We start from the raw sequence: 57,177 nt of genomic DNA, 5'->3' as shown, positions 1-57,177 counted from the left end.
TGACCAAGCAACTGGCGAAGGCGCTCGGTGTCGAGCTGGTTCGATTCGATATGTCCGAGTATATGGAGCGCCACACGGTGTCCCGTCTGATCGGCGCGCCTCCGGGGTATGTTGGCTACGACCAGGGTGGTTTGTTAACAGAAGCCGTAAACAAGCATCCACACTGCGTTCTGCTGCTGGACGAAATTGAGAAGGCTCACCCGGAAGTCTTCAACCTGCTGTTGCAGGTGATGGATCACGGTACCCTGACCGATAACAACGGGCGCAAAGCGGACTTCCGTCATGTCATTTTGGTGATGACAACCAACGCCGGGGCTGAAAGCATGGCCCGTCGCTCGATGGGGTTCAGCGAGCAGGACCACAGCAGCGATGGTATGGAAATTATCGGCAAGACCTTTACGCCGGAGTTCCGCAACCGCCTGGATAGCATTATCCAGTTTGGCGACCTGCAAAAAGAGACCATTACTTTTGTGGTCGACAAGTTCCTCACCGAGTTGCAGGCGCAGCTGGATGAGAAACACGTGGTTCTGCATGTGGATAACGAGGTCAAGTCCTGGCTGGCAGGCAAGGGTTACGATGTAACCATGGGCGCACGCCCAATGTCCCGTCTGATTCAGGATAAGATAAAACGTCCGTTGGCAGAGCAGATTCTGTTCGGACGTTTGTCCGAGAAGGGCGGAGATGTGTTCATTCACCTCAAGGGCGATGAGCTGGTATTTGACTATGAGGACGAGCCTGCGGAAGCCGTTTGATTCGGCTACCCGAAAGGTTTTAAGGCCGTCCAAAAAAAACCGCTGCATTCGTGCAGCGGTTTTTTTTATGCTTTCTGGCAGTCGCTAGTGTCTTAGCGGGCGCGGTACACAATCCGGCCTTTGCTCAGATCGTAAGGCGTCAACTCAACCTTGACCTTGTCGCCGGTCAGGATGCGGATGTAATTTTTACGCATCTTGCCAGAAATGTGAGCGGTAACAACGTGGCCGTTGCTCAGCTCAACCCGGAACATGGTATTTGGAAGGGTATCAAGAATAACCCCTTCCATTTCAATAGCATCTGTCTTCGCCATTCAGTAAAAACCTCTATTTGGAATACTTTCCGTAATTTTAAATTGCGCAATTCTGCCTGATTTGTAGCCGTTTGGCAAAGTGAGTTGCGTGGCAGAGCAGGAAAAAGGGTGCCCGCGGCATCGATTTTCAGGCTACTTGCATCCCGAAACTGGCACCTAGGTGACATCTAGAGCTCGCCAATGGCCATTCTGTAGAGCCTCTATAGGCTTGAAGCGAGTTTTGTAATTCATTTTCCTGCACTGTTTTATCCAGTAGCCGAGGTACAGGTGAGGGAGGTTGCGCCGTCGGGTCTCCTCGATTTGCCATAGCACAGCATAGGTCCCAAGGCTTCGGTATTCAAAAGCCGGATCGAACACTGTGTATATGGCCGAGAGCCCGTCATCCAGCGCATCCACTGCCGCCAGGGCGACCAGCTCCCCGTCTATCCGCATCTCCAGAAACCAGGAATCCGTAGATCCCTCTACAAGAAAAGAGGTGAACTGTTCTCGAGAGGGAGGGTACATGTCGCCATCTTTGTGCCTCAACTCAACGTAGTTGGCGTAGAGCGTATAGTAGCTTTCGCTGAACGCTGCAGGTACGAGCTTGCACTCCAGGTCACTGTTCTTTTTAAGCACCCGCCTCTGACTGCGGTCCGGGCGGAAGTCGTTTACGTTTAGCCGAACCGGGATACAAGCGTTACAGAGTTCGCAATGAGGGCGGTAATAATGGGAGCCGCTGCGCCGGAAGCCTAGTGACGTCAGTTGGCTGTAGAGCTTTTTATCAACGTGCGCCTGCGGATCAACGAACATGGTGGTCGCTTCGCGATCGGGAAGGTAGCTGCAATCGTGGGCCGGTGTTGCAAAGAATACCAGGGTTCTGAGACTACTCATTCATGCCTCCGGCCTGCGCCATTGCCATTGGAATGTCCAGTCGGGCTGATCCGGTTTTCGGTCTGCGTATGTATCGATTATAGATAAAAACTCGCTTCTGGGTATGGTGTGTGCGCCCATAGTGAGAAGGTGGTTGCTTTCTACCTGGCAATCTATGACTTGATAGCCCCAATCTTGCAGTTGGTGAGCCAGGTGAACCATAAGCACTTTGGATGCATTCGTTTCCAGAGAGAACATGGACTCACCAAAGAAGCATTGCCCTATGGCGATCCCGTACATTCCTCCGGCCAGCTCACCCTTCCGGTTCCACACCTCGATGGAGTGGGCAATTCCCTGTCGGTGAAGGTCAGAATAGCTGGCGATCATATCGTCGGTTATCCATGTGCCTTCGCTGCGGGTGGAAGCGCACAAGCGAATGATGCGGCCAAAGGCCTGGTCCGCGGTGACGTGAAATCGCCCTTGATTCAGGGTTCTGCGAAGGCTACGAGATATGTGGATGTCTTTGGGGTAAAGCACGCAACGAGGGTCTGGAGACCACCAGAGTATCGGCTGCTCTTCGCTGTACCAGGGGAATATGCCGCTGCGATATGCGAGGATCAGGCGCTCTGAGGAGAGGTCACCGCCCAGGGCGAGTAGGCCATCCGGGTCATCGAGGGCTTCTTCGGCTGGGGGGAACCAGAGTTGGTCGGGGTCTAGCCAGGGTAGTGAGGTCATCCTGTTCTTCGGCTATCACTCAGTTCGCTTGCTTGAGAGTGTCAGCCGCAGGGCAGGCCGTTCTGAAACACGCTGTGGATACGTTCCCGTACGCTTGGCTTCGCCATCCATGGCTTCGCACAGTTTCAGAACGGCCAGCTCTCCGGCTTCGTCAGGCTCTTATTTCGCCTGCTTTCAGTCTGTCTTAATCCTGCTGATCCAGGAATTTCTCCGCATCCAGTGCGGCCATGCAACCGAAACCAGCTGAGGTCACAGCCTGGCGGTATATGTGGTCTGCCACGTCGCCTGCGGCAAATACGCCGGGGATGCTGGTTTGGGTGGCCATGCCCTGCAAGCCTGAGTTGATCTGGATGTAGCCGTTTTCCATGTTCAGTTGGCCTTCAAAGAGGCTGGTGTTCGGTTTGTGGCCAATCGCAATGAACACGCCAGCCAGGTCGAGTTCCTGGGTGGAGTTGTCTTTCATGCTTTTGATGCGCATACCAGTCACACCAGTGCTGTCGCCCAGAACTTCGTCGAGGGTGTGATCCCAGACGATTTTAACGTTGCCGTTTTCGGCTTTTTCAAAGAGCTTGTCCTGCAGGATTTTCTCGGCGCGCAGGCTGTCACGGCGATGAACCAGGGTGACTTCTGCGGCGATGTTTGAGAGGTACAGGGCTTCTTCTACGGCGGTGTTACCGCCACCGATAACAGCAACTTTCTGTTTTTTATAGAAGAAGCCGTCGCAGGTTGCACAGGCCGAGACGCCCTGGCCTTTGAATTTCTCTTCAGACTCCAGGCCCAGGTACATGGCAGATGCACCGGTGGCGATAATGAGGGAGTCGCAGGTATATTCGCCGCCGTCGCCCTTGAGGCGGAAAGGGCGGTTTTTAAGGTCGGCTTCGTTAATGGTGTCGTAAACGATGCTGGTTTCGAAGCGTTCGGCGTGTTTGAGCATGCGCTGCATCAGTTCCGGGCCTTGTACGCCATCATTATCGCCGGGCCAGTTGTCGACGTCGGTGGTGGTGGTGAGCTGGCCGCCAACTTCAATACCGGTGATCAGGGTCGGGTTCAGGTTCGCCCTCGCTGCATAGACGGCAGCGGTGTATCCGGCAGGGCCGGAGCCGAGGATGATCAGCCGGGAATGCTTGGTTTCGCTCATGAATGTCTCTCACTGATTTGGTACGTGTCAGGCTTTTTCAGGGCCAGTATTACGAGGAAGACGAAAAGGCTATCACGAAAGCAGCAGACTGCCATTTGTTTTGGCCAATTCCGCTGATAAAGCTTAGCTATTCATGCCAATACGGATACGGTGGTCAGTAGTTGGCGTATGCGCTCGGCGCTTTTGCCGGATTCACCTTGCTCAAGACGGTGTTCGGCAACCGATGGGAAGACGGCCTGAATATCATCGGGTAGAACGTGTTGGCGGCCTTCCATCAGGGCCCAGGCTTTTGAGGCCCGGAGCAACCCTAGCCCGGCTCTCGGTGACAAGCCATAAAGCAGCCCTGGCATCCGGCGGCTCTGTTCAAGCAAGCGCTGGATGTAGTCCAGCAGGGCCGGGCTTGCCGTCACGCGGTTTACTTCATCCTGCAGCTTTGCCAGGTCGGCTTCTGAAAGCAGTGTGCCGAGCCGATCGGTCATAACCCGGCGATCTTCACCTTCCAGAAGTTCTCGCTCGGCTCTGGGATCAGGGTAACCCAGCCGTATCCGCATCAGGAATCGATCGAGCTGAGATTCCGGTAGCGGATAGGTGCCGCCTTGTTCCGTTGGATTCTGGGTTGCGATAACGAAGAACGGGTGGGGTAGCGGGCGGGTTTCGCCTTCGATGGAAACCTGACGCTCTTCCATGGCTTCCAGCAAGGCGCTCTGTGTTCGTGGAGAGGCCCGGTTGATCTCATCTGCCAGCACAACCTGAGCAAAAATGGGCCCGGGGTGGAATACCAGGCTACCGGCTTCTTTGTCGTACATGGAATAGCCCAGCACATCGGCTGGAAGCAGGTCGTTGGTGAACTGGATACGCTGGTAGGTGAGCCCCATAACTTTGGCCAGAGCGTGGGACAGCGTTGTTTTTCCCATGCCGGGAATGTCCTCAATCAGCAAGTGCCCCCGTGCCAGCAGGCCGCAGAGGGCAAGGCGCACCTGGCGCTCCTTGCCAAGCAGAATCTGGTTCAATTCGGAAACAACAGTGTCTACCCGGTTCTTCATGCCGTTTTCAGTCCCTTACTCTTTTGAGAATGTCGCCATAGGCGTCGATACGTCGGTCTCTAAGGTACGGCCAGATGCGTCTAATCGATTCACTGCGGTTGCGATCGAGTGTAACGCTCAGGATGCACTCGGTGCTGTCGTCGGCCCGGGCCATAAACTCGCCCTGGGGGCCGCAAATAAAGCTGTTGCCCCAGAAGCGGATACCATCGGAGTGCCCGGTGGGGTCAGGTTCGGTACCAACCCGGTTGGGAGCGACTACCGGGAGATTATTGGCCACAGCATGGCCGCGCTGAACGGTCACCCAGGCCTCTAGTTGGCGGGCCTGTTCGTCCGGGTCGTCAGTGACGTCCCAGCCGATGGCTGTGGGGTAAATCAGTATCTCTGCACCTGCAAGAGCCATCAGGCGGGCTGCTTCCGGGTACCACTGGTCCCAGCACACGAGAACCCCCAGTTTGCCCACGGATGTCTCTATAGGTGAAAAGCCGTTCCGGCCATCGTTGAACTGTGCATCACCTGGTGTGAAATAGAATTTCTCATAGAAGCCAGGGTCGTCCGGAATATGCATTTTTCGGTACAGGCCGGCGATCGAGCCATTGTTCTCGATGACTACTGCGGTGTTGTGGTAAACGCCGTTCATGCGGCGCTCGAAAACAGAGCCAACGAGCACGACACCCAATTCCTTTGCGAGGGCCGAAAGCCGTTCAGTGGTAGGGCCGGGGATGGGCTCGGCCAAGTCGAATATGCTGGTGTCTTCTGTCTGGCAAAAGTACTGAGTTGCGTGAAGCTCCTGCAGGACAATCAGCTGAGCTCCACCTGCGGCCGCTTCGCGAACCAGCATTTCAGTTGTTGCCAGGCTGGCAGCCTTGTTTTCGCTACATGCCTGCTGAACGGCGGCGACCGCCAGGAGGCCCGAGCGCGAAGATTGGTCCGGGTTGTGTCTCATAAAGTAACGACTCCTTTCGGAATCTGCATGGTGACGCAATGCAAGCTGCCGTGTTGTTGCACCAGCGCCCGGCAATTTATCGGAATGATTTCCCGGTCAGGGAAAATCTTGCTGATGATGCTGATGGCTTTCTCATCCTGGGGCACTCCATAAACTGGCAGCAGAACAGCACCATTGATGATCAAAAAGTTGGCATAGGTCGCCGGCAGGCGTTCGTTATCGTCGCCGAATATCGGGTCGGGCCACGGCAGAGCGGTAAGCCTGTATGGCGTCCCGTCTCGCTGGCGGAATTCCCGAAGGTCTTCTTCCATGGCAGCCAACGCACTGTAGTGTTCATCGGCGACATCTGGGCAGGCCACGTAGCAGATATGATCCGGCGCGCAAAAGCGGGCCAGTGTGTCAATGTGGCTGTCGGTGTCATCCCCTGCCAGATAGCCATGGTTAAGCCACAGGATGCGTTCTGCGCCCAACATTTCGGACAGCGATTGCTCAATGGCTCCGCGATCCATGGAGGCGTTCCGCGACGGCGTCAAAAGGCATTCGCTAGTGGTGAGCAATGTGCCTTCTCCATCAGACTCAATGGAGCCGCCTTCCAGTATGAAATCCACTGTTTCCATGGGAGCGGTGCCGAACACTCCGAAATTGGCGAGATGGCGATTGAGTGCATCGTCCTTCTCCCAGGGGAATTTGCCTCCCCAGGCGTTAAAGCGAAAATCCAGCAAGGTGGGTGTGTTATCGGTGAGCACGGTTATGGGGCCATGGTCGCGGGCCCAGGTATCGTTTGCTGGTGCCGGCACGGCATACACTCGCCCCGGCAGCCCTTGTTGGCCTGCCCAGGCATTGAGATCGCGCTCAAGATCCTGCAGTCGAATCACATGTTCACAGCTGATGACCAGGTGCTCAAAGCGAAGAATAGAGCGGGAAACTTCAAGAAATACCGGTTCAACTTCATCAAGCATCCCTGCCCAGTCGGTACCGGGGTGGGGCCAGGTAAGCACAACGGCGCTTTGGGGCGCCCACTCAGCGGGCAGCACGCGTAGGGATGTCACTTTACAGTCACCTTAAAATTGCAAATGCCGCCATTCTATAGAAAGGGCGGCATATCGTCAGGGTGTTTGCCCAGAATAGCGGGCGAGAAAATCGCTATGCTTGATAGTATCAGCGCTTGGATGACAGTACCGAGTGAATAACGCGGTCATTTTCGAAATAGACCACAAACTTACCATAATGCCACTGACTGATCGGGGGGTGCCCAACAGGGCCTTCGACGCTAGCCGGTTCGCCCCATGAAGCTTTTACTGAGTCTTGAGTCATGCCCGTCCGGGGTACGCTTTGCTGGCTTCTATCTGCCTGGCTGCCAACGGGTACGCGAAGCTCTTCAGCAAACGCGCCGGAAACCGGTGCCAAAGTGAGTAGTATTGCCGTCGCCAGTGTGCCAGTCAGGGCTCGCTTTACTGTCATTTAGGGTTCTCCACTAATACTGGGGTCTCCGGTACATGCTCCGGGGACATGGATAAAACGTAATATCCGAGAAAATCGGTTAAAAGTCACATGTTTTCGGCAGTCTACTCTTTTTGCCGCTGGCGAATCTGCCACCGCATCACATGTCGGGCTATTTGTTGGCGATCGCTATCCTGAATTCGGATAAAACCGGTATGAACCCTTACTCTGCCTGTTTCATCAGCCTGTACATCCAGAACCTGGGCGATCGCGCGGGGTTGGGAAAGTTCGGGCGGCAAGGTCATGTGAACGGCCAACCTGTCACCAGTCTGCCATGCTTGCGGGCTGGCACAAAACGCAAGTCCGCCCTCGCTCAGGGTGACGTCCTGCCAGTCCCCAGGTTGCAAGGGATTTTGCTGAAAGGCCATAATGCGCGCAAGCGTATCGAGCTTGCCATTCAGTGACTTCACCAACCCTGTGAGTAAGCGATCCTGATCCGCAAGGCTGGCAAGCTGGGATTTGATGTCCTGATCCAGGCGCCTGAATTCTGCCTCCAGGATTTCGAGGTGATTGTCGTTAAAAACATTCTCCTCGAGCCCGGCTGACGGCAGGAGTTTATCGACTTTCAGGCCAATCCGGTCTTCGATTCGGTAGAATTCCCGACGCTCAGGCTCATAAGCGGTCGGTTCGGACAGTGTGTCTCGGGTGTGCATTCAGGACTCCGGGATCAAGAATGATGGCCATTAGTAAAAGTTTAGCAGTTTCCCGTCATGCTGAAAGGCTGCCGGGAATTCCAGACCACGATTGACCCGAAGGTAGCGACAGGCACCTCTTCATGTTCAGACCCTTATCGTTTTATATCGGCTTGCGCTATACCGCGGCCAAACGGCGTAATCACTTTATTTCGTTCATCTCGCTCACATCCATGATTGGATTGATGCTTGGTGTTGCCGTACTGATTATCGTGTTGTCCGTGATGAACGGATTCGATCGCGAACTTAAACAGAGGATTCTCGGCATGGTCCCCCATGCCATTATCCAGGGAAGTGGACCACTGGACGATTGGGAGACAGTGGATGCTCAGGTACAGCAGCATCCCAGGGTTCTTGCTGCAGCTCCGTTTATTCAGGGTCAGGGAATGGTTACCGGTGGCGGTGACGTACGCGGAGTGATGCTCAATGGCATTCTTCCGGAGGAAGAGCGTACGGTTTCGATCATTGAGAACCACATGATTGACGGGAAACTGGACGATCTGGTTTCGGGTGAGTTCGGGATTATCATCGGTCGCACTATGGCGGCCAGCCTGCGCCTGCAGTTAGGTGACAAAGTAACCGTGGTATTGCCAGAAGCCTCGGTAACACCGGCCGGGGTCTTGCCACGTCTCAAGCGCTTTACGGTTAAAGGTGTTTTCAGTGTTGGCGCCGAACTGGATGGCAATTACACGCTCATCCACATGGATGATGCAGCAAAACTGATGCGAACCGGCGGTAAAGCTGAAGGTGTGCGGCTACTTGTTGATGACCTCTTTGCTGCGCCCAAGGTTGCGGAAGAAGCGGCCAGAGAGCTTTCTGGCCGATACTATATTTCGGACTGGACACGCACCCATGGCAACCTGTTCCAGGCCATTCGCATGGAAAAAACCATGATCGGCCTGCTCTTGATGTTTATTGTGGCGGTGGCAGCTTTCAATATCGTGTCCACACTGGTCATGGTGGTAACCGACAAGACAGCGGATATTGCGATTTTGCGTACTATGGGGGCGACACCCGGTCGCATCATGAGAATTTTTATTGTGCAGGGGGCTGTGATCGGAGTATTCGGAACATTGATCGGCACCAGTCTTGGTGTTCTGGGTGCTCTTAACATCAGTGGGTTTATTTCCTGGCTGGAGGGTGCACTTGGGCACAAGTTCCTGAGTGCCGATGTGTATTTCATCAGTTATCTGCCTTCCCAGTTGCAATGGCAGGATGTGGCGGTTATTAGCGGCGCAGGCCTTGCCATGAGCTTGCTGGCAACCATTTATCCGGCTTGGAGAGCGTCGCGGATAGATCCTGCGGAGGCTCTGCGCTATGAATAAGGAAAACCGTGACATGAAGGATGTTCCGCTGGTAATCGATTGCCGTCAGGTAACGCGGACTTACACTCAGGGTCCGGAAAAACTGACCATCTTTTCTGACATCTCGCTAGAGGTCACACCGGGTGAAACCGTGGCAATCGTGGGGAGCAGCGGTGCAGGCAAAACAACGTTGCTGAATCTCCTTGGCGGATTGGACAAACCGTCGTCCGGAGAAATTTCCATCTGCGGCAAGCACATTCACCGTTTATCAGAGGCTGGGCGTGCGCGCTTTCGCAACCGTCATCTGGGCTTTGTCTACCAGTTTCATCACCTGTTGCCGGAATTTACAGCGCTTGAGAATGTCATGATGCCGTGTGCCCTTGGCGGCGTAGCCGTTAGCGATGCACGTTCGCGCGCCCAGACAATTTTACAAAGGGTAGGGCTTGCAGAGCGCTTGGAGCACAAGCCCGGTGAGCTTTCAGGTGGCGAGCGACAACGTGTAGCGATTGCCCGTGCTCTGGTTAACGAGCCTGATTGTGTGCTGATGGACGAGCCCACGGGCAATCTTGATGAGCATACAGGCGAAGGCGTGCGGGAGCTTATAGAGTCTCTGCGCGATCAGTTCGGGATTGCCTTTGTTATGGTTACTCACGATATGAAGATGGCCAAGAGCCTTGGTCGGGTACTGAGGCTGGAGCAGGGCAGGCTGGTTCAGGAGGCCTGATCGCGCGATGCGCGCCGTAGCTCCTTACGGGCTCGGCGACGCAGTTGCCAATCTGTGCGAATTTTTCGACGCCATATGAACTGTATTGCCAGGTACGCCAGGCATGCTGACATTGTCGCTATGATCAGTGAACCCAGGTAAAGCGGGATGCCGATGTCGAGCAAGCGCTCGCTGATCCACGACCATGAAAGCTGAAAATCAAAGCTCAAGACCGGCCGGTTTAGAATCCAGGCGCCTATTTTATAGTTGAAGTAAAACATGGGCGGCATGGTAATGGGGTTGCTGATCCAAACCAGCACCACAGATAAAGGCAGGTTGGCGTTAAACCAGATGGCAAAGAAGCCTGCTGCAAGCATCTGGAAGGGCATGGGAATAAAGCAAAAAAAGACACCGATCAGAAATGCCCTTGCGACACTGTGACGGTTTATGTGCCATAGGTTGGGTTCGTGAAGGATATCGCCAAGAAAATCAAGCGATTGCATCGCTTGCACCTTCTCAGGTGATGGCAGATATCGTTTCATGAACTTCTTCGGCATTGGGAAGCTCTACCTTTAAGTAGAATGAAACTCCGGCGCCAAGGATGCCGCCGACGGATAAAATCATCGGGAGGACAAGGATTGTCCGGTAGCTCTTTCAATGGCCCTGGCCGGTCTGGTTCGCAGGGCTCTGTCTTTCGTGCAGTACTGTGCGCCTTCGCATTTTCCTGCGGCGTCATCTTACTTTATAGATTGACGGTGTTGCCACCTCCAGTGTGGCTGCTCGTGTTCACACTTCCAACTTTATTATGGTTCTTGCCGAATCATCTGCGGCCATTTACGCTCGTGAGGGTCTTTTTGTTCGGCCTCGCTTTGGGTGTTGCCTGGTCGGGCTTGTGGGCGTATGAGCGCCTTCAAGAGCGGCTTCCCTCCGGTTTTGAAGGTCAAAAAACGGCCATTGCCGGTTACGTTTGTGATCTTCCCCAAACCGGAAGTTTTGACAGTATTCGTTTCAGCTTCTGTGTAACCCGATGGTACGGGCATTCACTGACCCCGGCGCCTAACAATACGCTGCCTAAAAAACTACGTCTCGCCTGGTACGGTCAGCCTGAAGGTGCTCTTCCGGATCACCGCTTGCGCCTGGAGGTTGTACTCAAGCAGCCCCATGGCACTCTGAATCCTGAGGGTTTTCGCTACGAAGACTGGCTATTTCGGAAGGGCTATCGTGCGACTGGCAGCGTGCGCAGTGCCCAGCCGGATCCCTCTGTAACCTGTTCACTCCAGTGCCAGTATCACCGTTTTCATATCAGGCTGGCGCAGTGGGTTGACGACCAGTTCGCAGAGGCTCAGTACCATCCATTGTTAGCGTCGCTGCTAATTGGCAATCGCGGGCACCTATCGTCCCGGCATTGGGAAGTGCTCAAGGCAACCGGAACCATACATCTTGTGGCAATCTCGGGCCTTCATTTGGGGTTGGTCGCACTGGGCACGGGCTTTGTGGTGCGCCGGCTCTTACTGGCAGTATCGACCTATTGCCTGAGCGAAGGCTTCGTGCGTTTCGGGGTGTTCCTGGCCGTTGTTCTGTGTTGTACGCTCTATGCGCTAGCTGCAGGTTTTACGGTGCCCACCCGAAGAGCGCTTGTCATGGTGACAGTCGGGGGCTGGTTGCTGCTGATGGCCAGGCAGGTGTCTGCCTGGCATTCCATTATTGTGGCGCTTGGGCTGGTTCTCTTGCTTGATCCCTTCGCTCCCCTGGACCAGGGTTTCTGGTTATCTTTCGGAGCGGTTTCTGTTCTTGTTTGCGTCTTTGCCGGCCGTTTGGGCGGTACCGGCTGGCTCGCTGGCCTTGTTCTCGCGCAAGGCGCTGTGTTCGCGGGGCTCTGGCCGATCCTTGAAGGCATGGGGCAGGGACAGCCGGTTGCTGGGTTGCTTGCCAATGTTCTTGCAATTCCCTGGGTCTCGCTGGTGGTGATGCCGACACTGATTGCTGGCGGACTTGCGGTAGCTCTTTTTCCCGGCTTGTCGGGCCTGATTATTCCGGCAATGGATGGGGTGCTTGGGGTGATCTGGAGCTTTCTCGCATGGGTTGCGGGCATTAGATGGCCCGATCTTGGGGGGACTCTACCGGAGATTGCCGGCCTGGCTTTGCTGGTCATGCTGGTAATTACCGTTCCAATCAGGTTGTTTCGCGCTGCAGGGGCTGTTTTCGTGCTGGCGTGGGTGGTTTTAGCCAGCGGGCCCTCGGATACCGGAAACCCTCGGGTCTCCAGCCCCGAAGTGCGGATATGGGATGTCGGTCAGGGGCTCTCGGCGATGCTTCGAATTGGGGATAAAGTAGTGCTATACGACACGGGTCCCGAAGTGGAAGGTGTTTTCTCGGCTGTAGAGTCGGTACTTCTGCCCAACCTCCGGGCGCTGGGTATAAGGCGAATTGACACGTTGGTTATAAGCCACGCTGATAACGATCATTCAGGCGGTATCGGGGTGCTTGTTGATGCATACGACATAGGCCGAATCCTGACTGGTGAGCCTGAGGCTGTTCGGGAAAAGTTGGAGCGGCACACTAAGGATCAGAAGCTTAAATCGGTACAGGTACAAAGCTGTGGCGGCGGAGAAAGCCTGACAAGCGAGCTGTCGCTTTACTTCTGGCAGGCAAACGACGGGTTGACCGGCAATGATGCGTCCTGTGTTCTGACTGCCCGGCATGAGACGTCCGGCATTGAATGGATTTTTCCGGGCGATATCAGCGCGGCAACAGAGTCTCTGTACCTGCAAGCTCGAGAGAGTACATTGGCTGCGAAGCGTCCGGCGGAACTCGTAATGATTGCGCCTCATCACGGCAGCAAAACCTCATCTTCCATTGCCTGGGTCAGTGCACTAAACCCGGACAAGGTGGTTTATACCGCCGGTTATCGCCACCGTTACGGGCACCCTCATCCGGACATAACAGCCCGTTACCGGGCGGCAGGTGCTGAGGCATTCAATACAGCCTGCTCGGGAGCGCTTACTATGACGATTACTGGCGATACCATTAAAATTGAGGAAACTCGAAACCAAAGCGCGTTCTGGATCAGCGGTCCGGGCCAGGCCAGAGATCAGTGTAAAATACTGTGACATTCCGGGTGTGGCCTCGGCAGGCAGCTATGCTAAAGTAGCGCGGCTTGTAAACAATCAGGGAGATCAAGCGTGTTCGAGCTGTTGAAAGCTGGTGGCATTCTGATGGTGCCAATCGTTGCCTGTTCCATTTTGGCGCTTGCGATTATTCTGGAGCGTTTCTGGACGCTGAGAGCATCCAGGGTTGCACCGCCTCAGACAATTAATGAGCTGTGGCGCTGGATCAAGAAAAAAGAGCTTAATGGCCGAAAGCTGAAGGCGCTGCAAAGCTCTTCGCCGATGGGTCGTGTTCTCGCTGGCGGCCTGATCAATGCCAAGCATGGCCGTGAGATCATGAAGGAAAGCATTGAGCATGAGGCCAGCCAGGTCATTCACGATCTGGAGCGCTTCCTGAACCCCTTGGGCACCGTTGCAACAATCACCCCTCTGCTTGGTCTTCTGGGTACCGTGATCGGCATGATCAAGGTATTTGCTGAAATCCAGCTTGCCGGTGTAGGGAATGCCGGAAACCTCGCCGGTGGCATCTCCGAGGCCTTGATTACTACGGCGGCCGGTTTGAGTGTCGCTATCCCGGCATTGATATGTCACCGATATTTTATCAGGCGGGTAGACGAGCTGGTTGTGGGCATGGAGCAGGAAGCTATCAAGCTTGTTGAAGTTGTTCATGGCGACCGCGAAATCGACGTGGAAGGGGCCTGAGCACCGTGAAGTTCACACGCCAGAGAAGCCAGGAAGTCGGAGTAGATCTGACGCCGCTGATCGATGTGGTTTTCCTGTTGCTGATTTTCTTTATGGTCTCTACGACGTTCACTCGCGAAAGTCATTTGCAGGTGGAATTGCCTGAAGCCAGTGGTGAGCCCGCTTCGCCCGCGGAGTTGGAGCAAATCGACGTGGTGATCAACGCAGAAGGTCAGTACGTGCTAAACAGCAAGACCTTAGTCAATAACCGCCGTGAGACCCTGGAGCGGGGCGTGAAAGAATTGGCTGAAGGTGACACCGGTCTGCCGTTTATTATCACTGCGGATGCCCGTACTCCCCATGAGTATGTTGTAAGAGCGATGGACGTCGCAGGTCGCCTGGGGTTTTCCAGGCTGAGCATTACCACCGAGCGTGAGGCAGACAACCAGTGAGTCGTGCTGAGTCGCTATCTGATCCCAAAAGCCTCAAGGTTGGTGACAGCTGGCCGACCTACAAACGACTGCTGACATATGTAAAGCCCTTCTGGCTGGCATTTTCTCTCGCTGTAGTTGGCAACGTAATCTATGCCGCGGCCTCCACTGGAATGGCAGCCGCCATGGAGTATGTCATCGCCGCCATCGAAAACCCCACGGATCAGAATCGTTTGCTACTGACGTTTCTGATTGTCGGGGTGTTTTCTTTCCGTGGTGTCGGAACATTTATGAGCCAGTATTTCATCAGTTACGTGGGACGGCAGGTTATCAATGCGCTTCGCAATGATGTATTCAATCGTCTGATGACACTCCCATCTCGTTATTTTGATGAGAACGCGGCCGGGAGGCTGGTATCAAAACTGACCTTTAACGTCGAGCAGGTGGCGGAAGCTGCAACCAACGCTATAACCATAACGCTGAGGGAAGGCCTGACAATCATAGGTCTGCTCGGATTCATGCTCTACACAAACTGGAAACTGACGCTGGTATTTCTTGCCGTTGGTCCGTTGATCGCAGCAGTTGTCAGCTATGCGAGCAAGCGCTTTCGCAAGATCAGTCAGCGCATTCAAGGCTCTATGGGCGATATCACCCATGTGGCGTCGGAGTCTATTGCTGGCTATCGGGTTGTTCGTACTTTTGGTGGAATTGAGTATGAAAAACAGCGTTTTCAGAAGGTTAACGAGAATAACTTAAAGCAAAGTCTCAAGATGGCTTCCACCCAGGCAATCAGTATTCCGGTGATTCAGACGCTGGTGGCAATTGCGATTGCAGCGCTGGTTTGGACCATGCTTGCACCAGAGATACGCGGCGAGATGACAACAGGTCAGTTGGTGGCGTTTATCACGGCTGCTACAACCATGGCCAAGCCAATTCGTCAGGTTACCTCGGTTCACGCCAAGATCCAGAAAGGCGTAGCGGCCGCCTACGATGTATTTGAAACGGTTGATGAGGTTCCGGAGCAGGATCCGGGTTCCTATGCGCCCGAACGCGTCGATGGGGATATCGAGTTTGATAGGGTTTCCTTCCGATACCGGGATCAGCTCGACGATGTGCTGAAAGATGTTTCTGTCGAAATTCCGGCAGGGAAGAGTGTGGCGCTCGTGGGGCGTTCAGGTAGCGGGAAGTCAACAATGGTGAGCCTGCTGCCAAGATTTTACGAGTACACCGATGGCGATATCAGGATAGACGGGCATTCGCTTAAAGACTTTTCTCTCAAGGCGCTGCGATCCCAGATTGCCTTGGTCACTCAGAACGTTGTGCTGTTTAACGATTCTATCGCTGCCAATATAGCTTACGGGGCCCTCAGGAATTGCTCCCGGGATGAAATCCGGGAAGCCGCTGCGAAAGCTCATGCATTGGAATTCATCGATCGCATGCCGGATGGCCTGGATACCATGATCGGAGATAACGGCGTCATGCTTTCAGGCGGACAGCGACAACGCCTGGCAATTGCCAGAGCATTGCTTAAAGACGCGCCTATCCTGATTCTGGACGAGGCGACATCAGCATTGGACAGCGAATCGGAGCGTCATATCCAGGAAGCGCTGGAAACTGTTATTCAGGGTAGGACTACGCTGGTGATCGCCCACAGGCTCTCGACCATTGAAAAGGCAGACCGGATTCTTGTTATGGAGAACGGTCGCATTATTGAATCTGGCGCTCACGACGAGCTTCTTGCTCGTAGCGGTGCCTATGCTCAGCTACATCAGATGCAATTCCGTGAGCAGTCATGACTTCTCTCATAGAGCGCCTTTGGTACGGTAAGGGTCGCCCACTCCTTATTCTGTCGCCGTTTTCCTGGATGTACCGGGCGGTCTCTGAAGCGCGGCGGCAAAAAGCCCGTGATACATTCTCAAAGAAGCTGCCTGTTCCTGTCGTTGTTGTGGGTAATATCACCGCAGGCGGTACGGGGAAATCGCCGTTAACGGCCTGGCTTGTCGATGAAATCCGGTCTGCCGGTTGGCGCCCGGTTATTCTCAGTCGTGGCTATGGCGGCAAAGCGACAGGCTATCCGCTTCTGGTCACCGAAGACACCCTGCCGTCGCTTGCAGGGGACGAGCCCGTGATGCTCGCCCAGGCAACCTCTGTGCCGGTTGTGGTTGATCCCGATCGCCGCCGGGGTGCTGCCTTTGCGCTGGATAATGCCCTGGGTGATGTCCTCATTAGTGATGATGGCCTTCAGCACTATCGGTTGCCGAGAGATATCGAGTTGGCTGTCTTTGATGGCGCCCGCGGTTTAGGAAACGGCGCCTTGATTCCGGTCGGGCCTCTGCGTGAACCCGTCAGCCGTCTGAATAGCGTGGATTTTGTTGTTGTGAATGGTACTGACACCGCCGATGAAAACGGTCTTGTCCCATCACACGCGTTCGGGGGCATTAAACATCCGCAAATGTATGCCATGAGGCTCAAGCCAACGCGCCTGGTAAACCTGAAAACAGGTGAGACCAGATCACCCAAAAGCCTTCAAGGTCAGAAAATTCGTGCAATCGCGGGCATCGGAAACCCCACGCGCTTTTTCGATACACTCAAAGCCCTGGGTGCAAAATCAATTGCCGTGCCTTTTCCTGATCATCATCGTTTCCGCCCTGAGGATCTCGGCACAGAGCCCGGTCACATGCTAGTGATGACTGCCAAAGACGGGGTCAAATGCCGTGGCTTCGCCCCGGATAATGCCTGGGTGCTTTATGTTGAGGCTGAATTGCCAGCGGCGTTCTCAGAAGCCGTCCTTGCGAAATTGCGGGCGTGCTGCGGGCCATCGACTTCTTAACTGTCAGTGAGACTGAACTATGGATAAAAAACTCTTGGCCTTGTTGGCCTGCCCGGTCTGTAAAGGTGATCTGAAGCTCAATGAGGCCAGAACTGAGCTGGTTTGCTATCAGGACGCCATGGCTTTTCCTATCCGCGAAGGCATTCCTGTCATGTTGGCCACCGAGGCCCGCACTCTTTCTACCGACGAACGCCTTCACAAAAACTGAAACAGCTCTCTGCAGGATCGAATCCCCATGTCTTTTACGGTTGTGATTCCGGCCCGATATGCCTCTACCCGTTTGCCCGGTAAGCCACTGCTTGATATCGCCGGCAAGCCGATGATCCAGCACGTATGTGAGCGAGCGGCCGAAAGCCGGGCAAGCCGCGTCGTTGTTGCGACCGATGATCCGCGCATCCAGGTCGCCTGCGAGGCGTTTGGTGCCGAAGTTGTGATGACGTCATCCAACCATGTCAGCGGTACCGATCGGCTGGAAGAAGTTGTGCGTAAACTCGGTCTCGATGCAGACCACCGCGTTGTTAATGTTCAGGGCGATGAGCCCTTGATCCCGCCACGTTTGATAGACCAGGTTGCCGATAACCTTGAGCGCTACCCGGAGGCTGCCATCTCAACACTCTGCGAGCGCCTTCATGACATCGACCAGGTTTTCAACCCGAATGTTGTAAAAGTGGTGTTTGACCTGGATGGCATGGCGCATTACTTCAGCCGGGCACCCATTCCCTGGGCACGTGATCACTGGAGCGATATGCGCGAAGGTAACCTTTCGGGCCTGAATGCTGGCGCTGCACTCAGGGATGGTGCCGGGTATTTCCGGCACATAGGTATTTACGGATACCGGGCCAGTGTACTCAGTCGTTTTGTCAGCTGGTCACCGGCACCTGCTGAACAAGTGGAGTCATTGGAGCAGCTTCGAGCACTTTATAATGGTGCCAGGATTCACGTGGAGGTAGCGGCCGGTACGCCACCGGCAGGCGTTGATACCGAAGCAGATTTGCAGCGGGTCAGAGCCTGGATGACCAAAGCTGATGAGAAGGGAGAAAACGGGGTATGAGTAAGCCTGCCAGTGTGCTTTTCGTGTGTCTCGGTAATATCTGTCGTTCTCCAACTGCAGAAGGCGTTTTTAGAAAACTGGTAGAGCAAGCCGGATTGCAGGACCGTATTTATATCGATTCCTGTGGTACCAGTAACTGGCACATAGGGAAGGGGCCAGATCAGCGGTCACAGGAAGCTGCATTAAAGCGTGGCTTTGACATAAGCGCGCTCAAGGCTCGTCAATTCACAGAAAAAGACCTGGATACCTTCGATTACGTGGTTGTGATGGATCGCCAAAATCTGGCTGATGTGAAAGACATCTGGCACCAGAATGGTGGTACGCAACCCAAGTTGTTTCTGGAATACGGCCGCTCCGGCCTGGCTGAGGTTCCAGACCCGTATTTCGGTGGCGAGGACGGGTTTGAAGAAGTGCTTGATCTGATTGAAGAGGCAGGTGAGGGCTTGCTCCGTAATATTCAGGAGCGTCTGGCGTGAACCAGCATGCGGAGTTGCAGGAAAATGTCGGGCTTACAAAGCTCAATACTCTGCGCGTATCCGCAACAGCACGATATTACATGGATGTTGTGAGCCTGGATGATTTACGGCGGGCACTGGCGTGGGCGGAAAAGAACGAGCTCGAAACCCTGGTGCTTGGTGGTGGAAGCAACCTTGTTTTTGGGGGTGACTTTAGTGGCCTCGTTATCCGTATGCAGATAGCTGCGCGTCGTTGGGAACAGGTTGACGACACCGGGGCAACCCTTGTTTTGGGTGCCGGTGAGAGCTGGCATGAAGCGGTGTTGTATGCCGCGGGTGCAGGGTACAGGGGTATTGAAAACCTCGCTTTGATACCGGGTACTGCTGGCGCAGCGCCGGTTCAGAATATAGGTGCTTATGGTGTCGAGCTATGTGACACGCTGGTTTCAGTGACGGCACTGGACCGCAAATCCGCTGAAGTTGTTTGCCTCGATAACGCGCAGTGCGGTTTTGCTTACCGTGACAGCCTGTTCAAGCGCTCGCCTGGTCGTTACATCATTACCGAGATCCGGCTTCGTCTGTCTCGCGAGAAACCTTTACAGCTTGGCTATAAAGACCTTCAAGAATATCTGGGGAACACGCTTTCTCAGGGGCTGGATGCGCTGACAGTTGCCGAGGCCGTGATGGCTGTCCGTCGTCGCAAGCTGCCGGATCCGGATATTATTCCGAACGTTGGCAGCTTTTTCAAAAACCCCGTGGTCTCTTGCGAGCAGTTCAGCCGGTTGCAGGCCGGTCACCCTGGTGTCGTCGGCTACCCCCAGAAAGAGACAGTCAAGCTGGCAGCAGCCTGGTTGATAGATCAGAGTGGATGGAAAGGTTACCGTAATGCCCGCGTTGGTGTTCACAACCGTCAGGCGTTGGTGTTAATCAACCATTCGGGTGGGTCGGGTCAGGATGTGCTTGAGCTGGCATCAGATATTCGCCAGTCGGTAAAGAAACGTTTTGGTGTAGATCTGGAAATGGAGCCGGGCATCGTAGGCGGCTGAATGTCCATACCTGAACACGCAGCCGCCCGCCAGGCGGAACCAGGGGTTATTTGACAGGCGATGCCTTGGTGAGGAGCGGGAGTGCGTCCTCGATTGCGATGTCCTGCTTGTCCGCGTCTCTGCGCCCTTTGTACTCGAGAGTGCCAGCGGTAAGCCCGCGATCGGAAATCACGAAACGGTGAGGGATGCCGATCAACTCCATGTCTGCGAACTTTACACCGGGGCGTTCCTTGCGGTCGTCCAGCAGCACGTCATAGCCTGCCTGCGTTAGCTGCTCGTAAAGTTTCTCACCGGCTTCGGCCACAGCAGGTGTTTTATGGGCGTTGAGCGTAACAATGGCCACCTGGAACGGAGCAATCGCATCGGGCCAGATAATGCCTTTGTCATCGTGGTTCTGTTCGATTGATGCGGCAACAATGCGGGAAACGCCAATACCGTAGCAGCCCATGTCCATAATCACGGTTTTTCCATTTTCATCAAGTACCGTGGCGTTCATAGCGGTGCTGTATTTGTTGCCCAGTTTGAAAATATGGCCAACTTCAATGCCTCTGCGTATCTCTAGTGTGCCTTTGCCATCGGGGCTGGCGTCGCCTTCTACAACGTTGCGGAGGTCTTCAACCCGGCCAAGTGGCATATCCCGCTCCCAGTTAACGCCAGTCAGGTGGTAGCCTTCCTTGTTGGCGCCGCAAACGAAATCCGCCACGTGAGCTGCACTGCGATCCACGATAACCGGCACTTGCAGGTTTATCGGGCCAATAGAGCCCGGTTTGCAACCAACGGCCGCTTCGATCTCTTGGTCGGTTGCCATGGTTAGAGGCTCTGCCACTCCTTCCAGGTTCTCCGCCTTGATTTCGTTCAGTGTGTGATCGCCGCGCAGTATCAAGGCGATAAGGCCCGCATCGCCTTCGCCGTCTGATTCGGCTTTAACCAATATCGTTTTTACCGTTCGGGCAGCGTCAATACTGAGAAATTGTGAGATAGCCTCAATGGTACGCTGATCCGGGGTTGCTACTTCCTGAAGCTCTTCTGTCGGTGCAGCACGTTCGCCGGATGGGGCAACCGCTTCGGCCTTTTCGATGTTGGCAGCGTAATCGCTCTCTGTGCTGAACACTATGTCGTCTTCACCCGACGAGGCGAGAACGTGAAACTCATGGGATGCGCTGCCACCAATGGCGCCTGAGTCTGCCTGAACCGGACGGTAGTCCAGGCCCAGGCGGTCGAAAATGGCGCAGTAGGTGCGGTGCATAACCTGGTAGGTTTCATCCAGGGATTCTGCGCTAACGTGGAAGGAGTATGCATCCTTCATGATGAACTCCCGGGCGCGCATAACCCCGAAACGGGGGCGGCGTTCGTCGCGGAACTTGGTTTGGATCTGATAGAAGTTAGCGGGCAGCTCCTTGTAGCTTTTCAGCTCATTGCGGATCAGATCGGTAATAACTTCCTCGTGGGTGGGTCCGAAGCAGAATTCACGGCCATGGCGGTCGTTCATTCGCAGCAGTTCGCCACCGTATTGCTCCCAACGACCGGACTCCTGCCACAGTTCCGCAGGCTGAACTGCAGGCATGAGCACTTCCTGCGCGCCGCTCTTGTCCATTTCTTCCCGTACAATCCGCTCAACCTTGCGCAGGGTTCTCAGGCCCATGGGCAGCCAGGTATAAAGGCCTGCCGCCAGTTTTCGGATCATGCCGGCGCGCAGCATCAACTGGTGGCTGATAACCTCAGCGTCAGAAGGTGTCTCTTTCTGGGTTGCAATCAGGTAACGGCTTGCTCGCATCGTGGTTTCCGTTCATTGGTGTTTCATAGAAGGGTGTTTCGCAAAGTGTTGGTTATTGTACGGAGCCGACGGCATAACGTACAGATGGCAAGTGTGGTTATCGGGCAAGCGTATTCGGCTTCAGGACAGATACCCAAGAGGCAGGGCGGTGCTGTCGATAACACGCTTTAGTACGAAGCTTGAGTGAACACCGCTGACGCCTTGGATCCGGGTAATCCGGTTGAGCAGAAAATGATGGTAATGATCCATATCTGGCACCACCACTTTCAACATGTAATCTGCATCGTGCCCGGTAACCAGATAGCACTCCAGAACCTCAGGGTATTCGCCGACCTGTTCTTCAAAGGCTGCGAAACGTTCAGGCGTGTGCCTGTCCATTCCGATCAGGATAATGGCGGTCAGGGAGAGCCCCAGTTTTTTATGATCAAGAATCGTTACCGTGCGCACTATGATCCCTGCGTCCTCAAGCGCCCGAACCCGCCGCAGGCACGGAGAAGGAGATAGCCCCACTTTTTCTGCAAGCTGCTGGTTGGTGAGGGAAGCGTCTTTCTGGATCTGGGCCAGAATACGCCGGTCGGTTTTATCAATTTGAACAAGTATTTCGGGCTTTAGAGACATAAAATGGCCGCATTGAAGAGATTGTTGGAATATATAGCCCTAAAAGTACGTTTTCGGCCTCAATTTAGCAACCAAATGCCCCGAGGAACAGGTTAAGCTAAGTCATATTGATGCAAACCCGAGAAACGTAACGGAGTACCAGGATATGGCTTTTGATCATCGCAAATACCCAGCCTTCCGGCCGATAGCAAAAAAAGATCGGCGCTGGCCCGATAAGGTTATCGAAAAGGCACCGACCTGGTGTGCTGTGGATCTCCGCGATGGCAACCAGGCTCTGGTAAAGCCCATGAATGTGGCGCAAAAACAGCGTATGTTCGATTTGCTCGTAAAGCTGGGTTTCAAGGAAATCGAAATCGGATTTCCTGCGGCTAGCCAGCCGGATTTTGATTTCTGTCGTAAGTTGATTGAAGAAAATCGTATACCCGACGATGTGAAAATTCAGGCGCTGACCCAGGCCCGGCCAGAGTTGATCGAACGTACATACGAGGCGTTGCGCGGTGCTCGTAGCGCGATTGTTCACGTCTACAATTCTACGTCGACTGTTCAGCGGGAGCAGGTGTTCGGGCTGGATCGTCGGGGCATCTGTGATATCGCTGTTCGCGGCGCTCAGGTAGTCAAGGATTTTGCGGCGCGCTATCCGGACACCGAATGGACGTTTCAGTATTCCCCGGAGAGCTTTACCGGAACCGAGCTGGACTTTGCTGTTGAAGTTATCGATGCGGTGACAGAGGTATGGCGCCCGGACGAGGGGCAGCCGGTTATCATTAACTTGCCTGCCACTGTAGAAATGGCTACCCCAAACGTGTTCGCCGATCAGATCGAGTGGGTTTGTGACAAAATTCTTCGTCGCGAGCACGTCAGCATCAGTGTGCACACCCACAACGACAGAGGGTGCGGTGTTGCTGCTGCAGAGCTTGCTGTTATGGCCGGTGCAGACCGTGTTGAAGGAACGTTAATGGGCAACGGAGAGCGTACAGGTAATATGGACCTGGTGACCATGGCCATGAACCTGTATTCCCAGGGTATTGATCCTGAGCTGGATTTGTCCGGTATGTCGGAGATTACTGAGGTTGTTGAGGCTTGCACTGAAATCTCGACTCATCCACGCCACCCCTACGCTGGCGAACTGGTCTTTACTGCATTCTCCGGAAGTCACCAGGACGCGATTCGCAAGTGTCTGGCGCTAAGAAAAGACGGAGACACCTGGAATGTGGCTTATCTGCCAATCGATCCGTTCGATCTGGGCCGCCGATATGAGGAAGTTGTTCGCATTAACAGCCAGTCGGGCAAGGGCGGTGTCGCTTATGTCCTTGAACGGGATTACAACATCAGCTTGCCACGCTGGTTGCAAATCGAGTTCAGTAAGGAGGTTCAGAAGGCTGCAGAAACCAACGGCGGCGAAATTGACTCAATGTCCATTCACAGCCTGTTCGAACGACGCTATTTGAAGGTCCATGACGAATGGGCGCTGCGTGCCTATGATTTGCACCGGGATGACCAAGGCGTGCGTGCTGAAGTTACGTTCGGTTTTGAGTCGGCTCCTGTGCGCCTTGAAGGTCGCGGTCTCGGTGCGGTGGAGGCGGTTTCTTCTGCGCTCGAGAACCGTTTCGGGTTTAAAATAGCGGTAGAAGCGTATGACGAATTTGCCCTTGGAGAAGGCACAGGTGCCAATGCTCTGGCTTGTATACGCCTGACTGCAGACGGAAAGCATTGCAGTGCTGCTGCGCTGGCCGAGGATACCACTTCCGCAACTCTGCAGGCGCTGTTTTCCGCCGTCGCTCAGGTTTCAGGGCAGGTGGGAGAGATAAAGCCCATTCAGGAAAATATAAAAGAGCGTGCTATAAGCGCTTGATATGAATATAAAAACGCCGGCAAAAATGCCGGCGTTTTTTCTCATGCCCGTGAGGGGCAGAGGGCGAACGGTGTAGCCTCAAATTGGGGTTACGTTCTCCGCCTGGGGGCCTTTGGGGCCCTGTGTGACGGTGAACTGCACCTGCTGACCTTCTGTCAGGGTGCGGAAACCGCTCGAGGTAATAGCACTGTAGTGTACGAAGACGTCACTACCGCCATCCTGAGCTATGAAGCCGAAGCCCTTTGATTCATTAAACCACTTTACTGTGCCTGTCTTTGTATCGGACATTGATCTTTCCTGTATTTCTGAGATTTCCCCCCCACGGGGCACTGAAGATTTTCCACAGCAATTTCAGTATAGACCGAGTTTGGGGGTCGTCAATGTTTTTTATTCGCTTTTAAGTCCTTTTAAAACAATGCTTTATATTTTTTTGGAAGAGCCTCGACCGAACTGTTCACTGATCTCCTCCAGGATCGCCGGATCATCGATGGTGCTTGGAACGGCGTATTCCTCGCCATCAGCAATCTGTCGAATAACCCGGCGCAGGATTTTGCCGGAACGGGTCTTGGGTAACCGATCGACCACCAAAGCTCTGCGGAAACACGCGATTGCACCAATTTTGTCCCGGACCATCTCAACAAGCTCTTCTTCCAGCTCATCATGATCGATAGTAGCGCCGTCTTTGATCAGCACCAGGCCAAGCGGAATCTGACCTTTCATGTCATCGTGCGCGCCTACCACGCAGCATTCTGCTATAGCCGGGTGAGACGCGACCACTTCTTCCATTTCGCCGGTTGAAAGTCTGTGACCTGCAACGTTAATCACGTCGTCGGTGCGCCCCATTACAAAGACATAGCCATCCTCGTCAATAAAGCCGCCATCCCCTGAACTGTAGAAGCCGGGAATGGGGTCGAGATAGCTGTTCCGGAAGCGCTGGTCATCACCCCAAACGGTTGTCAGGCACCCCGGAGGCAGTGGTAGTTTGACCGCAATCTGACCCTGTTCGCCCGCTGGCATCTGACTGCCATCAAGGCTCACAACCTGCACGTTGTAGCCAGGGGAAGGAACGGTTGCCGAGCCCGGCTTGGTTGCCATGGTCTCGATTCCTACCGGGTTGCAGCATATCGCCCAGCCGGTTTCGGTTTGCCACCAATGATCCAGTATCGGGAGCTGAGTGTGCTCCCTGAGCCACTCATAGGTTGGGGGGTCCAGGCGTTCACCGGCAAGGAAGATACTGCGCAACGAACTGATGTCGTAACGTGAAAGCTGGTCTGCTTCGGGGTCTTCTTTGCGCACGGCACGGAAGGCCGTAGGCGCGGTAAACAGAAGATTAACACCGTGATCCTGAACGACCCGCCAGAAAGCCCCGGCATCGGGTGTCCTGACCGGCTTGCCTTCATAGAGTATCGTTGTGCAGCCTGCGAACAATGGGGCATACACAATATAGCTATGGCCCACTACCCAGCCCACATCCGACGCTGCCCAGAAAATGTCACCCGGGTTGGCGCCATATACCAGCTTCATGCTGTATTTGAGAGCGACAGCGTGCCCACCGTTATCTCGCACAACCCCTTTGGGTTTGCCGGTGGTGCCGGAGGTGTAAAGCACGTAAAGCGGGTCGGTTGCTTTCACTGGCACGGGATCTGCCGGCACAGCCTCTGCCATCAAATCACTCCAGTCGTGATCCCGGCCATCCAGCATCTTGGCCTGCGCCTGTGGACGTTGGTAAACAACGCAGAAATCCGGCTTATGTGAGGCTTGCTCAATGGCTTTATCGACGAGCGGTTTGTATTCAATTACTTTCGTTACTTCGATGCCACAAGATGCTGTAATCACTGCTTTTGGTTGAGCGTCTTCAATTCGTACCGCAAGCTCATGTGCTGCAAAGCCCCCAAAGACCACGGAGTGGACGGCGCCTATACGGGCGCAGCCCAGCATCGCAATAGCCGCTTCCGGAATCATCGGCATATAGATGATGACCACATCACCTTTTTTGATTCCCTGAGCTTTCAGGGCACCAGCAAAGCGGGCGACCTCATTTGTCAGTTCACTGTAGGTATAGCTGAGCTTGGCACCTGTAACGGGGGAGTCGTATATGAGAGCTTTCTGGTCGCCTCGGCCAGCCCGGACATTGGCGTCCAGTGCTATATCGGAAGTATTGAGTGTGCCGTCGGGAAACCACTGGCCATGTCCGTTGTCGGTAGCTTGCCAGATAGTTTCCGGTGACTGTGCCCAGTCAATTTGACCTGCTTGCTCACGCCAGAACTCTTCCGGTTTATCAATGGATCTCCGGAACTCAGAGTTGTAGTCCATACATTCTGCCTCGTTGTGCCAGTTGTTATTCTGTTTTCAGTAGCTCCAACTGTAGGCACTTTGAGGCAGTGATCCAGTAGACCATTGGCTTAGTCCCCGGCGTTTTGGGATTGCCGGTTATCAGTATTTGCAGATTTTACTTCGGCCTCGAGAGTTCCGTTTGCCAGATGCGCGGAGATCCGGTCGCCGGTAGAGACATCGCTTGCATTACGGACGATGTTGTCATGCTCATCGCGAACGATAGCGTAGCCGCGTCCCAGTGTAGCCAGCGGGCTCACAAGGTTCAGGCTTGCTGCCGTGTACTCCAGCCGTTCCTGGAGTCTGGCCAGGATTTGCTGGAGAGCTTTGTCCAGCTGTGAGGCAGACCGTTCCAGTGCTTCGCGACTGGTTGCAAGCTGTTTGCCGGGAGATTGCATGGCGAGTCGTTGGGCCAGGTGGGTTCTGCGCACCTGTGAGCGGTCCAGGCGTTGTGCCATGGCCTTGCCCAGCCGAAGTTCGAGATCATCCAGGCGCTGAGCCTTTTCCAGTAGTTCCCGTCGGGGATCGCGCAAGCGCGCGGCAAGATGCTCAAGCCTTGTGTTCAGTCGCTGGAGTGCTCTGCGGGCGGCATTTGCCAAGCGGAACTCCCGGTCATTGATTTGCCGGAGCATATCTCGCTGGTCGGGCGATACTTTTTCCGCGGCGGCGGAGGGTGTCGGTGCCCGAAGGTCCGCCACAAAGTCTGCGATAGTAACGTCAGTCTCATGGCCAACGGCACTCACGGTAGGGATGGTGCAGGATGAGATTGCACGTGCCACAGCTTCTTCGTTAAAGCACCAAAGATCTTCCAGGGAGCCACCGCCACGCCCGATGATCAATACATCGGCCACGCCATGAGCCTGAGCGAGCCCAATAGCCCGAACAATTTCTGCGGTAGCTGGCTTGCCCTGCACGCTTGTCGGGTAGAGCGTAACCGGTATAGCAGGACAGCGCCGCGCCAGAACCGTAAGAATATCGTGTACGGCTGCACCCGATGGAGAGGTTACAACGCCAATGTGAGCAGGCAGTGTAGGGACGTCTTTTTTTCGTCCCGCCTCAAACAGGCCTTCGGCCTGTAGTTTGCGCTTTAACTCCTCGAAGGCCTGCTGCAAGGCGCCAAGGCCTGCGGGCTCAATATGTTCAACGATAATCTGGAAGTCGCCCCGGTTTTCGTACAGGGTTACTTTGCCGCGAATACGAACCTGGTCACCTTCTTTCGGTATATCGCGAATACGCTGGTTCAGCCCTCGGAACATGGCACAGCGAATCTGGCACTTACGGTCCTTCAGCGAAAAATACCAGTGGCCGGATGAAGGCCGTGAAAAGCCTGATAACTCGCCTTCTACCCAGACCTGCATAAAACTGGATTCCAGAAGGTGCCTGGCCTGGTGGTTAAGTTCGCTGACGCTCAGCGCTCTGGGCCGGGTGTCCTGAAACAGGTTGTTCACCAAAAACTCCTGACCGGCTTATACGCAATAGCCGAAAATAATGAATGTAAAGTGCTGGAATTTCAATCGCATGCGGTTTGTAGCGGTGAACTGTGCAGTTTACTGACCTGCGACACCTCTTTATAATAGCTCGATTACGCATTTTACTTTGCGGCTGCACCCTTTTAATGGATAAGTTCCATCAATAGGTGCCGCACGGAAGGTTCAAATTTAGCACGTTCAAAAGGCCTATCCCAATGCTGCGAATTGCCGAAGAAGCTCTCACATTTGATGACGTTCTGCTGGTGCCTGGTTATTCCGATATTTTGCCCCACCAGGCGGACCTGCGCACCAGACTGACCCGGAACATTACTCTGAACATTCCGCTGGTGTCTTCGGCCATGGACACGGTAACGGATGCGGAGTTGGCGATTGCCATGGCGCAGGAAGGCGGCATTGGCATTATGCACAAGAACATGAACCCGGATCAGCAGGCTGCTGAAGTACGCAAGGTGAAAAAGTTCGAAAGCGGCGTGGTAAAAGACCCGATCACTGTAAGCCCGAAAAACACTGTTCGTGAGCTGGTAGAAATCACCCTGGCGAACAACATTTCCGGTTTGCCAGTCGTTGACGGAACCGAGCTGGTTGGCATAGTTACCGGCCGGGATATCCGTTTCGAGAGCAGTATGGATACACCGGTGCATCAGATAATGACACCGAAAGAGAAGCTCGTGACGGTAAACGAGGGCGCGAGCCTGGACGAAGTCAAAGAGCTGTTGCATCGCAACCGTATCGAAAAAGTACTGGTGGTAAATGACGATTTTCAGCTCCGGGGCCTTATTACCGCGAAAGATATCCAGAAGTCCAAGGATTATCCGCTGGCATGTAAAGACAGCCAGGGGCGTTTGCGCGTAGGCGCGGCGGTTGGTACCGGAGGGGATACAGAAGCCCGTGTAATTGCTCTGGCCGATGCTGGCGTGGATGTGATTGTTGTTGATACTGCTCACGGCCATTCTCGCGGCGTGATTGAGCGTGTTCGCTGGATCAAGGACAACTACCCTGACGTACAGGTGATCGGCGGCAATATTGCCACGGGTGAAGCGGCTGTGGCTCTGGCCGATGCTGGTGCTGACGCTGTTAAAGTGGGTATTGGCCCCGGATCTATCTGTACCACCCGCATTGTGGCGGGCGTAGGTGTGCCGCAGATTTCGGCAGTCTCCAGCGTCGCAGAAGCGCTTAAAGACCGGGACGTTCCGCTGATTGCTGATGGCGGCATACGCTTCTCCGGCGATATTTCCAAAGCTATAGTTGCTGGCGCCCATTGTGTGATGATCGGTAGCCTGCTTGCTGGTACCGATGAAGCACCTGGTGAAATTGAACTTTATCAGGGGCGCAGCTACAAGGCGTACCGCGGCATGGGCTCATTGGGTGCCATGGGGCAGGGCTCCAGTGATCGTTACTTCCAGGATGCCAGTAAAGGTATTGAGAAGCTTGTGCCGGAAGGTATCGAGGGCCGTGTTGCCTGCAAGGGGCCGATGCGCAATATTATCCACCAACTAATCGGTGGGCTGCGTGCATCCATGGGCTATACAGGTAGTGCAGATATAACAGAGATGCGCACCAAACCCCGCTTTGTGCGCATTACCGGCGCCGGCATGCGTGAAAGCCATGTACACGACGTCACCATTACCAAAGAAGCGCCAAACTACCGCGTCAGCTAAGAGCAGACAGCCTGGGTGCGGCTCCGACCGGAGCCGCACAGTTTATTTTCTTCGAGGATTCTATGGCCCATAACATTCACGACCACCGTATCCTGATTCTGGATTTTGGTTCCCAATACACTCAGTTGATTGCCCGCCGCGTACGTGAAATCGGTGTGTATTGTGAAGTTCGCGCTTTCGATATCACTGACGAAGAGCTGCAGGCGTTCAACCCCAAAGGCATTCTGCTGGCCGGTGGCCCCGAATCGGTCACAGAACTTGGTGGCCCACGTGCGCCTGAAGGGTTGTTTGATCGTGGTATTCCGGTGTTGGGTATCTGCTATGGCATGCAGACTATGGCCGAACAACTGGGCGGACGGGTAGCCAGCTCCGAAAAGCGTGAATTCGGTTATGCACAGGTCAAAGTGCGCGCCAAGGGCCCGCTTCTGCAGGACATTACTGATCACCTGACAGCCACAGGTGAATCCCTTCTGGATGTGTGGATGAGCCACGGTGACAAGGTTGTGGCCATGCCTGAGGGCTTTGAGCTTTTGGCATCAACTGAGAGTGCGCCTGTTGCCGCCATGCAGGACCTGTCGCGTAATCTTTACGGCCTGCAATTTCATCCGGAAGTGACCCATACACTGCAGGGTAAAAGGATTCTTGAGCATTTCGTGAGAGACATCTGTGGCTGTGAAGCGCTATGGACTCCCGCCAAGATTGTCGACGACGCAGTACAAAAGATCCGTGAACAGGTTGGCTCCGACAAAGTGTTGCTGGGCTTGTCTGGCGGTGTGGATTCGTCTGTAACGGCAGCGCTTCTCCACAAGGCCATTGGTGACCAGCTTACCTGTGTATTCGTGGACAACGGTTTGCTTCGCTTGCACGAAGGCGACCAGGTGATGGACATGTTCGGTAGCAGCATGGGCGTCAAAGTCATTCGCGCCGATGCCGAAGAGCGTTTCCTGACCAACCTGAAGGGTGTTAGCGACCCGGAGCAAAAGCGTAAGATTATCGGTAACACCTTTATTGACGTGTTCGACGAAGAGGCCACGCGCATTAAAGATGTAAACTGGTTGGCCCAGGGCACCATCTATCCCGATGTGATCGAGTCTGCAGCCTCTAAAACCGGCAAGTCCCATGTAATCAAATCGCACCACAACGTGGGTGGCCTGCCCGAAACCATGAAAATGAAACTGGTCGAGCCGTTGCGGGAACTTTTCAAAGACGAAGTTCGCCGAATCGGGCTTGAGCTGGGCTTGCCATACGATATGGTCTATCGCCATCCATTCCCGGGGCCAGGTTTGGGCGTTCGTATTCTGGGAGAAGTGAAGAAGGAATACGCCGATATCCTGCGCCGCGCCGATGCTATCTTCCTCGAAGAACTCCATCGTGCCGATCTGTACCACAAGACCAGTCAGGCCTTCGCAGTGTTTCTGCCGGTACGGTCGGTTGGTGTAGTGGGCGACGCTCGTCGCTATGAGTGGGTGATTGCACTGCGTGCCGTGGAAACTATCGATTTCATGACCGCGCGCTGGGCGCACTTGCCGTACGAACTGCTGGAAACAGTGTCGAACCGCATTATTAACGAGATCACCGGTGTTTCTCGGGTGACCTACGACGTGTCTTCAAAACCGCCAGCGACAATCGAGTGGGAGTGACCAGCATTAGTCAGTAGATGACACCCGATTTCATTGCTTAAGGATGAGCAGGAATCTCGGGCCCAACCAGCTTGGCAAGTTGCTCAAGAGACTCCTGTCGGTTTCTTGTTGGTCTGGCATGAGATTCTCCTCGGAGGTTGTTGTTTACATTGCTGGCCATTCACTAACGGTTGTTGTCCTGCCCCAGCAGCTCCCGCACAGGACGGATCTCTACGCAGCCGTAGCGTGCCGGTGGAATTTTTTCCGCCAGGCGAATGGCTTCATTCATGTCCCGGGCTTCAAGCATGTAGAATCCGGCCAGTTGCTCTTTTGTCTCTGCGAAGGGTCCATCGGTAATCAATGGCTTGTTATCCCGCATGCGCAGGGTGGTAGCGGTGTCGGTGGACAGCAGAGGCGCGCCATCGAGAAAGTGGCCGCCTTGGGTTAATCCCTCAACGCACTCGATGCATTCGCGATTGAGGGTGTCCCAGTCCTGCTGGGAGAGTTGCTGCATTTTCTTTTCGTCGTAATACACTAAACATAAGTATTTCATTTTTGGCCTCATGTGTTTTTTGTTATCTACTATTAGTCTCGTTCAGGAGCAACCGTCGCCCGGTGTTAAGCTCTTCTTGTGCCTACGAGAGCAAACAGTGCACCCTGTGGGTCGATACCTCTGGCGATAAAGTCTCCGCCGGGAATTTCATCGGGCCCGTTTAGAATTTGCCCGCCGTTCTTAATGGTAGCCTCGCAAGCGTCATCAATATCCACGCAGCGAAAGTAGTAGTGCCACATGGGTGTGGGTGTTTCGTCAGTTGTGGGCATCAGGGCACCGATTACACCGTTGTGGCGGATAAATTCGTAGACACCCATCGGCCCCATCTCCAGCTCACCATCTTTGCTCCAGCCAAATTCGGTGAAGTAGAAATTTTTTGCCGCTTCGGGGTCGGTGGTGACCAGTTCATTCCAGGCGCAGTGGCCGACGCGGGGCTTGTCGAAAGCAAAAGCCAAGCTGGTTTCATCGCTCAGGCTCCCCATTACATAAAATGGCGTGCCCTGCGGGTCGGTCACCATGGCGATACGCCCGCCCCGGGGAATATCCCTGGCCGGCATTTGCAGTTGCCCGCCGGTGGCGAGGATGCGGGCAAGAGTCTGATCCACATCGTCCACGCCGATATAGCCCAACCATAAGGGCCTGGCGCCGCCCTGTTTCATTTCGTCGGTTAACTGCATCAGGCCGCCAATATCGTGATATTCGCCACTGTCTTTATCCTGGGCGTGGAGAATCCTGTAGTCCATACCCGCCTGACCGCTATCCGTAGCCTGCCAGCCCAGTAGTGCACGGTAAAAAGAGAATGCCGCATCACAGTTGTCGGTTAATAATTCGTACCAGATAAACTCGCCATGTCGATTGCGCATGGGATTCTCCTGCAATTGCCAGTGAATGAGCGGTGACTATCTTTCGAGTGTTACCACGGGAGTAAAGCCACCGAAGATCATGCGCATACCATTAAAAGGCATAGGGTTGTTCTCCGGGTTGATGCGCGGGTCGGTATCCATTGCCGCCATCATTTTTTCCATCCCGGCATCTCGGGTGGCTTTATCTGGCCATTCGATCCAGGAAAACACCACCGCTTCGCCGTCTGCTACCTGTACCGCCCGGCGAAAGTCTGTGACCTTGCCGTCGGGCACGTCGTCTTCCCAGCATTCGAGAACACGGGTGGCGCCCCATTCCAAAAAAACCGGGTCGGCGGTTTCAGCGTGGCGAATAAACTTTTCTTTATTGGCTTTGGGAACAGCCAAAATAATTCCGTCGATATAACTCATGTTTCGGTTCCTCGGGTTGTTGGTGGCACCTGGTACCAATAAGCCCTAAGTAGTCGTTGAAGCACCTTGGAAATCGACAGGACAGGGCAAATTTTTTAAGTATTGTTTCCTTATGCGGAGATTGTCTCAGGGCCCATCCACATGGCTTTCCATAGATGGCCATCCGGATTGGCTAAGCATTAACCCATGGTCCTGAACAGGATTGATGTCTGCAGTGCCGCCATGGACGGCGGCCTTATTCATAATGTGGCGGCTCAGTGACACGCAGAGCATTACTTCGCTGCTACTGGAAAGCGGGATAGGACGACTGGTGAAGTGACGCCATTTATCGTGGGTGAATAACATGACGAAAATTATGTCGGTCATTGCAAGAGCCTCCTTGGCTATGGGTCAGTATTAGTGTGTTGTTACCTCATAGTCGTTGGTTGACCCGCAGTTTCGACAGTGTCGAGAAATTTATTTAATTATTTTGCAGTGTGCTCAGGCGCTGTTGCAGAAAGCGGCGCTCCGGCTCCTGCTGTGTGAGATCCAGTGCTTGCTGATAGCAGCAGGTCGCTTCCTGTGACAGCCCCATTCGGCGAAACAGGTCCGCGCGGGCGGCGTATAGCAGGTAATAGTGTTTTAAGTTCTTCAGCCCCATGAGCTTATCGATGGCCTCAAGGCCGGCCTCTGGTCCATCGCGCATGGCTAGGGCGGCGGCGCGGTTAAGCTGCACCACAGGGGAGGGGTTGATGCGGAGAAGAATATCGTAAAGACCGGTGATTTCCGCCCAGTCGGTCTCCTTTGCGCTCGGAGCCTCGGCATGAACGGCTGCGATGGAAGCCTGTAGGGTGTAGATCCCCGGTGGGCCGGCCTTCAGCGCCTGTACCACAAGTTCACAACCTTCGCGGATCTGTGCGCGGTTCCATAGGCTGCGATCTTGTTCCTCCAGGGGAATTAAATCACCGTTGGCGTTGGTGCGACCTGCGCGTCGGGCATCGTGTAACAGCATGAGCGCCAGCAGGCCGTCGGCGTCGGCGTGGGGCAGTAAGTCGCTCAGCAGTCTGCCGAGGCGAATGGCCTCCGCCGATAAATCTCGCTGGACCACCTTGCCACCGCTGGACGCCGAGTAGCCTTCATTAAAAACCAGGTAAATAACCGGCAGGACCGCTTCCAGGCGCTTTGGCAGTTGTTCCGGCTCAGGCACATCGTAGGGAATTACCGCATCACGGATTTTATTTTTTGCCCGCACAATGCGCTGGGCCAGGGTTGGCACAGGTACGAGAAAGGCCGCGGCAATGGCCTCGGTGGTCAGCCCGCAAACCTCTCGTAGGGTCAGTGCGATACGAGCCTCCATGGCCAGGCTGGGGTGGCAGCAGGTAAATATCAGCCGCAGGCGATCGTCTTCAATGGCATCATCGTCGTCCGGGAGCTCGGTTGCTAATTCGGCGCTCAGTGTGTGAGCAAAAGCTTGCAGGTGATGATCCTGGCTGGTGTTTTTTCGTATCCGGTCGATAGCTTTAAACCGACCGGTAGATATCAGCCAGGCCCGGGGGTTGTCGGGAACACCATCGCGTTGCCACTGTGCAAGGGCCGCGACAAAGGCGTCCTGCATGGCTTCCTCAGCGAGGTCGAAGTTTCCTTGCAATAGGCGTATTAAGGTGGCCAGCACCCGGCGGGATTCGTTGGTATAGATTGTTGTAATACGCTGTTCAACGGAAAGGGATTTCATACTGCAGTCTATAATCCGTGGTGACGATCGTCTAGGCAGCGTCGATTTCTGCATCCATGGAACCGTAATCTAACGTATGCGGCGGATTTTTTGCCCTAAAGTGTGCTGGAAACGCGAACCTTAACCATAGCGAAAAGCGGGGTAGGGGGCGACTGGTGAGATCTGCTTTTGCTTCGGTAGTGATGGTGTACAAAAGCGTTGCTCTGCCCTTTATCAGAGCAACGGGTGTCATATTTATTGTTATTCCGGAAGAGGAATAAACGCCTGCTCGTCGCCAGGAACCTTGGCAAAGCGGTTAGCCTTCCAGTCGGCTTTGGCTTGTTCAATCAGTGACCTGTCGCTTGCGACAAAATTCCATTCCATATAGCGTTTGCCCACTGGTGCACCACCGACTATCGCCAGCATGGTATCGCGCTGTGCAGTCACTGTGATGCCGGACTCATTGCCAAAGATTGCCATGCTGTGTTCGTCCAATCTGGTCTCGCGTAAGGCCACTGTTCCTTTGACAATATACAGGGCCTTTTCCTCCGCTTCGGGCAATACGAGGGTTTGCCCGGCTTTCAGGCGCGCCTCTATGTACAGGGTTTCAGATAAAGTTTTTACCGGCGAGGTGACGCCATAAGCGCAGCCCATCATGACTCTTACCGGCACACCGTTTGGTTCCGCCTCGGGAATTTCAGTCTTGTCATAATGGAAAAAACCAGGCTCGGTTTGCTCCAGGTCAGTGGGTAATGCAAGCCATAATTGCAAGCCGTGAATATTCTGCGGGCCCGCTTTAATCTCGTCGCGCTGGCGTTCAGAGTGCACAATGCCACGACCAGCCACCATCAAATTGATGTCTCCGGGCAATACCCGCGCTTCAGTGCCGAGTGAATCCCGGTGCAGCATTTCACCTTCAAACAGGTAAGTGACAGTTGCAAGGCCAATATGAGGATGAGGTCGCACGTCTATGCCCTGATTTTTTTCGAAGTGAGCCGGGCCCATATGATCGAAAAATACCCAAGGGCCGACGCTACGACACTCCTTGGTGGGCAGGGTACGGCGCACACGAAAGCCACCCAGATCTTTATCCTTGGGTTTGAGTACCAGCTCTAACGCGCTGCAGCCACTGATAACGCTGCAATCCTGAATCAGTTCAGAGGCGAGATTACTCATAATCAGCTCCTATGAAAACCTGTGAAAACCTTTGAAAAAAAGGGGGCGGGGCACCCTTTAGTCTGGCACGAAAACTCAGTCTTCGCTGGTTAAAGCGGTGAAGCTGGTACTCAGGTTGCGATAGTCGGGGGGGGGGTGGTTGGAGAACAGTGCTCCTAGCCCTTCTATATCGTTTCGCCAGGCACAATGCAGCTCACAGGCCGTGCCAAACCAAGTCATCGGTTGTGCCCTGGCTTGTGTCATGCGATCCCACGCCGTGTCACGGGTCATCCAAAAGAAATTATCCATGTGGTGCTACTCTCTCGTCGAGGTCTATTACCTTCAGTTAGAGCGTTGATTGGTTTCTTCCATGACCTTGTAAAGTTATGGGATAATAAGTTAATGATTATAGTGCATTATTTCTGTTTTTTGTTGTCGGGTGGTGACAGGCGTTTGCTGGAAGATGTCGAGCAATCGAGAAAATGGAATATGGCGAAAAATGCCCTCTTAGCAGGAGGCTTTTTTTGTGCGTGGTAAAAAAATGGTTAGAAATGGTTTACAAGCTGTGACTATTTGACCATACCTGAAGGTAAGAGGCGTCTGTTAAGGTTCGGTATAAAGCGCTAAAACGAGTCATCCTGTGTATTGTTTTAGTCGAGTGTTTAACGTCTATAGTTCATTTAGCTAGGAGACAGGCAGATTAGCAATATGACAAACCGCCAAGCAGCTACCAGAGATTCTGTTCATCAATTATTTGATGCTGTTGACGCCATATCTGTCCAGGGGTACGACGAAGAGCGCAGAGTTGTCTATTGGAATGTAGGTAGTGAGCTGCTTTATGGTTACACGAAAGAAGAGGCTATCGGTAGGAAGCTGGAGGAGCTGATTATTCCTGGCAGCATGCGCGAGGAGATTATCGCCGCACATAAAGAATGGGTCGATAAAGGCGTTGAAATCCCTGCTTCAGAAATTATTCTTCGAGATAAAAACGATCGCGATGTAAATGTTTTTTCCAGCCACGTAATGTTTTTTGATGCCAGTGGCGAATGCGAGATGTATTGCATCGATATCGACCTCGCCGATGTTAAAAAAGCAAAAGCCCAAGCCACCTTGAGGGAAAATTTGTTAAAAGCAGTTTTTTCCGCGACACCAGACCTGTTTTTTCTGATGTCGGAAGAGGGGGTAGTAATAAACTTTCACGCTGGCGATAGTAAAAAGCTCTACGCTATGCCGAATAACATTATTGGGAATAATCTTTCAGATTTGTTGCCTGATAAAATTAAAGAAAACCTTAGTGTAAATACTAAAAAAGCTATTGATTATGGAGATGTTGTAAGTTTTGAATATGATTTAGAGTTTCCAAGTGGTGTTAGTTATTTCGAAGCACGAATTAGCCATTTGAAGGATAACAAGCAAATTCTGATCATCGTTCGCGATATTACCGAGCAGCACAACTCTGCTGAGCTCATTCGTAAACAGGCTTATTTTGACGCTTTGACATCGCTACCGAATCGGTTTCTTTGCCTTGATCGTTTATCGCAGATGATCCGGGATATGGAGAGAACTTCTGAAAAATTTGCAGTTCTTTTTCTGGATATAGATGATTTCAAAAAAGTTAACGATTCGCTTGGTCATGAAGTAGGCGATAAGCTGCTCATTGAGGCTGCTAATCGATTAAATCAGGCTGTTCGGAAATCAGACACCGTAGGTCGTCTAGGCGGTGACGAATTTATTATTCTGCTACGATCGTTAACCGATTACGCTGAGACCGTAACTGTCGTAGAAAACCTGCTCAAGATATTCAGAGAGCCTTTTGGAATCGATGGGAGGGAGCTTGTTCTGACAATAAGCATTGGCATTGCTGTTTATCCCGATAATGGGGTCAGTGCGAATGATTTGTTGAGAAATGCCGATACCGCAATGTATCAGGCAAAAGCCTCAGGGCGAAATACGCATTCGTTTTTTACAAAAGACATGAACGACATGGTCTTGCGCCGCCTTGAGGTCGAAGATCAACTACACGGCGCGTTGGAGCGCAACGAGTTTGAGGTTTTTTATCAGCCCAAATTTGATCTAAAAAACAAAAGTATTATAGGTGCAGAAGCGCTTCTACGCTGGCACAGCCCAAAACTGGGTAATGTCGGGCCAGATGAGTTTATCCCAATTGCAGAACATACAGGTTTAATCGTGCCTATTGGGAAGTATGTAGTTGCTCAGTCAATTAAGTTTTTAGTTGAATGGGAACGCGTTAGTCAAAGAAATTATACGATGGCAGTCAACCTGTCTCCGCGCCAATTCAGGGATGAGGAGTTGATCGGTTTCGTAAAGAATAGCCTTGATTCAGCGGGCGTGAGTCCCGAGCGGTTGGAGTTCGAGATTACCGAAGGCGTTCTAATGATCGGAAAATCCTATGTAGATGACGCGCTACACCGACTCCATGACCTGGGTGTACAGCTTTCCATGGATGACTTTGGGACAGGATACTCCTCGTTAAGTTATTTGCGGCAGTACTCATTTGATATCCTTAAAATTGATCGTAGTTTTATCAATGGAATAACTTACAAAAGCGAAGACCGCTCACTGGTAACTGCAACAATAGCGATGGCCCATAGTTTGGGGTTATGTGTTGTGGCTGAAGGCGTTGAAACACGAGAGCAACTTGATTTGTTGGAAGAGCTTGGGTGTGACATTGCGCAAGGTTTTTACTTAAGCAAGCCCGTACGGCCTGGAGAGTTGATCGATTTTCAGTACACGAAAGACCAGTAATGAAAGCCAACCGAAGCGGTTGAAGACTGCGCAAACTTTTCCGAAAGCAATGTGTGCCGCTTCTTTTCGAAGCGCAATGAGGAGATAGATGGAGCGCTGGCGAATTTGTCGGGTGGCTGGTTCGCGCGGGTAACTGGCGACTCACCGGGCATCATCTCTCAGCAGGAAAGCCATCTTGATCCTCCCTCCCGGAAGCTGGACCTTCCTCGCGAATCCGGTTGGCTTTGATTGCCAGGCCGAATAGCACTGGCACCAGAATGGCCAGAGTCAGAATCACGTGAATTGCCCCTTCGGGTGTGCCTGAATGAGTCCAGTAGGCAGCAATAGCCCAGGGTGCGACAGCACGTGCAAGCGACATGGGAACCAACATGATTCCATTAATTCTGCCATAGTTTCGGCGAGACAGAAGTTCGGGGACAGCCATGCCGCGAACGATCGTGAATATGCCATTCGCGCCACCATAGAGCACACACAAAACTGCAAGGCTTAGGGTAGAAGGGGGGGCTTTGAGTAGCCAAATGGCAAGAGGAAATGCCAGGCCGGTAAGCAAGCCAAGATGTTTTATTGTTATTTGCCTGAATAGCAAGATGAAAATTCTGGCGCCTACCTGGGCCGGCCCGATGAGTGCAATGGCGAAGACCACGGACTGAGTATCCGCTGACAGGGCTACGAGTAGTGGATAAATGTGGTAGGTGAATCCGGAAAACATGGCCATGTAAGCGCAAAACGACGCTGTCAGTAGATAGAACCCCGGGTTTCGGAATATCGGAAGAATATGATTTCCCGCCGACACTGACACCTTGTGGTCTCCTTTCTCTTGAATGTCGCCGCTCGGTATGGCCCACAGGTATAGCGGTGCAGCGATGGCTGCATTGATGGCCGCCAAACCCAGCAGAGCCCCACGCCATCCCAAGGTGTCCAGCATGTATTGCACCAGGGGTACAAACAGGGTGCTGGAGAAGCCTGCCCACAGAGTTATTGTGGTGATCGCCGAGCGTGACTGAAGGGTGCCGAGTTGGCGCACGGCGACCGCAAATGCGGGTTCGTAGAGCAATGCCGCTTGCAGCATTCCCAAGGTAACTACCACTGCATACAGAGCGGGCATGTTTGTTACGGCGGACCAGAACACGAGGGTTATGGAGGTGGCGGCGGTCGCCCCAACCATAACCTTGCGGCCCTGGCCTTGATCGATAATGGCGCCGACAGGGTATGCAATCAGTGCTGCCGCCAGTAAGCCCAGAGTGGCGGCGCCATAGATGTCGTTGCGGCTCCAGCTCATGTCCTTGGCCATGGCTTCAGCGATTAATGGGAAGCTGTAATACAAGGCTCCCCAGGACACGAGTTGGCCAAGGCCTAGCGCAGCAACGAATCCGCGCCTGGACGGTGTGGGGTTCATCCTTGGCAGGTCGCTGCCGGGCATGGTTGGACTGTTTCGGGGATGTCGGTGCATCCAAGTGCGGCGACTGCGGAAAGAACCTGTTTGTATCCTGTCCTTAACAGGAACGTGGGCGCACGCCCGTAGCTTTTGATACCCAAAATGAAAAGTCCGGGCTCCGGGTGAGACAGTTCTGCCGCACCATGCTCGGGAACCGAGCCGCAACTGTGCATGTTGGGGTCGATCAAAGGTGCGAGGCGCGTAGGGCTTTGCGTCGCGGGATCAATCGCTGTTCGCAGTTCGGCAAGTAGGCTGAGGTCGGGGCGAAAGCCGGTTGCAGCAATAATGCGATCCACCGGCGGCAATTGGATAGAGCTGGTTTGCACGACCAGCTTGTCGTCTTCTTGCAGGATGGCGTCGACTTCAACGTTCGTGAAGACTTCAATTCGCCCTTGTTCCAGCAGCTCCTGAATGCGAACTTCCAATTGCCGCCGCTCTTTTAGCTCGTCGTTCTCCGGTGACCGGACGACGTTGGGCGCGGACGCACCCCGCAAGCCCCAGAGAATGCGTGTGTCTGGGCTTTGGTCGGCAAGCAGAACTAAATCCTGTAAAGCATTAAACGCGGAATGGCCACCGCCAATTACAAGCACCGACTTGTTGGCGTAGTGATTGCGCCTGGAACCAAGAATATTGGGAACACCATATGCGATCGCATCCGCTGCAGCGCTTTCCCCCAGTGCGGGGATACCATGAGCCCCGAGCCAGTTGGGTGTTTGGTAGGTGCCGGAGGCATCAATCACCGCCTGTGTGAGAACGTCGCGTTCACCTTCAGGCGTGCTCACCCGTAGTACAAACGGGGCCGTATTTCGTCCTTCGGTTCGTAGCACGTCATGGTGGAGTCGGCTGACCTGCCTGACCTGGGCATTCAGATGCACGTGGGGGTTAATGTCTGGGTGCGCGGCCAGAGGTGTTACATATTTCTGCAGCAGCTCCTGTCCCGTGGGGAAGGTATCCGAAGCAGGCGCATGCCAGCCGTCTTGTTCAAGTAACTCGGCTGCTGCGGGGTCAAGGTTGTATGACCAGGGTGAAAACATTCGCACATGTCCCCAGCGGGCAAGATTGGCGCCTGCCTGCGTTCCGGCTTCAAAAACGATAGGGGTATATCCTTGATCAAGCAAGTGAACGGCTGCACTCAGGCCAATGGGGCCGGCGCCAATGACAGCAACAGGCAGGTGATTGAATTCGGTGTGCATGTGGGATTCCTCGGTAAGCAAGTTGTTAGTAACAACTAAATGGTTAAAATAAAGTGAGCTATGAGCCCAGGCGAGCTCTTGCTGTGACGGTCAATTGGCGAATCAACGTCAGTGCCCCATCAACGATTTCTGGCGGTAAATCCTTGATCATTGACGTCTCTTCCGAGACCAGGTCCTGTCGTATCGTTTTATACAGTTCCTCGCCGGCCGGTGTCAGCGAGAGCTGAATTGCACGCTGGTCTGACGGATCGGTCACTTTAAGTACGTACTTCTTTCGTAGCAGTGAATCCACCACGCGGCTGGTAGTGCTTTTGTCCAGGTACATCTCTGCGGCTAAAGCCTGAAGCCTCAAAGGGCCGCGCTTTACAAGTGTTTCGAGCGCATAGCACTGAGCTACCGAAACGTCGTGGTGGCAGATGCAATCCCGGTCCCGAAACTGATGGACCCGAATAAGCTGGTTGATGGCTTCGTAAAGCTCTTCGGCGCGATCCGCAGAGGATGGCATAGCGTTAGGCTCTTCCTGATATGTTGTCAGTAGCAACTATAATCAGGAGAGCCTTGTCTTGCAAGTTTCGGTTATTCTGCAGTCAGCAGCATTTTGATGGCTTGCTCCTCCGCTGCATTGCTGAAGATATCGTATGCTTTTTCGATATCGTCGAGCTTGAAACGGTGGGTTACCAGGTCTGCCGGTTTTACGCCGCCGCTTTCAACAAATCGCATCAGCACAGGAATGGTGTCGGTGTTCACCAGTCCAGTGCGCAGGGTGATGTTCTTGATCCACAAGTCCTGTAGCTTGAATTCGACGCTCTTGCCATGTACGCCGATATTGGCGATGTGACCACCAGCGCGGATAATGTCCTGGCAAATATCGAAAGTTTCGGGAATGCCGACGGCTTCCATTGCCACATCCACGCCTTCACCATTGGTCATTTCTTTGATGGCTTCGATTGGATCCCTTGCAATTGTGTCTGTAGCGCCAAGCATTTTTGCCATGGCCAGACGATTCTCGTCAGGATCGATCATGATGATCCGAGCTGGTGAGTAGAAGCGGGAGGTCATCAGGGCTGCCAGTCCTATAGGTCCGGCGCCGACGATGGCCACTGTATCTCCGAGTTTGACTTCGCCATTGAGGGCGCCAATCTCATGACCGGTGGGTAGAATGTCGCTGAGCATGACGGCCGCAGCTCGATCCATTTCTTCGGGTAGTACATAGAGGCTGTTGTCGGCGTGGGGTATGCGCACATACTCGGCCTGGGTGCCGTCGATCAGATGGCCGAGAATCCATCCACCGTCGCGGCAATGCGCGTAAACACCGCGTTTGCAGTAGTCACAGCGACCACAGGAAGTGACGCAGGATATCAGGACTTCATCGCCTACCTTGATATTGCTTACGCCTTCACCGACTTCTTCCACAACCCCCAAGCCTTCATGGCCAAGAATGCGGCCCGGCGTTACCGCGGGTACGTCCCCTTTCAGAATGTGCAGATCTGTGCCGCAAATGGTGGTGTGAGTGATGCGAACCACTGCGTCTGTTGGCTTATCGATTGCGGGTTTTGGCTTGTCTTCCCAGCTGCGTTTGCCGGGACCGTGAAATACCAATGCTTTCATGACACTTTCTCCTTTAACGGCCGAAGTTGCCAGTACTGGCTGCAACTATTCAAAGCATGCACGCGCAGTGTTGTTGGTCCTTGATTCATATCAATACATCGGCAAATGAGTCGGGAGGTAAACAGCTGCAAATAAAATTCTGTTTTTATTCCTTGGCCAGTTTCACATAAGCGCCAGCGAGCGGGCCGCTTGGTTAAAAAAGCGAATAATGGTATTTTCTTGGCCCTTCACTGCCATGCCAGCAGGTGGCCCGCAGGGATAGTTTTCAGTAGAGCCGCAATTATGTCGGAGTTAGAAAAAGACGACGAATACTGGATGGCCCGGGCACTGACACTGGCAGCTCGCGGGGCTTCTCAGGGGGAGGTCCCGGTCGGCGCCGTTGTTGTCTGTGAAGGCAAAGAGCTGGGTGCAGGTTTTAATGTGCCAATTACCGGATGTGACCCGACAGCCCATGCCGAGATGCGGGCGTTGCGTGATGCCGCGGCAAGAGCAGGAAATTACCGACTGACCGGCGCAACCCTTTACGTCACACTAGAGCCTTGCACCATGTGTGTCGGAGCCATTGTGCATAGCCGTATCAGTCGGCTTGTTTACGGTGCGAGCGAACCCAAGGCGGGTGCTGTTAAATCGGCCCGGCGAACACTGGAGGAGCCGCATTTGAACTGGCAAGTAGACGTGGTGGGTGGCATCCTTCAGGATGATTGTAGCCGGATAATCAGTGATTTTTTCAGCCGCCGGCGGTCGGAGATCCGGCAGCGGCGTAAACAGAATTCAGGGAAGGAGTAGTTCTGCATGAAAGTTCTAGTAACCGGTGGAGCCGGATACATCGGCAGCCATGTGGTGCGCCAGTTGGCTAAAGCCGGGCACGATATCGTTGTGTTCGATAACCTCTCGACCGGTTACCGATGGGCTGTCACGGCGGGTGAACTGGTAATAGGGGATCTGGCGAACGAAGCCGAGATTGATCAGGTATTTTCCAAGCACCGGTTTGAGGCGGTTTTGCACTTCGCCGCCAATATTGTGGTGCCAGAATCTGTTACCAACCCGCTGAAGTACTACAGCAATAACACCCGTAATACGCTGAATCTGCTTAGGGCTGTGGACAAGTACAAAGTGCCGTTCATGGTATTTTCCTCAACGGCTGCTGTTTACGGTATGCCTGAGCAGACAGTTCTTACAGAAGACCTTCCTCTCGCTCCGATCAACCCTTATGGCGCGTCCAAGATGATGAGCGAGCGGATGATCACAGATCTCGCCGCGGCTTCTGACCTGAATTATGTTGTGTTGCGTTACTTCAACGTCGCTGGAGCCAACCCGGATGGTTTGCTCGGGCAGGCGACACCGGAAGCGACGCACCTTATCAAGGTGGCCTGTGAGTGTGTAACCGGGCAACGCGACGGCATGAGTATATTCGGTACGGATTACGACACCAGCGACGGTACCTGTGTCCGCGATTACATTCATGTGGAAGATCTCGCCAGCGCACACGTTATGGCCCTTGAATATATGGCTAATGGTGGTGAATCAAAAATCATGAACTGCGGCTATGGCCGCGGCTTCACCGTGCGTGAAGTGATCGACGTGGTGCGCAAACAGTCCGGTAGCACTTTCCCGGTGACCGAAGTCGGCCGCCGAGCGGGTGACCCGGCTGCGCTCATGGCAGATAATGCACTCATTAAAAAGACCCTGGGCTGGCAGCCTGTCTACGACGATCTTGAAACGATTGTCGGTACCGCGTTGGCCTGGGAAGCAATCTGGCAGAAGAAAAAAGCTGAAGTTGGCCAGTAAGAATCTATTTTAACTTTCTGATATGTCGGGATTTAACGGATGAAAATAACGATTTTTGGTACCGGTTATGTCGGTCTTGTTACTGGAGCCTGTCTGGCCGATGTTGGGCATGACGTACTCTGCATGGACGTTGATCAGGTAAAGATCGACAAGCTGAAGAACGGCCAAATTCCCATTTATGAGCCTGGCCTTGAAGACATCGTCAAGCACACGGTTGAAGCAGGGCGTCTGGCGTTCACCACTGATGCTCAGGAGGCGGTCCAGCACGGTAAACTTCAATTCATCGCAGTGGGCACGCCGCCGGACGAAGACGGTTCAGCAGACCTGCAGTATGTCACCGCAGTAGCCAGATCTATAGGGCAGTACATGGACGACTATAAAGTCGTCGTGGATAAGTCCACCGTTCCGGTTGGCACAGGCGATAAGGTTAAAGCCGCCGTTCGGGCCCAGCTCGATAGTCGTGGCCTGGAGCTGGAATTTGACGTGGTGTCCAACCCGGAATTCCTGAAAGAAGGGGCGGCGATCAACGATTTCATGAAGCCGGATCGTATTATTATTGGTACCGACAGTGATAAAGCGGCGGATGTGCTTCGGGAAGTCTACTATCCGTTCAACCGCAACCACGATCGCATGATCTTCATGGATATTCGATCTGCAGAGCTGACCAAGTACGCGGCTAACTCCTTACTGGCGACCAAGATCAGTTTCATGAATGAAATCGCAAACCTGGCGGAACGACTGGGTGCTGATATCGAAGCAGTTCGTCGTGGTATAGGTTCTGACCCGAGGATTGGCTATCACTTTATCTATCCCGGTTGTGGTTACGGGGGGTCCTGTTTTCCCAAGGATGTACAGGCCTTGGCCCGCACGGCGAGCGACTGCGGTTACGAGGCGCGTTTGCTGAATGCCGTAGAGGCGGTTAACTACGCGCAGAAGCACGTGCTTTTCGACAAAATCAGCCACTATTTCGGGGGTGATCTGAAAGGTAAAGTCGTTGCGATCTGGGGGCTGGCGTTCAAACCCAATACAGACGACATGCGTGAAGCCTCCGCCCGTACCCTGATGGATGACCTTTGGAGGGCGGGCGCTACTGTTCAGGCGTTTGACCCGGAAGCAATGGAAGAGACTCAGCGTATTTATGGTGACCATGAAGGCCTGGCTTTGTGTGGTACCAAAGAGCAAGCTCTCAGGGGTGCAGACGTGCTGGCAATCTGCACCGAGTGGAAAGAGTTCCGCTCGCCTGATTTCGCCGCTGTTGCGTCTGCATTGCGTGAGCCTGCTGTATTTGACGGCCGTAACTTATATGAGCCGGAAATGCTGGAGCGTCACGACCTGATTTACTACGCCATCGGGCGTGGCCGTAACCAGTTTCATTGCTGATTAGTCAGGGCAGGGGGCAACGATGAGTCAGGGTCAGGAATACAGGCTTCACGAGCGGTTGGCTGCAGATACCATCAGCCTTGGGCGCAGTGGACTGTGTGACATTCGCCTGATGAATGATCAGACCTGGCCCTGGGTTATTCTGGTGCCGGCATTTGCCGGCATCCGTGAAATCTATGAGCTGGATCCGGAGCAGCAGCACCTGCTGATTCAGGAATCCTCTGCGCTTAGTCGTGGCATGATGGAAGTGTTTGGCGGAGACAAGATGAACGTTGCTGCGCTCGGGAACATGGTTCCCCAGTTGCACCTGCATCACATTGTCCGTTTTGAGGGTGACCCGGCCTGGCCCGGCCCTGTGTGGGGTAAGCAGCCGGCAGTCCCTTACGATGAAAGCACCCTGGCAGAGGTTCTGCGATCTCTCGCGCCTGTTCTGTCAGAGTTGGGTGTCAGCTGAGTAATTGCGTCTGCCAGGTTCGCTTACCGAATCGATGCATGCTTGGCCATCATTTGGGAGCCGATCAGAATCATTCGAAGTTCGGTTTTCAATTTTATCTTCAGTTCTTCCCGTTCTTTTGGCGTGGCGTCCAGCGCTTCCGCTCCCTGGTTGAATACCAGTGTTACCATGGCTTCGGCAACTACTCGGGCATCAGCCAAAGGCTTGTGCTGCTCTTCGGCAAAGCGTCGAAGGTCGTCGGCAAGCTCTGTCACAAAATGATCAATCTCGGCTTTGATGGCCGTCCGAAAGGGTTTGGAGCCGCCGGTGCGTTCCCGGAGCATTAACCGGAATACGTTGGCATTGTTGCCAAGATATTCCATGAAAGTCTCAACCGAAGTGGAGATGGCGCTACCGTCCCGGGCAATCCTCTTGCGCGCCTGGCGCATCAGTTGCCGCAGGGCTACCCCGCCTTCGTCGACCAGTACCAGCCCTAGCTCATCCAGGTCGGCAAAGTGTCGATAAAAGGATGTTGGTGCGATTCCAGCCTCTCGAGCGACTTCCCGCAGGCTCAGACTTCCGAAGCCACGATCCGCACTTAGCTGGTTTAGTGCTGCGTCCATCAGCGTGCGTCGGGTAGCAAGTTTCTGCTCGGCTCTGGTTGACAAGGTGGTGGCTCCAATGACGTGTGAATGCCGCATTCTAGCGATCTGCCTGTTGCTAGTCACCTGAACCCTTTTATTCCGGTCCAAACGCGCCTGATTTCCGGCGCCAATATGTTTATAATGACGGGCTTTTCCAGTATGGTTCCTGCCTGTTTACAGAGCAGGCCAGATTGGCGTAACAAGCAAGTGGGCAGGGCTTTCCGAAACACGCTGTAAATACGTCCGTGTACGCTCGGCTCCGCCATCCATGGCTCCGCACGGTTTCGGAAAGCCCTGCCCACTTGCTTGCCAGACATCATCATTTACCTCAAACATCAGACACTACGGGAACCGGTATGCGCAGTCATTATTGCGGTGGGATCAACGAATCTCACATTGATCAGGAAGTTACACTTTGCGGATGGGTACACCGCCGCCGTGACCATGGTGGGGTTATCTTCCTGGATCTGCGCGATCGGGACGGTATTGCGCAAGTCGTAGTAGACCCGGACACCGAGGAAAGCTTTGCGCTGGCAGAAAAAGTACGCAGCGAGTATGTGGTGAAAGTCACAGGCCTTGTACGTCGCCGTCCTGCCGGCACAGAGAACAACAACATGCCCACGGGGCAAGTCGAGATGTTGGGTAAGGAAGTTACCATCCTGAACGCAGCAGCTACGCCACCATTCCCGTTGGATGAGCATGTGGATGTAGGTGAGGATGTTCGCCTGCGCTACCGCTTTGTCGATCTCCGTCGCCCGGAAATGCTGAACCGTTTGCGCTTCCGTTCACGGGTAACCAGCTATATCCGCAACTACCTCGACAGCAACGGCTTCATGGATGTGGAAACACCCATCCTGACCCGTGCGACGCCAGAGGGCGCGCGGGACTACCTGGTACCAAGCCGTACCCATGAAGGCTCATTTTTCGCACTGCCGCAATCGCCTCAACTGTTCAAGCAAATGCTGATGGTGTCGGGCGTGGATCGTTACTACCAGATTGCCAAGTGCTTCCGTGACGAGGACTTGCGAGCGGATCGTCAGCCTGAATTCACCCAGGTGGACATCGAAGCTTCGTTCATCAATGAAGAAGACCTGATGAGCCTGAATGAGGGCATGATTCGTTCTCTGTTCAAGGATGTCATGGATGTCGATTTGCCGTCATTCCCTCGCATGCCTTATGCCGAAGCCATGGATCGCTTCGGCAGTGATAAGCCGGATCTGCGTATTCCTCTGGAGCTTCAGGACGTGGGCGATCTGGTCGCCGGTGTTGATTTTAAGGTGTTTGCCGGGCCAGCCAAGGATCCAAAAGGACGCGTGGCAGCTCTGCGTGTACCCCAGGGCAGCGCACTGAGCCGCAAGCAGATTGATGAGTACACGAAATTTGTGGGTATTTATGGTGCCAAAGGTCTGGCCTATATCAAGGTAAATGAGCTTGCCAAAGGCGTTGAAGGGCTGCAGTCGCCTATCGTCAAGTTTTTGGGTGATGACGTCGCCATGGCCGTTATTGAGCGTACCGGAGCGAAGGACGGCGATATCGTGTTCTTTGGCGCCGACAAAACCACGGTTGTGAATGAAGCCCTTGGCGCACTGCGTATCAAGGTTGGGCACGACTTGAACCTGCTGACCTGTGAATGGGCCCCGATGTGGGTCGTTGATTTCCCGATGTTCGAAGAGCTGCCGGATGGCGGCCTTACCGCTATCCACCACCCGTTCACGGCACCTAGTTGCAGCCCGGAAGAGCTCGCGGCCAATCCGGCGACGGCTTTGTCCCGCGCTTATGACATGGTTCTGAACGGCACCGAGCTGGGTGGTGGTTCCATTCGTATTCACAGCGATAAAATGCAGCAGGAAGTGTTCCGCATTCTGGGCATCGGCGAAGAAGAATCCCGTGCCAAGTTCGGCTTCCTGCTTGATGCACTCAAGTACGGGTGCCCGCCCCATGGTGGCTTGGCATTTGGCCTGGATCGCCTGATTATGCTGATGACCGATTCCAGCTCGATTCGTGATGTGATTGCTTTCCCGAAAACCCAGAGCGCTACCTGTTTGATGACTCAGGCGCCGGGTGAAGTGGATGAGAAGCAGCTGCGCGAACTGCACATCCGCTTGCGTAAGTCAGCGAAAGCGGCTGAAGGGAACACGTCAGGTGCTGGCGAACAATAAGCGGGGCGCTGACAGGTCAATAGAAGGGCACTGATGTGGCGATTATTCTGGGTGTCGACCCCGGCTCAAGGATCACCGGTTACGGTATTGTCCGTGTTGAGGGCAGGCACATAGAATATATCGATAGCGGGTGCATACGCGTGGGCGAAAAGCCCATGGCGGAGCGCCTGCGAATCATTTTTCAGAGCCTGGTGAGCCTGATCAGTGAGTATCGGCCCCAGGAATTTGCCATCGAACAGGTTTTTATGGCGCGCAATCCCGACTCGGCGCTCAAGCTCGGGCAAGCTCGCGGAGCTGCGATTGTTGGCGCAGCCACCAGTGGGCTTGCGGTTCACGAGTATTCCGCACGGCAAGTCAAGCAAGCTGTGGTCGGCAAGGGCGGCGCTGACAAATCCCAGGTACAGCACATGGTTCAGGTGCTGCTGTCACTTTCCCGTAAACCACAGGCTGACGCCGCGGATGCCTTGGCAATTGCACTGTGCCATGCGCACATGAATCAAAGTATCCTGAGAGTAGCCGGTGTTACGGGCAAGGCGCGCAGTGGGCGTGTGCGACAACAATAAACTGCTCTGAGGAGCGGCAGGAGGCAATCCTTGATAGGTCGTATCCGAGGTATTCTGGTCGAAAAGACTCCCGGGCAGGCATTGGTTGAATGTGGCGGCCTGGGTTATGAAGTAGATATTCCTTACACCACCTTCTTTCACCTGCCCGAACCCGGACAGGAAATTACCCTTCATACACATTTTGCGGTGCGCGAAGATGCTCAGAGTCTTTTCGGCTTTGCTGCGCGTCTTGATCGCGATCTGTTCCGATTGCTTATCAAAGTAAACGGCGTTGGCCCCAAACTGGCTGCCGGTATTCTGTCCGGCCTGGATGCCCAGCAGTTTATTCGTTGTGTTGAAGGGCGTGATATCAACTCTCTCGTCAAGCTCCCGGGTGTTGGTAAAAAGACAGCCGAGCGTTTGCTGATTGAGATGACCGACCGCATCAAGCAACTGGAAGGCCATTTTGTGCCTGAGTCTGCTGGCACAACAGGCTCGATAACAGATTCCCCCCAGCTTTCAGTAGCCACCCACAATCCTGCAGACGAAGCAGAGGCAGCGCTCATAGCGCTTGGTTATAAGCCCCAGGAGGCCGCCCGTGCAATCACCAAGGTGGCGGAGGAGGGCATGTCCAGCGAAGCACTGATTCGCCTTGCATTGAGAAATATGATCCCTGCATGATGACATGACTTTAATGTGTCGCTTATGTAGCGCCAAACCTGTAGAGAGCGTAACGTGACACGCGCAGGGCTGTTTGTACAATTGGTGCACTTCTGGCTTTAAGTGCCAATCTGTTGATTCCCGATAAACGGAAAAGTAAATGATTGAATCCGACCGACTGATCTCAGCCCGGGCCGGTGACAACGAAGAGGTTCAGGATCGTGCTATCCGGCCCGCGTTGCTCTCCGAGTATGTGGGGCAGCCTGCGGTGCGGGAGCAGATGGACATTTTTATCTCTGCAGCCCGGGGTCGCCGGGAAGCATTGGATCATGTTCTTATTTTCGGGCCGCCGGGGCTAGGTAAAACCACGCTTGCCAATATCATTGCCAATGAAATGGGCGTGGCGATAAAGACGACCTCCGGCCCTGTTCTTGAGAAAGCCGGTGATCTGGCTGCGATGCTCACCAATCTTGAAGAGAACGATGTTCTTTTTATTGATGAAATTCACCGACTCAGTGCCGTAGTCGAAGAAATACTCTACCCGGCAATGGAAGACTATCAGCTGGATATCATGATTGGCGAAGGGCCGGCAGCACGCTCTATCAAGTTGGATCTGCCCCCCTTTACCCTGGTCGGCGCAACTACTCGAGCAGGGTTGCTAACGTCTCCACTGCGGGATCGTTTCGGCATTGTGCAACGCCTGGAATTCTATAATACGTCGGACCTTACTCATATCATTGCTCGCTCGGCGCGGCTTTCAGGTGTCGATATTGATGAAGAGGGCGCCTACGAGATAGCTCGTCGCTCACGCGGCACGCCCCGGATAGCTAACCGCCTGTTGCGGCGTGTAAGAGACTATGCGGAAGTTCGGGCCGATGGGCACATCAGCGCAAGTATTGCGGATCAGGCTCTGAACATGCTGAAAGTGGACAGCGAGGGCTTTGACCACATGGACAGGCGCATGCTTCTGGCGATGATCGAGAAGTTTGACGGTGGTCCGGTGGGGGTTGAAAGCCTGGCCGCTGCAATCAGCGAGGAGCGCGGCACCATTGAAGATGTGCTTGAGCCTTTCTTGATTCAGCAGGGGTTCATGATGCGTACCCCCAGAGGTCGTATGGTGACCTCTCACGCTTATCAGCATTTTGGCATTGTGAGGGCGGATACAGACACGGAAGGAGGCCCTGTTGAATAACAGTGAAGTGACAGCAGCGTTCGGTTGGCCCGTCCGGGTTTATATTGAAGATACCGACGCCGGTGGTATTGTTTTTCATGCCCGTTATCTGCACTACATGGAACGTGCCCGTACAGAGTGGGTTCGCAGCTGCGGGGTAGGCCTCAGAGCAGGTTTGGCCGACAACATAAGTTATGTTGTACAACGCTTGTCGATTCATTATGCCTCCCCTGCGAAGCTGGATGATGAGCTTGTTGTAACAGCGGAACCTGTGGCCTTTGGCAGGGTTTGGATGGAATTCAGGCAAAGGGTTGTGCGGGTGCATGACCAGAAACTGTTGTGTGAAGCAGATGTAAAAGTAGCGTGTATAGCCCTCGACAGCGGGCGGCCAATGCGCCTACCTGAAAATATGCGAGGCTTGCTTGAGCAGAGCAGGCCGCACCCTGAAACGGAACACGAAACAAGCCAGGAGTAAGCGGTGGATTCGGAATTATCAGTCTGGAGTCTGATCTCAAATGCCGGTGTATTGGTGCAACTGGTCATGTTGCTACTTGCGGCCGCATCGGTGGTGTCATGGGCGCTGATTTTTCAGCGCTATCAGGTCTTTCGCAAAGCCCGGCAGGCGCAGCTCGCGTTTGAAGAGCGCTTTTGGTCCGGTATGGATCTGGGGCAGCTTTACCGGGAGGTGAATGCCGAACCGACCCCCTTCTCTGGCATGGAATCCTTGTTTCGAGCGGGTTTCAAAGAGTTTTCCAGGCTGCGCCAGCAAAGCCGGGATGCGGATGCCGTTATGGAGGGCACCCAGCGCGCCATGCGCGTCGCATTTTCCCGCGAGCAGGAGCGCCTCGAAGCTCATTTGCCGTTTCTGGCTACTGTAGGCTCTACCAGCCCGTATGTCGGCCTGTTTGGTACTGTCTGGGGCATCATGAATTCGTTTCGCGGGCTGGCGCAAGTGCAGCAGGCGACCTTGGCAACGGTGGCTCCGGGTATTTCAGAAGCGTTGATAGCAACCGCCATGGGTTTGTTTGCAGCGATTCCTGCAGTTGTTGCCTACAACCGTTTCTCTACCAAGTCGGACGCACTTCTGAAGAACTACGAAACCTTTGCCGACGAGTTCTCCAGCATTCTGCATCGTCGTGTTCATAGTACGAATAACAGTGCCGACAGGGGCGCTGAATAGTGAAGAGCGCAGTGGCGAGAGCACCGATGCTAAACCTTAACAGCCGGGGTACAGCGCTATGAAAGGCATGGGGATGATGCCCGAAAGTCGGAAAAAGCCGATGTCGGAAATCAACGTCGTTCCATACATCGACGTGATGCTGGTGCTGTTGATTATATTTATGGTCACAGCGCCCATGCTGACTCAGGGGGTGAAAGTTGATCTGCCGGAGACGTCATCAGACCCGATTCAGGCAGACAAGAATGTGGAATCCATTATCGTCTCTGTCGATGCGAATGGAGCCTATTACGTGGAAGTTGGTGACAAGGGCAGCGACCCAATGCCGCTCTCGGAAGTTCGTGAACAAGTGGCCAAAATTCTGTCTCAGAGGACGTCGAGCGACATACTTGTGCGCGGCGATGAGAATGTGGATTACGGCACGGTGGTTCGTTTGATGGCCACACTTCAGGGCGCGGGGGCAACCAGTATTGGTCTGATTACCGACTCGGCCTCGGACGAAACGTGAGATCAGTTCAGGTGGAATTGTTGTGACAGGTCAGGAGCGGGAGTTTACCAGCACCGGAGTGCCACCCTGGAAATCGCCGGTCGCGCTGTCGGTTGCTTTGCATCTGCTCATCGTAGGTGTCGCCCTGGCTGGCTGGTCGTGGTCTTCTTCAATACAGGAGCCGCCACCGAGCAGCATTTCCGCGCGCCTTATTACCCAGCAGAAGCCGGAGCCGAGCCCGGTTGTTGAGCCGGTAGAGCAGCCGGATCGAGAGCAAGAGCAAAAAGAGCTCGAAAAACAGAAGCAGATAGAAGCGCAGAAGCGCCAGCAACAGAAGGAAGAAGAGGCTAGGAAGGCCGCAGAACAGAAGAAACGCGAAGAAACCGAGCGTAAGGCTGAAGAGCAGAAAAAAGTCGAAGAGCGTAAGGCTCGCGAAGCCCGGGAGGCGGAAGCTGCACGCCAGAAAGCGGAAGCTGAAGCGAAAGAGCGTGAGCGCCGTAAGGCAGAAGCCGAAGCGGAGAAACAGCGTCAGCAAGAGGCCAAGCGCAAGGCAGAGGAAGAAAAGCAACGCCAGGAAGAGCAGCGCAAACGGGAAGAAGCTGAACGAAAGCAGAAAGAGGAGCAGGCGCGACAGGAAGCCGAGCGCAAGCGGCTGGAGGCTGAGCGTCGATTGCAGGAACAGCAGCTTGAAGCCCAGGCCGAGCAAGCCAGAAAAGCGCGTGCAGATGAAGCGCGACGGCAAGAGCAGGCCGCCGCTGCCAAGGCCCGACAAACGCAGATGCTGTCGGAGAGCGAGAAGTATCAGGCACTTATCCGTGAGCGGCTCAGTCAGGCCTGGTATCCGCCTTCCTCAGCAACGGAAGATATGACTGCACGCCTGCAGATTACATTGCTGCCGACCGGAGAGTTGGCGGGCGTCAAACTCGTGGCCAGCAGCGGAAACACAGCGTTTGATAACTCTGCACTAGGCGCCGTAAGGTCCTTAAGCCGATACCCGGTGCCGAGTGAGCGGGACACGTTTGAAACCTATTTCCGCCAGTTTACGATCGAATTCAATCCTCGAAGATTGAGATAAGGATGCGGGTAACATCATGATTCATGAAATTTCGTTCAGACCCTTGAAGGCTATGTTTGCAGCGCTTGTTCTGATGCTTGTTGTGGTGACCAGCGCCCAGGCTGAACTGTTGATCCGGGTTACCGAGGGTGCCGACTCAGCAATTCCTGTGTCCGTAGTACCCTTTGCAGAAAATGGCAGCATGCCTGCCGGAGACAAGGTGAGTAGCATTGTGCAGGCAGACCTGGCTATGAGTGGCGAGTTTCGCCCTTTGCCTCCTGAGAAAATGCTTAGCCTTCCGTCAAAACGGTCCGACGTATATTTTCGCGATTGGCGCCTGCTTGGTCAGCGCTACGTGCTCGTAGGCGAACTCACCCGCAACGGGGATCGAGTACAGGCTCGCTACGAGCTGTTTGATGTCAACCGCGAAGAGCGGATTCTCGGAGAGACGGCTGCCGCGCCCGCTTCGAATATGCGGTCTCTGGCTCACCATATTAGCGATAAGGTGTATGAATCCATTACCGGGGTTCCCGGCGCATTCTCAACCAAGCTGGCCTACGTAACGCTCGACAGGGCGAGTGGGGAGCCCCGTTACCGGCTGCAAGTGAGTGATATTGATGGGAAGCGTGCCCGAATCCGTCTGGAGAGCAAAGAGCCGATTCTTTCACCCGCCTGGTCACCGGACGGTAAAAAGCTCGCGTACGTTTCGTTCGAGACCGGAAAACCCGTGATTTTTGTGCATGAAATAGGTTCCGGTGAGCGCTCGAAAGTGGCTGACTTTCCGGGCCTGAATTCGGCCCCGGCCTGGTCGGCCGATGGGCAGTCCCTGTTGATGACCTTATCGAAGGACGGCAACGCTGAAATCTATCAGATGAACCTTCAGTCCCGGAAAACGACGAAACTCACTAATCACTGGGCTATTGACACTGAGGCCGCCTGGGATAGCTCGGGCGATGGCATATTCTTTACCTCAGACCGGTCCGGCGGCCCGCAGATCTACTACATGGCAAAACCGGGTGCCGAGCCGCGCCGGATCACGTTTGGTAGCCGTTACAATGCAAGGCCGCGTCCGGATGCTTCCGGGAACTATGTGTATTACGTGCATCAGCGTGACCGTGCCTTCACGATTGCCCGTACCAATCTTAAAAACGATGAGGAAACAGTTCTCACTCGTACAGGGTCCGATGAGTCCCCCAGCGTGTCGCCAAATGGCCGCATGTTGATTTATGCCACCAAGCAAAGTGGTGAAAGCGTACTGACGGTTATCTCCGCTGATGGCGGTGCCGCTTATAGTCTTCCTGCTTCGGAAGGTGACGTACGCGACCCGGCCTGGGGGCCTATTGTTCGGTAGTGGATGAGTGCATGAGCAGTCATCTGAAAAACAGAAGTGTAAGTTAATCAACCGAAAGGAATGAACCATGAAGTTGTCAGCTCAAACCAAAGTACTCGCTCTTTTGTTCTCCGCAGGTCTCTTTGCGGGTTGTAGCACTACAGGTGAAAACATGGATGAAGAGGGTTACGGCTCTGACGTTGCGGCCATCGATCAGGATGGCGGCTCTACCGTTTATGGCGGTAGTGATCAGGACGGTATTTCTTCCTCTTCCATGACCGAAGAAGAGCGGATGGAAGCTCAGCAGCAAGCCGAGCAGGAAGCCCTGCGGGATATCACAACCTTCTATTTTGATTTTGATACCTCCGAGATCAAGCCGGAAGCCCGGGATGTGCTAATGGCTCACGCTCGTTATCTGTCCAACAACCCAGGTCAGAACGTGCGGCTTGAAGGTCACGGTGACGAGCGTGGTTCCAAGGAATACAACCTGGCACTGGGTGAGCGTCGGGCCAACGCCGTGCAGCGCTTCCTGATTGTGAATGGTGCTTCACGGGGCCAGATGGAAACCGTAAGCTATGGTGAAGAGAAGCCGGCGGTTATGGGTTCGTCAGAAAGTGCATGGGCACAGAACCGCCGTGTGGAACTCGTATTCGAGTAAACACACATACAACATCAGGTTAAGCCCATGAGAAAACAGCTCATGGCGGCAGTTGTCTTTCCGCTTGCCTTCGGGCACGCGGGAATGACACTGGCGCAATCATCTACGCCCGCATTCCAGAGCAACGCCTCAGAGGCGCAGCGCAAGGCAAATACCAGCCAGGCGACCTCTGAGCTCTTTTACATGATTCAGCAGCTCCAGGGTGAAGTTCGGCGGCTCCAGGGTGAAACCGAGGAGCAGCGGCACCTCATCAAACGTTTGCAGGATCAGGGTAGGGATCGTTACATCGATCTTGATCAACGCATTCTTGATCTTTCTGAGAAGGTTTCAGCCCAGCCTCAGGCTTCCGGAGCACCAGGTGGTGAAGCCGGTACCAGTGAAGAGACTAAAGCTGAAATCCGTGAGTATCGCTCGCCTGAGGCCGATGAGCGAAAGGCGTACCAGGCTATTCAGGATCTCATTCATAGCCAGAAGAAATACGATGAAGCCATTAGCCGGCTTTATGAGTTTATCGATAAATACCCTGAAGGGGATCTTACGGTGAACGCCTATTACTGGCTGGGGGAGGTTTATCTGGTAAAGCCTCAGCTTGAGCAGGCCCGCCAGGCGTTTTCTATTGTAGCAACCCGTTATGCAGATCATCGCAAAGCGCCGGACGCCGTTTACAAATTAGGTGTAACGCTTGACCGGCTTGATCAAAAAGCTGAGGCTCGTCTACAGATGGAGCAGGTTATTAGTGATTATCCGGAAAGCGATGCAGCCGGTCTGGCCAGAAAATTTCTGGGCTCAGACAAGGGATAAGGTTAAGCGATTCAAAAAAGTTTAAAGAAGATGGTGTGAAAGGGTTGATCGTCGGGGAAAAATCATTACTATATGCGCCTCGCTTGGGTCGTTAGCTCAGTTGGTAGAGCAGTTGGCTTTTAACCAATTGGTCGATGGTTCGAATCCATCACGACCCACCATATTCGATATTCCGGGGCAGTTGCTGAGCCGCTCCGGGATCGATCAGGGTCCCAGGCACTGATCACCAGTTTTGGGTCGTTAGCTCAGTTGGTAGAGCAGTTGGCTTTTAACCAATTGGTCGATGGTTCGAATCCATCACGACCCACC

56 protein-coding genes, 2 tRNA genes and 2 pseudogenes (1 of these 60 only partly in view) are annotated in these 57,177 nt (G+C 54.0%); 33 read left to right on the top strand and 27 right to left on the bottom strand.

Features of this window, described 5'->3' with window-relative positions; genetic code table 11:
• Positions 1–752: the 3' portion of an ATP-dependent Clp protease ATP-binding subunit ClpA gene (gene clpA / locus Q4501_RS00300; protein ID WP_303593186.1), read on the top strand. The gene continues 1,519 nt to the left of window position 1, outside the view; 752 of the gene's 2,271 nt are visible here — the last part of the coding sequence; its start codon lies beyond the left edge, outside the window; the stop codon is at positions 750–752.
• 92 nt (positions 753–844) lie between these two features.
• On the opposite strand, the gene infA is transcribed toward clpA, so the two are convergent.
• The 9 genes from infA to Q4501_RS00255 all read right to left on the bottom strand — a co-directional run bounded on the left by infA (position 845) and on the right by Q4501_RS00255 (position 7,924).
• Positions 845–1,063, bottom strand: coding sequence for a translation initiation factor IF-1 (gene infA, locus Q4501_RS00295; RefSeq protein ID WP_071263575.1), 219 nt, complete (start codon positions 1,061–1,063; stop codon positions 845–847).
• A 156-nt stretch (positions 1,064–1,219) separates the two neighbouring features.
• Entirely contained in the window at positions 1,220–1,933 is a 714-nt protein-coding gene (locus Q4501_RS00290) for an arginyltransferase (protein ID WP_303593181.1), read from the bottom strand.
• A complete protein-coding gene (gene aat, locus Q4501_RS00285; protein ID WP_303593179.1) occupies positions 1,934–2,647 on the bottom strand; it encodes a leucyl/phenylalanyl-tRNA--protein transferase in 714 nt (237 codons plus the stop codon). It lies immediately after the preceding gene.
• Between the two features lie 184 nt (positions 2,648–2,831).
• Positions 2,832–3,785, bottom strand: a complete 954-nt coding sequence (gene trxB, locus Q4501_RS00280; RefSeq protein WP_303593177.1) for a thioredoxin-disulfide reductase — start codon at positions 3,783–3,785, stop codon at positions 2,832–2,834.
• Between the two features lie 131 nt (positions 3,786–3,916).
• Entirely contained in the window at positions 3,917–4,828 is a 912-nt protein-coding gene (locus tag Q4501_RS00275) for a MoxR family ATPase (protein WP_303593175.1), read from the bottom strand.
• 7 nt (positions 4,829–4,835) lie between these two features.
• Positions 4,836–5,771, bottom strand: coding sequence for a carbon-nitrogen hydrolase (locus Q4501_RS00270; RefSeq protein WP_303593173.1), 936 nt, complete (start codon positions 5,769–5,771; stop codon positions 4,836–4,838).
• Positions 5,768–6,820, bottom strand: a complete 1,053-nt coding sequence (locus Q4501_RS00265) for an agmatine/peptidylarginine deiminase (protein WP_303593171.1) — start codon at positions 6,818–6,820, stop codon at positions 5,768–5,770. The genes Q4501_RS00270 and Q4501_RS00265 overlap by 4 nt, the downstream gene beginning before the upstream one ends.
• Before the next feature lie 109 nt (positions 6,821–6,929).
• Positions 6,930–7,232 carry a hypothetical protein gene (locus Q4501_RS00260; protein ID WP_303593169.1) on the bottom strand — a complete coding sequence of 101 codons (303 nt, stop codon included), beginning with the start codon at positions 7,230–7,232 and terminating at the stop codon, positions 6,930–6,932.
• 104 nt (positions 7,233–7,336) lie between these two features.
• Positions 7,337–7,924 (bottom strand): PilZ domain-containing protein, encoded by a 588-nt coding sequence (locus Q4501_RS00255; protein WP_303593168.1) that lies wholly within the window; start codon positions 7,922–7,924, stop codon positions 7,337–7,339.
• A 122-nt stretch (positions 7,925–8,046) separates the two neighbouring features.
• Between Q4501_RS00255 and Q4501_RS00250 the strand changes: the two genes are divergently transcribed.
• Positions 8,047–9,288, top strand: a complete 1,242-nt coding sequence (locus tag Q4501_RS00250) for a lipoprotein-releasing ABC transporter permease subunit (RefSeq protein ID WP_303593167.1) — start codon at positions 8,047–8,049, stop codon at positions 9,286–9,288.
• On the top strand, positions 9,281–9,991 hold the full coding sequence (lolD, locus tag Q4501_RS00245; protein WP_303593165.1) for a lipoprotein-releasing ABC transporter ATP-binding protein LolD: 711 nt from the start codon (positions 9,281–9,283) through the stop codon (positions 9,989–9,991). Before Q4501_RS00250 ends, lolD begins: the two co-directional genes overlap by 8 nt.
• Here lolD and Q4501_RS00240 read toward each other — a convergent pair.
• Positions 9,979–10,527, bottom strand: coding sequence for a DUF2062 domain-containing protein (locus Q4501_RS00240; protein WP_303593163.1), 549 nt, complete (start codon positions 10,525–10,527; stop codon positions 9,979–9,981). The two genes, lolD and Q4501_RS00240, sit on opposite strands and share 13 nt — an antisense overlap.
• Positions 10,528–10,674: 147 nt before the next feature.
• Here Q4501_RS00240 and Q4501_RS00235 point away from each other — a divergent pair, with 147 nt between their 5' ends.
• From Q4501_RS00235 to murB, 9 genes are all read left to right on the top strand, one after another.
• Entirely contained in the window at positions 10,675–13,080 is a 2,406-nt protein-coding gene (locus Q4501_RS00235) for a DNA internalization-related competence protein ComEC/Rec2 (protein ID WP_303594305.1), read from the top strand.
• 72 nt (positions 13,081–13,152) lie between these two features.
• Positions 13,153–13,779: a MotA/TolQ/ExbB proton channel family protein gene (locus Q4501_RS00230; RefSeq protein ID WP_303593162.1), complete on the top strand. Its 627-nt coding sequence runs from the start codon at positions 13,153–13,155 to the stop codon at positions 13,777–13,779.
• Between the two features lie 5 nt (positions 13,780–13,784).
• A complete protein-coding gene (locus Q4501_RS00225; RefSeq protein ID WP_303593160.1) occupies positions 13,785–14,210 on the top strand; it encodes a biopolymer transporter ExbD in 426 nt (141 codons plus the stop codon).
• The gene (gene msbA, locus Q4501_RS00220; RefSeq protein WP_303593158.1) at positions 14,207–15,985 is read left to right on the top strand and encodes a lipid A export permease/ATP-binding protein MsbA; all 1,779 of its coding nucleotides are present in this window, start codon (positions 14,207–14,209) and stop codon (positions 15,983–15,985) included. Before Q4501_RS00225 ends, msbA begins: the two co-directional genes overlap by 4 nt.
• Positions 15,982–17,019, top strand: coding sequence for a tetraacyldisaccharide 4'-kinase (gene lpxK, locus Q4501_RS00215; RefSeq protein ID WP_303593155.1), 1,038 nt, complete (start codon positions 15,982–15,984; stop codon positions 17,017–17,019). Before msbA ends, lpxK begins: the two co-directional genes overlap by 4 nt.
• A 19-nt stretch (positions 17,020–17,038) precedes the next feature.
• Positions 17,039–17,227 (top strand): Trm112 family protein, encoded by a 189-nt coding sequence (locus tag Q4501_RS00210; protein WP_303593153.1) that lies wholly within the window; start codon positions 17,039–17,041, stop codon positions 17,225–17,227.
• Positions 17,228–17,254: 27 nt separating this feature from the next.
• Positions 17,255–18,070: a 3-deoxy-manno-octulosonate cytidylyltransferase gene (gene kdsB, locus Q4501_RS00205; RefSeq protein WP_303593151.1), complete on the top strand. Its 816-nt coding sequence runs from the start codon at positions 17,255–17,257 to the stop codon at positions 18,068–18,070.
• The gene (locus Q4501_RS00200) at positions 18,067–18,546 is read left to right on the top strand and encodes a low molecular weight protein-tyrosine-phosphatase (RefSeq protein WP_303593150.1); all 480 of its coding nucleotides are present in this window, start codon (positions 18,067–18,069) and stop codon (positions 18,544–18,546) included. The genes kdsB and Q4501_RS00200 overlap by 4 nt, the downstream gene beginning before the upstream one ends.
• The gene (gene murB / locus Q4501_RS00195; RefSeq protein ID WP_303593148.1) at positions 18,543–19,571 is read left to right on the top strand and encodes a UDP-N-acetylmuramate dehydrogenase; all 1,029 of its coding nucleotides are present in this window, start codon (positions 18,543–18,545) and stop codon (positions 19,569–19,571) included. Before Q4501_RS00200 ends, murB begins: the two co-directional genes overlap by 4 nt.
• Positions 19,572–19,617: 46 nt before the next feature.
• Here the strand turns inward: murB and Q4501_RS00190 are convergent, their stop codons facing one another.
• Both Q4501_RS00190 and Q4501_RS00185 read right to left on the bottom strand, forming a co-directional pair.
• The gene (locus Q4501_RS00190) at positions 19,618–21,345 is read right to left on the bottom strand and encodes a proline--tRNA ligase (RefSeq protein WP_303593146.1); all 1,728 of its coding nucleotides are present in this window, start codon (positions 21,343–21,345) and stop codon (positions 19,618–19,620) included.
• A gap of 120 nt (positions 21,346–21,465) precedes the next feature.
• The gene (locus Q4501_RS00185) at positions 21,466–21,963 is read right to left on the bottom strand and encodes an Lrp/AsnC family transcriptional regulator (RefSeq protein ID WP_303593144.1); all 498 of its coding nucleotides are present in this window, start codon (positions 21,961–21,963) and stop codon (positions 21,466–21,468) included.
• 145 nt (positions 21,964–22,108) lie between these two features.
• Between Q4501_RS00185 and leuA the strand changes: the two genes are divergently transcribed.
• A complete protein-coding gene (leuA, locus tag Q4501_RS00180) occupies positions 22,109–23,815 on the top strand; it encodes a 2-isopropylmalate synthase (protein WP_303593142.1) in 1,707 nt (568 codons plus the stop codon).
• A gap of 78 nt (positions 23,816–23,893) precedes the next feature.
• Here the strand turns inward: leuA and Q4501_RS00175 are convergent, their stop codons facing one another.
• The 3 genes and pseudogenes from Q4501_RS00175 to xseA all read right to left on the bottom strand — a co-directional run bounded on the left by Q4501_RS00175 (position 23,894) and on the right by xseA (position 27,594).
• Positions 23,894–24,103, bottom strand: a complete 210-nt coding sequence (locus Q4501_RS00175; RefSeq protein WP_303593140.1) for a cold-shock protein — start codon at positions 24,101–24,103, stop codon at positions 23,894–23,896.
• Positions 24,104–24,235: 132 nt separating this feature from the next.
• Positions 24,236–26,131: pseudogene (locus Q4501_RS00170) on the bottom strand (propionyl-CoA synthetase); the annotation flags it as partial.
• An 86-nt stretch (positions 26,132–26,217) separates the two neighbouring features.
• On the bottom strand, positions 26,218–27,594 hold the full coding sequence (gene xseA, locus Q4501_RS00165) for an exodeoxyribonuclease VII large subunit (protein ID WP_303593138.1): 1,377 nt from the start codon (positions 27,592–27,594) through the stop codon (positions 26,218–26,220).
• A gap of 236 nt (positions 27,595–27,830) precedes the next feature.
• Here xseA and guaB point away from each other — a divergent pair, with 236 nt between their 5' ends.
• Together guaB and guaA are read left to right on the top strand one after the other, a co-directional pair.
• Positions 27,831–29,294 (top strand): IMP dehydrogenase, encoded by a 1,464-nt coding sequence (gene guaB / locus Q4501_RS00160; protein WP_303593137.1) that lies wholly within the window; start codon positions 27,831–27,833, stop codon positions 29,292–29,294.
• 62 nt (positions 29,295–29,356) lie between these two features.
• Positions 29,357–30,934 carry a glutamine-hydrolyzing GMP synthase gene (gene guaA, locus Q4501_RS00155; RefSeq protein ID WP_303593135.1) on the top strand — a complete coding sequence of 526 codons (1,578 nt, stop codon included), beginning with the start codon at positions 29,357–29,359 and terminating at the stop codon, positions 30,932–30,934.
• Between the two features lie 163 nt (positions 30,935–31,097).
• On the opposite strand, the gene Q4501_RS00150 is transcribed toward guaA, so the two are convergent.
• The 7 genes and pseudogenes from Q4501_RS00150 to Q4501_RS00120 all read right to left on the bottom strand — a co-directional run.
• Positions 31,098–31,466: a YciI family protein gene (locus tag Q4501_RS00150; protein WP_303593133.1), complete on the bottom strand. Its 369-nt coding sequence runs from the start codon at positions 31,464–31,466 to the stop codon at positions 31,098–31,100.
• A gap of 65 nt (positions 31,467–31,531) precedes the next feature.
• Positions 31,532–32,329 (bottom strand): VOC family protein, encoded by a 798-nt coding sequence (locus Q4501_RS00145; RefSeq protein WP_303593131.1) that lies wholly within the window; start codon positions 32,327–32,329, stop codon positions 31,532–31,534.
• Between the two features lie 36 nt (positions 32,330–32,365).
• Entirely contained in the window at positions 32,366–32,737 is a 372-nt protein-coding gene (locus Q4501_RS00140; RefSeq protein ID WP_303593129.1) for a DUF1428 domain-containing protein, read from the bottom strand.
• 126 nt (positions 32,738–32,863) lie between these two features.
• Entirely contained in the window at positions 32,864–33,103 is a 240-nt protein-coding gene (locus Q4501_RS00135; RefSeq protein WP_303593128.1) for a hypothetical protein, read from the bottom strand.
• Positions 33,104–33,197: 94 nt separating this feature from the next.
• On the bottom strand, positions 33,198–34,448 hold the full coding sequence (locus tag Q4501_RS00130; RefSeq protein WP_303593127.1) for an RNA polymerase sigma factor: 1,251 nt from the start codon (positions 34,446–34,448) through the stop codon (positions 33,198–33,200).
• Between the two features lie 240 nt (positions 34,449–34,688).
• The gene (locus tag Q4501_RS00125) at positions 34,689–35,603 is read right to left on the bottom strand and encodes a pirin family protein (RefSeq protein ID WP_303593125.1); all 915 of its coding nucleotides are present in this window, start codon (positions 35,601–35,603) and stop codon (positions 34,689–34,691) included.
• Between the two features lie 75 nt (positions 35,604–35,678).
• Positions 35,679–35,873: pseudogene (locus tag Q4501_RS00120) on the bottom strand (hydrolase); the annotation flags it as partial.
• Positions 35,874–36,290: 417 nt separating this feature from the next.
• Here Q4501_RS00120 and Q4501_RS00115 point away from each other — a divergent pair.
• Positions 36,291–38,348, top strand: coding sequence for a bifunctional diguanylate cyclase/phosphodiesterase (locus Q4501_RS00115; protein WP_303593123.1), 2,058 nt, complete (start codon positions 36,291–36,293; stop codon positions 38,346–38,348).
• A 151-nt stretch (positions 38,349–38,499) separates the two neighbouring features.
• Here Q4501_RS00115 and Q4501_RS00110 read toward each other — a convergent pair whose 3' ends face one another.
• The 4 genes from Q4501_RS00110 to Q4501_RS00095 form a co-directional block, all read right to left on the bottom strand.
• On the bottom strand, positions 38,500–39,768 hold the full coding sequence (locus Q4501_RS00110) for an MFS transporter (protein ID WP_303593121.1): 1,269 nt from the start codon (positions 39,766–39,768) through the stop codon (positions 38,500–38,502).
• On the bottom strand, positions 39,741–40,976 hold the full coding sequence (locus Q4501_RS00105) for an FAD-dependent oxidoreductase (RefSeq protein WP_303593119.1): 1,236 nt from the start codon (positions 40,974–40,976) through the stop codon (positions 39,741–39,743). Before Q4501_RS00105 ends, Q4501_RS00110 begins: the two co-directional genes overlap by 28 nt.
• Positions 40,977–41,034: 58 nt before the next feature.
• Entirely contained in the window at positions 41,035–41,481 is a 447-nt protein-coding gene (locus Q4501_RS00100) for a MarR family winged helix-turn-helix transcriptional regulator (RefSeq protein ID WP_303593118.1), read from the bottom strand.
• 71 nt (positions 41,482–41,552) lie between these two features.
• Positions 41,553–42,584 (bottom strand): zinc-dependent alcohol dehydrogenase family protein, encoded by a 1,032-nt coding sequence (locus tag Q4501_RS00095; RefSeq protein WP_303593117.1) that lies wholly within the window; start codon positions 42,582–42,584, stop codon positions 41,553–41,555.
• Between the two features lie 282 nt (positions 42,585–42,866).
• Between Q4501_RS00095 and tadA the strand changes: the two genes are divergently transcribed.
• From tadA to Q4501_RS00075, 4 genes are read left to right on the top strand one after another with little or no spacing between them, the layout of a single operon-like run.
• Positions 42,867–43,370: a tRNA adenosine(34) deaminase TadA gene (tadA, locus tag Q4501_RS00090; RefSeq protein ID WP_303593116.1), complete on the top strand. Its 504-nt coding sequence runs from the start codon at positions 42,867–42,869 to the stop codon at positions 43,368–43,370.
• Between the two features lie 6 nt (positions 43,371–43,376).
• The gene (gene galE / locus Q4501_RS00085) at positions 43,377–44,372 is read left to right on the top strand and encodes a UDP-glucose 4-epimerase GalE (protein ID WP_303593115.1); all 996 of its coding nucleotides are present in this window, start codon (positions 43,377–43,379) and stop codon (positions 44,370–44,372) included.
• Between the two features lie 39 nt (positions 44,373–44,411).
• Entirely contained in the window at positions 44,412–45,752 is a 1,341-nt protein-coding gene (locus Q4501_RS00080; protein WP_303593114.1) for a UDP-glucose/GDP-mannose dehydrogenase family protein, read from the top strand.
• 22 nt (positions 45,753–45,774) lie between these two features.
• Positions 45,775–46,206, top strand: a complete 432-nt coding sequence (locus Q4501_RS00075) for an HIT domain-containing protein (protein ID WP_303593113.1) — start codon at positions 45,775–45,777, stop codon at positions 46,204–46,206.
• Between the two features lie 23 nt (positions 46,207–46,229).
• Here the strand turns inward: Q4501_RS00075 and fabR are convergent, their stop codons facing one another.
• Complete coding sequence (gene fabR / locus Q4501_RS00070) at positions 46,230–46,853, bottom strand: HTH-type transcriptional repressor FabR (RefSeq protein WP_303593111.1); 624 nt, start codon at positions 46,851–46,853, stop codon at positions 46,230–46,232.
• 332 nt (positions 46,854–47,185) lie between these two features.
• Here fabR and aspS point away from each other — a divergent pair, with 332 nt between their 5' ends.
• The 13 genes from aspS (at position 47,186) to Q4501_RS00005 (ending at position 57,175) form a co-directional block, all read left to right on the top strand.
• Positions 47,186–48,988, top strand: coding sequence for an aspartate--tRNA ligase (aspS, locus tag Q4501_RS00065; RefSeq protein WP_303593109.1), 1,803 nt, complete (start codon positions 47,186–47,188; stop codon positions 48,986–48,988).
• 35 nt (positions 48,989–49,023) lie between these two features.
• Positions 49,024–49,551: a crossover junction endodeoxyribonuclease RuvC gene (gene ruvC, locus Q4501_RS00060; protein ID WP_303593108.1), complete on the top strand. Its 528-nt coding sequence runs from the start codon at positions 49,024–49,026 to the stop codon at positions 49,549–49,551.
• 30 nt (positions 49,552–49,581) lie between these two features.
• Positions 49,582–50,211 carry a Holliday junction branch migration protein RuvA gene (gene ruvA, locus Q4501_RS00055; RefSeq protein WP_303593107.1) on the top strand — a complete coding sequence of 210 codons (630 nt, stop codon included), beginning with the start codon at positions 49,582–49,584 and terminating at the stop codon, positions 50,209–50,211.
• Between the two features lie 139 nt (positions 50,212–50,350).
• Positions 50,351–51,382 (top strand): Holliday junction branch migration DNA helicase RuvB, encoded by a 1,032-nt coding sequence (gene ruvB / locus Q4501_RS00050; protein ID WP_303593105.1) that lies wholly within the window; start codon positions 50,351–50,353, stop codon positions 51,380–51,382.
• Positions 51,375–51,836, top strand: a complete 462-nt coding sequence (gene ybgC / locus Q4501_RS00045) for a tol-pal system-associated acyl-CoA thioesterase (RefSeq protein WP_303593103.1) — start codon at positions 51,375–51,377, stop codon at positions 51,834–51,836. The genes ruvB and ybgC overlap by 8 nt, the downstream gene beginning before the upstream one ends.
• A 3-nt stretch (positions 51,837–51,839) precedes the next feature.
• Positions 51,840–52,541 carry a protein TolQ gene (gene tolQ / locus Q4501_RS00040; RefSeq protein ID WP_303593101.1) on the top strand — a complete coding sequence of 234 codons (702 nt, stop codon included), beginning with the start codon at positions 51,840–51,842 and terminating at the stop codon, positions 52,539–52,541.
• A 58-nt stretch (positions 52,542–52,599) separates the two neighbouring features.
• Complete coding sequence (tolR, locus tag Q4501_RS00035; protein WP_303593099.1) at positions 52,600–53,046, top strand: protein TolR; 447 nt, start codon at positions 52,600–52,602, stop codon at positions 53,044–53,046.
• A 22-nt stretch (positions 53,047–53,068) separates the two neighbouring features.
• On the top strand, positions 53,069–54,100 hold the full coding sequence (gene tolA, locus Q4501_RS00030) for a cell envelope integrity protein TolA (protein WP_303593097.1): 1,032 nt from the start codon (positions 53,069–53,071) through the stop codon (positions 54,098–54,100).
• 52 nt (positions 54,101–54,152) lie between these two features.
• Complete coding sequence (gene tolB / locus Q4501_RS00025) at positions 54,153–55,430, top strand: Tol-Pal system beta propeller repeat protein TolB (protein ID WP_303594303.1); 1,278 nt, start codon at positions 54,153–54,155, stop codon at positions 55,428–55,430.
• Positions 55,431–55,497: 67 nt separating this feature from the next.
• Complete coding sequence (gene pal / locus Q4501_RS00020) at positions 55,498–56,067, top strand: peptidoglycan-associated lipoprotein Pal (RefSeq protein ID WP_303593095.1); 570 nt, start codon at positions 55,498–55,500, stop codon at positions 56,065–56,067.
• Positions 56,068–56,094: 27 nt separating this feature from the next.
• On the top strand, positions 56,095–56,868 hold the full coding sequence (gene ybgF, locus Q4501_RS00015) for a tol-pal system protein YbgF (protein WP_303593093.1): 774 nt from the start codon (positions 56,095–56,097) through the stop codon (positions 56,866–56,868).
• 85 nt (positions 56,869–56,953) lie between these two features.
• Positions 56,954–57,029: transfer RNA gene (locus Q4501_RS00010), tRNA-Lys, on the top strand.
• 73 nt (positions 57,030–57,102) lie between these two features.
• Positions 57,103–57,175: transfer RNA gene (locus Q4501_RS00005), tRNA-Lys, on the top strand.
• Positions 57,176–57,177 lie beyond the last annotated feature (2 nt).

This window comes from Marinobacter sp. 2_MG-2023 (genome assembly GCF_030546935.1).
In the GTDB taxonomy this organism is placed as follows: Bacteria; Pseudomonadota; Gammaproteobacteria; order Pseudomonadales; family Oleiphilaceae; genus Marinobacter.
The sequence above is the reverse complement of the archived record's forward strand: the minus strand, read 5'-3'. Positions and strand labels throughout refer to the sequence as shown.

Bases quoted from the DNA above. Each gene is read 5' to 3' on its own strand.
- infA (WP_071263575.1), bottom strand. From the start codon at position 1,063: ATGGCGAAGACAGATGCTATTGAAATGGAAGGGGTTATTCTTGATACC.
- Q4501_RS00290 (WP_303593181.1), bottom strand. From the start codon at position 1,933: ATGAGTAGTCTCAGAACCCTGGTATTCTTTGCAACACCGGCCCACGAT.
- aat (WP_303593179.1), bottom strand. From the start codon at position 2,647: ATGACCTCACTACCCTGGCTAGACCCCGACCAACTCTGGTTCCCCCCA.
- trxB (WP_303593177.1), bottom strand. From the start codon at position 3,785: ATGAGCGAAACCAAGCATTCCCGGCTGATCATCCTCGGCTCCGGCCCT.
- Q4501_RS00275 (WP_303593175.1), bottom strand. From the start codon at position 4,828: ATGAAGAACCGGGTAGACACTGTTGTTTCCGAATTGAACCAGATTCTG.
- Q4501_RS00270 (WP_303593173.1), bottom strand. From the start codon at position 5,771: ATGAGACACAACCCGGACCAATCTTCGCGCTCGGGCCTCCTGGCGGTC.
- Q4501_RS00260 (WP_303593169.1), bottom strand. From the start codon at position 7,232: ATGACAGTAAAGCGAGCCCTGACTGGCACACTGGCGACGGCAATACTA.
- Q4501_RS00255 (WP_303593168.1), bottom strand. From the start codon at position 7,924: ATGCACACCCGAGACACACTGTCCGAACCGACCGCTTATGAGCCTGAG.
- Q4501_RS00250 (WP_303593167.1), top strand. From the start codon at position 8,047: ATGTTCAGACCCTTATCGTTTTATATCGGCTTGCGCTATACCGCGGCC.
- lolD (WP_303593165.1), top strand. From the start codon at position 9,281: ATGAATAAGGAAAACCGTGACATGAAGGATGTTCCGCTGGTAATCGAT.
- Q4501_RS00240 (WP_303593163.1), bottom strand. From the start codon at position 10,527: ATGCCGAAGAAGTTCATGAAACGATATCTGCCATCACCTGAGAAGGTG.
- lpxK (WP_303593155.1), top strand. From the start codon at position 15,982: ATGACTTCTCTCATAGAGCGCCTTTGGTACGGTAAGGGTCGCCCACTC.
- Q4501_RS00210 (WP_303593153.1), top strand. From the start codon at position 17,039: ATGGATAAAAAACTCTTGGCCTTGTTGGCCTGCCCGGTCTGTAAAGGT.
- kdsB (WP_303593151.1), top strand. From the start codon at position 17,255: ATGTCTTTTACGGTTGTGATTCCGGCCCGATATGCCTCTACCCGTTTG.
- Q4501_RS00200 (WP_303593150.1), top strand. From the start codon at position 18,067: ATGAGTAAGCCTGCCAGTGTGCTTTTCGTGTGTCTCGGTAATATCTGT.
- Q4501_RS00190 (WP_303593146.1), bottom strand. From the start codon at position 21,345: ATGCGAGCAAGCCGTTACCTGATTGCAACCCAGAAAGAGACACCTTCT.
- Q4501_RS00185 (WP_303593144.1), bottom strand. From the start codon at position 21,963: ATGTCTCTAAAGCCCGAAATACTTGTTCAAATTGATAAAACCGACCGG.
- leuA (WP_303593142.1), top strand. From the start codon at position 22,109: ATGGCTTTTGATCATCGCAAATACCCAGCCTTCCGGCCGATAGCAAAA.
- Q4501_RS00175 (WP_303593140.1), bottom strand. From the start codon at position 24,103: ATGTCCGATACAAAGACAGGCACAGTAAAGTGGTTTAATGAATCAAAG.
- guaB (WP_303593137.1), top strand. From the start codon at position 27,831: ATGCTGCGAATTGCCGAAGAAGCTCTCACATTTGATGACGTTCTGCTG.
- guaA (WP_303593135.1), top strand. From the start codon at position 29,357: ATGGCCCATAACATTCACGACCACCGTATCCTGATTCTGGATTTTGGT.
- Q4501_RS00150 (WP_303593133.1), bottom strand. From the start codon at position 31,466: ATGAAATACTTATGTTTAGTGTATTACGACGAAAAGAAAATGCAGCAA.
- Q4501_RS00145 (WP_303593131.1), bottom strand. From the start codon at position 32,329: ATGCGCAATCGACATGGCGAGTTTATCTGGTACGAATTATTAACCGAC.
- Q4501_RS00140 (WP_303593129.1), bottom strand. From the start codon at position 32,737: ATGAGTTATATCGACGGAATTATTTTGGCTGTTCCCAAAGCCAATAAA.
- Q4501_RS00135 (WP_303593128.1), bottom strand. From the start codon at position 33,103: ATGACCGACATAATTTTCGTCATGTTATTCACCCACGATAAATGGCGT.
- Q4501_RS00130 (WP_303593127.1), bottom strand. From the start codon at position 34,448: ATGAAATCCCTTTCCGTTGAACAGCGTATTACAACAATCTATACCAAC.
- Q4501_RS00125 (WP_303593125.1), bottom strand. From the start codon at position 35,603: ATGAGTAATCTCGCCTCTGAACTGATTCAGGATTGCAGCGTTATCAGT.
- Q4501_RS00115 (WP_303593123.1), top strand. From the start codon at position 36,291: ATGACAAACCGCCAAGCAGCTACCAGAGATTCTGTTCATCAATTATTT.
- Q4501_RS00110 (WP_303593121.1), bottom strand. From the start codon at position 39,768: ATGCCCGGCAGCGACCTGCCAAGGATGAACCCCACACCGTCCAGGCGC.
- Q4501_RS00105 (WP_303593119.1), bottom strand. From the start codon at position 40,976: ATGCACACCGAATTCAATCACCTGCCTGTTGCTGTCATTGGCGCCGGC.
- Q4501_RS00100 (WP_303593118.1), bottom strand. From the start codon at position 41,481: ATGCCATCCTCTGCGGATCGCGCCGAAGAGCTTTACGAAGCCATCAAC.
- Q4501_RS00095 (WP_303593117.1), bottom strand. From the start codon at position 42,584: ATGAAAGCATTGGTATTTCACGGTCCCGGCAAACGCAGCTGGGAAGAC.
- tadA (WP_303593116.1), top strand. From the start codon at position 42,867: ATGTCGGAGTTAGAAAAAGACGACGAATACTGGATGGCCCGGGCACTG.
- galE (WP_303593115.1), top strand. From the start codon at position 43,377: ATGAAAGTTCTAGTAACCGGTGGAGCCGGATACATCGGCAGCCATGTG.
- Q4501_RS00080 (WP_303593114.1), top strand. From the start codon at position 44,412: ATGAAAATAACGATTTTTGGTACCGGTTATGTCGGTCTTGTTACTGGA.
- Q4501_RS00075 (WP_303593113.1), top strand. From the start codon at position 45,775: ATGAGTCAGGGTCAGGAATACAGGCTTCACGAGCGGTTGGCTGCAGAT.
- aspS (WP_303593109.1), top strand. From the start codon at position 47,186: ATGCGCAGTCATTATTGCGGTGGGATCAACGAATCTCACATTGATCAG.
- ruvB (WP_303593105.1), top strand. From the start codon at position 50,351: ATGATTGAATCCGACCGACTGATCTCAGCCCGGGCCGGTGACAACGAA.
- tolR (WP_303593099.1), top strand. From the start codon at position 52,600: ATGAAAGGCATGGGGATGATGCCCGAAAGTCGGAAAAAGCCGATGTCG.
- tolB (WP_303594303.1), top strand. From the start codon at position 54,153: ATGTTTGCAGCGCTTGTTCTGATGCTTGTTGTGGTGACCAGCGCCCAG.
- pal (WP_303593095.1), top strand. From the start codon at position 55,498: ATGAAGTTGTCAGCTCAAACCAAAGTACTCGCTCTTTTGTTCTCCGCA.
- ybgF (WP_303593093.1), top strand. From the start codon at position 56,095: ATGAGAAAACAGCTCATGGCGGCAGTTGTCTTTCCGCTTGCCTTCGGG.